Genomic DNA, 43,161 nt, shown 5'->3' with positions numbered 1-43,161 from the left:
TTTTAAGGGGCTCTTCATCAGCAGTGTCGAACAGTTATGTTACAGGCGACGTTAGAGGGACGAATTATACAGGCGGTCTAGTAGGGTATAAAGAAGAAGCAAAGATCATAAATAGCTATACGATAACCAATGTTTCAGGCACTTCTCAATTAGGCGGTTTAGTTGGGCTTGAATATAGAGGTGCGATTACAAATAGTTTTGCTGCAGGTTTCGTCGCAACTGCCAATTTTAGTGGCGGGCTAGTGGGCGGTACTTATGGAGGTGCAGACGCTAGCGTAGACGTGGATAGCTTTTATGACAAAGAGGTTTCAAAACAATATGATAATTCAGGGAAAGGAATGCCTAAGTCAACTGCTGAGATGAAAACAAAATCCACATTTACGAATTGGGACTTTGGCTCAGATTGGTTTATAAAAGAGGGGAACTATCCTCAACTGCAAGTTTTCTTGGCAGAAACTCCTACAGCGGRTGTAGAAGAAGGGGCAATTGATTGGAAGACAGAGGTGGAGCTTAGCAGTGGGACAATAGGCGCATCCATTTATTATACGACGAACGGCGATGTGCCGACGCTGAGCAGTACACGATACAGCTCACCTATTGTAGTGACGGAAGATATGACGATTAAGGCCATTGCAGTTAAAGGTATGACCTATAATGAAGTTATGATTCAGAGCTACACGATAATAGGAGCAGCAGAAGCACCAACAACGGGAAAATTATCACCAGGAACAAACGTTGACACCACACGTTTGGATGGAGTTACCGATGAAATGGAGCTCAAACTAAATAATGGGCTTTATATGGCGATTGCAGCGGGTTCTGCTTCTATTGACAACCTAAGCGTACAAGTAGGAGATGTGCTATCTCTCCGTACAAAAGCAACATCGGGTAAACCAGCATCTTCTGCACAAGTATTGACGGTAGGTCTTGCGGACATTAAGCCAAGAAGCACGGTGTCCACGCTGACCTCGACAATAGGAACAGTAAGCATCGGCGGAACAGTAAATGAAAAGATAACGAACATTCCATATGGAACAACGTTAGCCGAATTTAAGGAAGCAATTACACCAGCAGCCGATGCGACGTTTGAAGTCTATGAGGCGAATGGAATAAACCAAGCGAACGCGTTAGCGACAGGCAACAAAGTCATCGTAACAGCGCAAGATAGAACAACGATGACCACCTACACTGTAACGGTGCAAGCAGGAGCACCAACAGGGAATTTGTCACAAGGAACAAACGCAGAAACGACGCGTTTGAATGGTGTAACAGATAAGATGGAGTACAAACGCAATAGCGAGAATTACGTTGCGGTTGCAACGGGTACAACTTCTGTTGATAACATAGGCGTACAAGCAGGAGACACGATCTCCGTTCGTACAGCAGCAACATCAGAAAACCTTGCATCTGTTGAACAAGTGTTGACGGTTAGTTCAGCGGACATTAAGCCAAAAAGCACGGTCTCCACGTTGACCTCGACACTGGGAGATGTAAGCACTGGCGGAACAGCAGATGAAACGATAACGAATATTCCATACGGAACAACGTTAGATGAGTTTATTGATGCGATCACTCCAGCAGAGCATGCCACGTTTGTTGTCTATGAGGCGGACGGAATAAAAGAAGCTGATACATTGGTATCGGGCAACAAGGTCATTGTTACAGCGCAGGATACAACAACGAAGACCACATACATCGTAACAATGCAAGCAGCGCCGCCAGCAGGACATTTGTCACCAGGATCAAACGTTGGAACAACGCGTTTGAATGGGGTAACAGATAAGATGGAGTACAAATACAATAGCGGGTATAATATTGAATTTGTAACGGCAACTAATTTTGCAGCGATTGCAACGGGCCAGACTTCTGTAGACAACATTAATGTACAAGCAGGAGACACGATCTCCGTTCGTACAGCAGCAACATCAGAAAATCCTGCATCTGCTGTACAAGTATTGACGGTAGGCATAGCGGACATTAAGCCAAAAAGCACGGTGTCAACGTTGTCCTCGACAATAGGAACCGTAAGCACTGGCGGTACAACTGATGAAACGATAACGAATATTCCATATGGAACAACGTTAGCCGAATTTAAGGCAGCGATCACGCCAGCAGCGTATGCGACATTTGAAGTCTATGAGGCGGACGGCGAGAATGAGGCAGAAACTTTAGAGACAGGCAATAAGGTCGTCGTTACAGCGCAAGATACAACAAGCTATACCGTATATACCGTAACGATACAAGYTGCACCGCCAACGGGGAATTTATCGCCAGGAACAAACGCTGGCACCACGCGTTTAAATGCCGTTACGGATGTTATGGAGTACAAACACAATAATGGGAATTATGTTGCGGTAGTAGCTGCAGCTGCTTTTGTTGATAATATTAGCGTACAAGCAGGAGACACGATCTCCGTTCGTACAGCAGCAACATCAGAAAATCCTGCATCTGCTGTACAAGTATTGACGGTAGGCATAGCGGACATTAAGCCAAAAAGTACGGTGTCAACGTTGTCCTCGACAATAGGAACCGTAAGCACTAGCGGTACAACTGATGAAACGATAACGAATATTCCATATGGAACAACGTTAGCCGMTTTAAAGGCAGCGATCACGCCAGCAGCCGATGCGACATTTGCGGTCTATGAGGCGGATGGAATAAACCCAGCTAAGACATTGGCTACAGGCAACAAGGTCATCGTTACAGCGCAGGATTCAACAACAAAGACCACTTATACTGTAACTGTGAATGCAGCGCCAGTTGTACCAACACCGACGCCAACAGCGCCAACAGGACCGAGTGTACCGACAGTTCCTACACCGACACCGATATCACCAACACCAACGCCTGTTGTCAACAAACCTGTTTACAACGACAAAGTGGATAAAGCATTTGTAGCTGAAATGAAAGCAAAGGCTGAAGCAGCAGCTCCAACAACCTTTAAAGATGTAAAATCAACTTCTTGGAGTTTTGCTGACATTGATTTCGCTGCACGGGCAGGGATTGTAAAAGGGTATGCAGGCGATAAATTCCGTGGTGAAGCGAAAGTAACACGCGGTGAGTTTGCTCAAATGCTCGTAAATGCACTTGGATTCACATCTAACGCAGCGCAAGAGCTGACGGATGCTAAGGGTCACTTTGCGGAGAAAGCAATTAGGGCCTTAATGGAAAATGGCATTATGACAGGATATGCAGATGGCAGCTTCGAACCCAATCGTGAAATTACAAGAGCTGAAATTGCAGCACTATTAGCAAGGCTGCTGGATATTTCTCTTTTGAGCACAGAAGCGAAATTCCAGGATATCACTGCGAATTGGGCAGAAGATCAAATCAACGCACTAGCTAACGCGGGGATCATTAACGGTAAGAGTGGACAAAAATTCGAGCCTAAAGCCAATGCTACTAGAGAAGAAGCCGTTGTGTTGATCGTTCGTCTTTTGAAAATGGTACCTACTAATTAAGCGGGTATAGTGAGTTTAATAGTAAACAAACGGAACGCAGCTCTATAACGAGCTGCGTTTTTCTTTTTGCTAAATCGCAGTCCTGTTTACGAAAAGATGAATGAACGTAACAATTACGATATAATAGAAATATTCAAATGCGTTTAAAATTTGTTACATACAGGAGAACTTACAATGACTAATAGAGAAAAACACATACCGGTTCATTTGCTGTCTGGTTTTCTTGGAAGCGGGAAGACGACGCTGCTGAGAAGATTGTTGGATTATTACACCGCGCAGGGATTGAAGCCGGCGGTCATTATGAACGAGCTGGGCGATATTAACCTTGATGGTCAGCTTGTAGGGGATGAAGTGCCTATGGCTGAGATGCTAAGCGGCTGTATCTGCTGCACGATGCGGGGCGATTTGGGGATGGAGATCAGCATGCTCATTGACGAGCATAAACCTGACGTCATTTTTATTGAATCGACTGGTGCTGCCAATCCGATGGAGACGTTGGATGGGATAACCGAGGCAGCGATGTATAAGGAAATCGATCTACGCAGTGTGATCACGATTGTTGATGGTCCTGAGTTGCTCGCGCGGAGCCGCGACGGGAAGGGTCGCACGTTCAAGCTGATGCTGGAGCAAATAAAATGTGCTACGATTTTGCTGTTGAATAAGGCGGACAAGCTTGAGCCGGATCAGCTTGTTGAAGCGCAGCAGCAGCTGCGGGAATTAAATGCCCATGCTCAAATTATAGCAACCGTGCGCTGCGCAATTGACGATTGGAGCTGGCTTGAAACAGCTGAAAATACGGATCGCCATGCACCTGTGCATGCTGGTGATGAAGCTTTAGACATACAAGAGCGCGCATCAGCCGCGCATGTTCATAGCTATGACAGCCAAGTATGCTCAGTAGCTGGATGTACCCATGACCACGGCGATGACGTTCACTCCCATGATGATGACCTTAGCAGCCACAACCACAGCAGCCATCATCATTCGCATGACCATGTTATGGTTGTGACGCATTATTGGCGCGGCCCGGTGAGCAGTGAAGCCTTTGAATCTCTGCTGCAAAAGCTTCCAGCTAACATTTACCGCGCAAAAGGGATTGTGACGTTTACGGATGCGCCTAGCCGGTTCCTGTTCCAATATGCATATAAGGAATCTGATTTTATGAGAATCGAGCCGCAAGGACATGTAAACGATGTTGCGGTATTTATCGGAGAGCATTTTTCCAAAGAATGGCTGCAAAATGAGCTGGAGCTACTTGAGCAGCATTTGAACATAGAGACGCAGGGGTAATGAACTTGCTGTAGGGATATGTCGAAAATTGCCATTAACATGTCTATTCCTGTGATCGCTTGGGCAAAATAATGCTGACGAGGCATGACCATCGTCTCTGCATCACGAATGTAATAGAAAGGTGTGGCAACAAATGATTAGAAAATGGTTTATTCCTATGGTAGCGCTGCTTGTACTGTTTTCAGTCGCTCCCGTATGGGCAGCGAAGTCGGTTACTGCTTTGCCTGATGCTTCACTAGTGGTTCTTCACCCTAAAGAGTCTGATATAGACAAAGAGCATAAGCATTTCAAAGGCAAAATGACCCGCAAAGATTTTGAGGCTTACCGGCTGGAGAAGCTGAAGGAAATAGCGACCTATTTTGGTATTCAAGCCGATGGCAAGTCAGTGGACCAGCTGAAGAAGGAAGTAGAGGCTGCGAAGCTTGCCAATAAAGATAAATGGGAAGCATTTAAAGCAGAGCATCAAGCGAAGCGGCTGGAGCATTTGCGTGAGATTGCGAAGGAACATGGCATTAAAACAGAAGGCAAGACGTCGGAGCAGCTGCGCGAAGAGCTATATAAGCTGCATGGCGGAAAAGGCAAACGTCCCCATCGCTTAGAGGATCATGACCGCAGCAACGAGGATAATGATGTTAAAGAGAAGAACAAACAAAATCAAGTGTAAGTGAACGATTCCATCGCCTCCCCTGTCATAGACAGAGGGGGCTTTTCTTCGTGTGGATATAATGGATTTAAATGAAAAGTGTTGGACTTTTTTACTAGATATCATACAAACACGAATAGATGCGATAGACCCTTGTCGTTTCAAAAAATAAAGAAATAAAGTGGTTTTTTGTCGAATTATATAGTGTTATTATCCTATTTTTATCATTGTGTTTGGGTCAAAATGTCAAGTATACTAGAACCGTATCATAATTTGACATATTACGTCGTTTTCTGCTTTCTCCGACAACAAGGGGCTGATAGATCGGATGAGAAAGATTAGGCTAAGCATCGCTCAAAAATTAATATTTTCCATAGGCCTGCTAGTTATTCTTTCATTTGGTCTATTGGTAACCGCTCACCTCATCAAGCTTTATCATTCCAACCTGCGCGAAAGCGAGCTTCTTGCACAGACGGAATCCATGGCCTACATAAATCCTTTCACTAAAACGATGGATCAAACGATGATGATGCTGGAAACGCTTGAAGTAACCATGACTCAAATGGGCAAAAACCAGATGCAAAATCGTGAATACATAGTCGAGCTGCTTAAGCAAATGCTTATCAAGCATCCTGATCTATTAAGCGTTTATACGTTGTGGGAGCCTAATGCCTATGACGGGAAAGATGCATTTTACAAAAATAAAAACAGCTATGACGATGCTACGGGGCGCTTCATTCCTTATGTCGTTCGCGAGGATCAGTCCATTCAACTGCTGGCCATTGCAAATTACGAGGATAAGGAGAAAGGCAGCTTCTATCAAACGCCTAAACTTACGAAATCTTTTTCACTCATAGAGCCATATGCCTATGATGTTGATGGCAAATCAATAATGATGATATCGCTTGTGCTGCCTCTATTGAATGAGCAAAATGAGTTTTTAGGTATAGTAGGAGCAGATATTTCACTTGAATCGATGCAGAAACAGATCGAAGCTTTCCGGCCGCTAGGAGGATACTCCACGATTATTACGTCGGATAATCAATATTTGGCTAACGGCAAGTACCCTGAGCTTGTGAACACATCGTATCGGTTATGGTCAAATAAGGATGAACTTGAGGCGATGAAAGGGACGGATTCAAGAATTGCCTATACACGAGACTCGCAGGACAAAGAGACTGTGCTGCGTTTGCTTCATCCGATTCTTGTTCACAATGTATTATGGCATATCGAAACAATCATCCCCAAAAAGAACATGCTTTCTAATTACTACAAAAGCCTTTGGGAATCGATACTCATCACAGGTATTGCTTTATTTTTGATGGCGATTGCCATGGTGTCGCTTGTAAGGAAAATCATTTTAGTTAATATTTATAAAGTTGTACAAGCCACCTCGGCTGTCGCAATTGGAGGCGAAGAACAGCAGTTAACCATTCATACGAATGATGAGTTTGAATACATGGCTAATCATTTTAATCATATGCTTATCCACCGCAAGGAAGCGGAGAAATTAATTGAATACCAATCGACACATGATCTAATGACGGGACTTCCTAATCGCTATGCTTATCATCGCTATATGGAAGGGAAATTAGCGGAGCAGGACAAGAAACAAGGCCATATCGCTTTGCTTTTCATAGACCTTGATCGGTTCAAAATGATAAATGATATGCTCGATCATACGATGAGTGACCAATTGCTCCAGAAAATGGCGCATCGAATTATAATTACCGTCGGCAGCTCGGGGAAAGTATTCCGCTTCGGGGGGGACGAGTATATCGTGCTGCTAGAGCAAGTTACTTTTCTCCATGCGGCGATGCATAAAGCAGAAGAAATTTTATCAGCTATTTCCCAGCCCATTGGGCTTGAGGATCGGATGTTTTATATTACAGCAAGCATTGGAATGAGCATTCATCATGAATGGACGCCTGCGACTGCAGACCAGCTGGTGAAGGAAGCGGATATTGCGATGTATGTGGCGAAGAAAGAGCGAAATACATGCAAACTATATTCTCCTACGATTAATGATGTAACGAAGAAGGAGCTTATTCTTGAGAGCAGCATGTCCAAAGCGCTGGAGCTGGGCCAATTTATGCTTTATTACCAGCCCAAGGTTGATTTAGCTACTGGCTCTATATATGGGGCGGAAGCATTAATTAGATGGAATCACCCGGAGCTTGGTATGGTGTCACCGCTTGATTTCATCCCGATTGCGGAGAAAACCGGCTTTATTATTTCGCTTGGTGAATGGGTGCTGTTTACAGCTTGCCAGCAAATTAAAGAATGGGAGCGCATGGGGCTGCAGCAGATCTCAATCAGTGTAAATATGTCGATGATCCAATTCCAGCAGAAACAAATCGTCCATACGATTGAAAGAATCATTTCGGATGCAGGGATTCGGCCTCATCAAATTGAGCTGGAAATTACAGAGTCGATTTTTATGGATAATGCGGCTCACACGCTTAACATACTGCATGAGCTTCAGCAGCTCGGCGTTAAGCTGTCGCTTGATGATTTTGGCACGGGTTATTCGTCGCTCAGCTATTTGCAAAATATTCCTCTGCACACGTTAAAGATCGATAAATCTTTTATAAGCGGCATCGTAGACGATTATAAGAAACAAATGATTTTTAAATCGGTCGTCGTCATCGCTCACAATTTAAATTTAAAGGTTGTGACCGAGGGAGTAGAGACAGAGGAAGAGCTGCGGATTATTAACGACCACCACTGCGATGCTGCTCAAGGATATATTTATAGCCCTCCTGTTGCGGCACCGAGATTTGTACAGCTGTATATGGAACATAATAAGGAAGCCTGATGGACATTCCGTCTCCCGTCAAACGTGGAGGCGGTTTTTTATTAGACCAGTTTTATTTTCGTATAATTGTTACGTCTTGGGCTTGTCGATAAATATGACATTCGTTTGGTAAAATATTGTTGAGCGATAGGTGTTACAAAATGATCGAAGGCATCGTCTTCTTTATAGCTTGAGCAAAAAACGTAAGGAGGTAAACGGAATGGAACATTCGGCGCCGGATTTGTTTCGTCAACAGTTTAATGCACATTATCCTACGGTTAGACGAAAGCTTGTCGCACTTATACGCGATGAAGCAGCTGCGGAGGATCTTGCCCAGGAAACATTTCTAAGGCTTTACCGGAATCCACCGGATCAGCCTGAAGCAATAGGAGGCTGGCTTCATCGTGTATTAACGAGGCTGGCTTATGATTATATGGATAAAAAAGCACGAGAGCGTGCTCTAACACAAAAGCAGGAACAAAGCATACTCGCACAGCCGCAAGCGGTTCAGTCGAATGAACAGCAGTTGATTGATAAGGACGAGCAGGAACGGGTTAGAGGCTGGTTAGATACGCTGCCCGAACGGGACAAAAAAATGCTTCTGCTCCGATATGAAGGATACAGCTATGCGGAAATCGCAGAGCAGCTCCAGCTGCGGCAGCCGCAGGTCGGGACGATGCTGCGCAGAGCCGGGGCTAGGCTGAAGCGCCATGCGCATAAGGCAGAAGGAGCTTTGTCTCATGAATGATGTGCGATGGCCAGCGCCTGCTGCACTTAGCATGAAAGGTCAAAACCTTTTAGGAGGAATTCAAGATGACAAAAAATGATGAAATAAACAAAAAAGAAGCAGAGCAAATGTCGGCTGCATGGGCGCGTCTAGAGAAACAGCTTCAAGCCTCAGAGCAATCGCCGCTTTGGGAGAAATGGGAAGAACAAGGCAAGCACGCTGATGAGCTCAATAAGGAGTCAACAGCTGCAGCTAGCGCTGCGCAAACAAAAGCTGCTACCGTTCAAACGTATCCTGAACAAATGCAAGCAAATGTGGTTCCGTTAGGACGAGCTCGTACTTCATCCAGTCCAGCTGCTAATAAACCGAATAAAAGTGGGGCGGCAGGCCGCTGGTTCAAAAAGAACGTTGGCAAAACAATAGCAGCATGCGCAGCAGCTATCATTACGGTAGTTATTGCGACGCCCTCAACAAATGAATCATTGGCGGCATGGCTTAATACGTTCCGAATGGATAACGTAATGATTGTGCAGCAAAATGATTTGGAGTCGCTCATGAACAGCTTCATGAAGGATGGCGAAACGCGTGAAACCGTTAACCGTTTCGGCACCTTCGAGCAGACGACTGTCGGAAGCTGGTCAAAGATGAGCGTAGAACAAGCTTCTAAGGAGCTGGGCTTTGCTGTTCCAACATTGACGGTTCCAGGGATTCAGTTAGGTGCCATATCATCGATGTCAGCGCAGACGATTGCCTTCCGCCTAAATGTGGATGAAATCAATAGTGCAATGCGTAAGCTGGGCGCGGATAAGCTGCTGCCGAAATCAGTAGACGGCAAAGCAATTGAATTTAACACAGGCCAAGGTGTAACGATCACGTATGAACCTAAGGAAGGAAGTACTTCTAAGCAAAGCCTATGGGTTGAATATATTAAGCAGCCTAGCATCAAAATTGATCCTTCAGTGGATGCAAAGGATGCCTATGAGGCTATCATTCGCTTCCCAGCGCTTCCTGATCATTTGCGCAAATCGCTTATGCAAGCATCAAACATGGAAAATGGAGAAATTCCATTTCCGCTCATTACAAATGAAAAGCCGGAGAAAATCGTTATTGAAGGGGTTGATGTATATTTGAATCAATCCGCTGACCATAGTTATGCAAATGCGATGTGGCTTAAAGATGGCGTTGTAGCAAGCGCACACTTTAACGATTTTGAGGACAAACAAAAAGTACAGTCTCTTATTGCGGAGCTGATTCATCCATGAGTGCTGTTGCTATTGAAACCATCGGATTATGCAAGGATTACGGTGAAGGACGCGGCTGCCACGATGTTACACTGACGATTAGAGAAGGGGAAGCCTTTGGCTTCCTCGGTCCTAATGGAGCGGGAAAAAGCACGATAGTGAAAATGCTCACAGGCCTTATTAAACCAACCTCAGGTAAAGCTCAAATCTTCGGACAGCCTTCAGGATCAATCGAGGCTAGACGGAGATTTGGCTATTTGCCTGAGTTGTTTCGTTATCCGGATTGGTTGACGGGCGAAGAGGTTTTGGCTTTTCATGCAAAGTTGTGTGAGCTGGACCGCTCTATGGCCAAACGACGCATTCATCAGCTTCTGGACGATGTGGGCATTGGCAGCCGGGGAAGCGACAGGCTCAAAGGGTATTCGAAGGGGATGCAGCAGCGGCTTGGACTCGCATGCGCTTTACTCACAAATCCGGATATCGTTTTTCTTGATGAGCCGGCTTCGGCGCTTGATCCCGTTGGCAGGCATGAGGTGCGAGATTTGCTTGCTAGGCTGAGAAGCCAAGGGAAAACGATCTTTCTTAATTCGCATTTGCTTGAGGATGTGGAACAGTTATGCGATAAGGTCGCTCTACTGAATAACGGAAAAGTGCTGGCGGAAGGAAAGGTATCCGATGTGCTGAGCTCGCAGTCGATCTGGCGTTTGCGTGTCAGCGGTTATACCCCTTTAGCAGCTGAACGTATTCAGCAGCTGTTAGGCGCGAATGTGATCGTGTCGAACGCTGAGCATGATGATGCATCTGTATGGCTTGAGATTGAACTGGAAAATGACGAGCAAATAGGATTGGTCAATTACATTCTTATTGAGCTGGGATTGACGCTGTATGAGGTTGGGAAATTGCAATCACGGCTCGATGAGTGGTTTATGCAGGCCGTAACGGGTCTTGAGCATAGGGGGGAGCGCAGATGATCGCGGTTTGGGGCCTAACTTGGAAGGAGCTCGTTCGTAAAAGAGTGACGCTTATGACGATCATCATGACGGTTCTCTTCTGGATTGCTTACTGGTTTATTGCTGATGCTATCGCCGGTGGCGAGGTGAATGTTGCGACTTCTATGAACTTATTCGAAAATTTTGCCCGCAGTGCAATGATTATGACATTAGGTTTCTTCTTTGGCGCTTTTGCCGTTGCCTTCCTTTCTATATTCAGCTCCGTTGCGGCTGTGACAGGGGAAGCAGAGCAAGGCGTTCTTCAATCCGTACTCGCAAGGCCCATTGCGCGCTGGAAGTGGTTTTTGGGCAGATGGCTCGGCTTTGTCAGTTATGTTGCGTTATATGCATTCCTGTTATTCAGCTCAATTATTCTTATCAGCTGGGCAGAAACTGGCGTCTTATTCAGCATGATGGTGTACTTCAAATCACTTTTGTTTTTTATGTCTGTTATTCCGCTATTAGTATCCTTAACGATGCTTGGCTCCTGTTATTTAAGTCCTTTAGGAAACGGCATTTGGATGACGATGCTCTTCGGTATGGGCTGGCTTGGCAGTACGATTGGCCGGTTTATGAGCACAGGTAGGATTCAAATGAAAGGGATGCAAACACTTGAGACTATAACAGGCTTAATTAAGCTGGCTATGCCGGCGGATACTTTGCAGCAGCGCATGCTAAACGAATTATTTTCAATCTCTGAGCTTAGAGGTTTATATAACATTAACGCAGAGCTAAGTATTTTCTCTATTAACGGGGCGGCATCAAATTCCTTTTTAATTTATTGCGGTATTTACACGGCTGCTCTGCTCGGCATAGGTATACTAATTATGAGGCGAAAAGATTTTTAAGCGGGGCTGCCCCTTTTTGGAGGAGGCAGTCGACTGCTTTTTTTTATGTCTTTATGGAAGATTGGATGCCATTAAAGGGAGGAACATCAGTAAGATTAAGTGTGGAAGCCTGCATAAATAGTATGATTTTTGTTGAAAATAAAAGCTTCTCTTTCTTTGGAAAATCCAATTTTCTCGGCAACACGAATGGACGCTAAATTATTGGGGTCTATAATACTGATTAATTTTTGCAAGCCTAAGTGATGAAAACCATATTGCTTGCAAGCCATGGCTGCTTCAGAGGCGAATCCTTTGGACCAATATTTTTTATTTATATGGTAGCCGATTTCCACCTCAATTGTTCCATCGATCGTTTGTTTAACAAGGCCACAATCACCGATTAGTTCATCCGTTGCCTTTAAGCAGACTCCCCATAAACCAAATCCATCGTTTTTGTATCTAGTTATTCATAAATTCACCGATAATGCTTCTTCTTCATTAGGTATGAAAAGTGATTTCAATAAAAATGCAATAGGGTGCTTGTGGACTTTGCGAGCGTCTGCTAAACTAAAGTTGTTATTCAGTAAATTTATTAACTAAATTCGGAGTGTGGCATGGCAACGATAAAAGATATTGCGCAGGAGGCAGGCGTTTCAGCTGCTACCGTATCCAGGGTTTTGAACAATGATGTCACCTTGGCAGTAAGTGAGGAAACGCGTACACGAATATTCAGCATTGCCGAGCAGCTGCAATATAAGCCGTCCAGGCTGCGAAGAATGAAGAAGGAAGAGCAGCTCTCGCGTCAGCAAATCGGTTTGCTCATGTGGTCGACACTGGAAGATGAGCATGATGATCCTTATTTCTCCTCCATTCGCAAAGGCATTGAAACGCGCTGCGAGGAGCTTGGAATCAACATTGTGAAAGTGCTTCGCGGCAACAGTCGAGTGGAGATGCAGTCGTTCAACGAGCTGGATGGTGTGATTGTTGTAGGCTCCATTCATGATGAGGATGTTAATCAGTTGTATAGCAACGGAAATCGGCTTGTATTTGTAAACCATTCAGGCGAGCTGTATGAGTATGACACCGTAAAGCTGCATTTTGAGCAAGCAACCCGAGCAGTAATCAAACATCTTAGAGAACTAGGACACCAAAAAATAGGCTACATCGGCGGGAATGATTATATCCATCGTCTGAATCGTCAATTTGAGAGTACAGAGACGGATGAGCTTCGCCGTGTTTTTTTCGAGAAGGAGATGCGTGAGCGCGGTCTTTATGATGAAAACTTCGTCATTAAGGCATATTGGTCTTCAAACAGCGGATATGAGGCGATGAATCAGATGCTTCAGCAAAGCTCGCGGCCAACCGCTTGTTTTATTGGAAGTGATCCCATGGCTGTAGGTGCTTTGCGCGCGCTGCATGAGCATGGTCTTCGGGTTCCTGAGGATATGGCGATTGTAGGTTTTGATGACATTGAAATCTCTGCATTTTTGAATCCGCCGCTAACGACGGTTCGCGCGCATACTGAGCATATGGGCAGAACGGCGGTACAACTGCTGCTTGAGCGGATCGAAGGCCGTGAGGCAGCTGTTCATATGACCGTTAATACGACACTCATCGTGCGGGAAAGCTGCGGCAGCTCTGTGAAATCGTAAGTATTCATTTATATAAACTTTTAGGAGGTTATTATTTTGTCTATTCAATATGATCAACAGCTCTCGGTATTCCACCTGCAAGCGAAGGATACAAGCTATGTTATCCATATTACGAAATCAGGTTATCCTGCACATGTCTATTGGGGCAAAAAAATTCGCGGCGTGCAGCTGGAGCGTTTATTTGAGCTTAAGGAGCGGGCTTCATTCACGCCTAGCACAGAGCTGGACCAATTGGAACTGTCGCTGGATACGCTTCCGCATGAGTATCCTGCATACGGCAACTCTGATTTCCGCATGCCTGCATTCCAGGTCAAGCTTCCAAATGGAACAACAGTAACGGATCTGCGCTTTGATTCGCACCGCATTGTGGATGGAAAGCCGGCGCTTGCTGGATTGCCTGCAACGTATATTGAGAACGACTCCGAAGCGCAAACGCTTGAGATCACGCTGAAAGATGATCTGACAGGCTTGTCCGTCATTTTGTCTTATACCGTATTTGAAAACTACGATGCGATTGCCCGTTCAGCTAGAATCGTCAACAACGGTACTGATACTTTGGATTTACAGCGCGCGTTCAGCATGAGCTTGGACTTTGCGCATGACAACTTTGAGATGCTGCAGCTCTCTGGTGCTTGGATTCGTGAGCGCCATATTCATAAGCGCAAGCTTGAGCCAGGTTTGCAATCGATCGAGAGCCGCAGAGGTTCAAGCAGCCATATGCAAAATCCGTTTGTCGCTTTGCTCTCTGAGGGTTCTACCGAGGATCACGGTGATGTATACGGTGTAAACCTTGTGTACAGCGGTAATTTTACGGCTGGCGTCGAGGTGGATCAATTCCATGCAGCTAGGTTATTCATTGGCATTAACCCATTCGACTTTAATTGGCGATTGGAGCCGGGCGAGGAGTTCCAAACGCCAGAGGCGGTAATGGTTCACTCTGAGCATGGCCTCGGCGGCATGTCACGCAGCTTCCATGATTTGTACCGTGCTCGCTTAATTCGCGGCACGTTCCGTGATCAAACACGTCCGATACTCGTCAACAACTGGGAAGCGACGTATTTTAACTTTAATGCGGACAAAATCGAAGATATTGCGCGTGCCGGCAAGGAGCTTGGCATCGAGCTGTTCGTACTGGATGATGGTTGGTTCGGCAAACGCGACAACGACACAACTTCGCTCGGGGATTGGTTTGTTGACCCGAAAAAGCTGCCAAACGGTTTAGAGGATTTGGTTAGCCGCGTGAAGCGTCTAGATATGCAATTCGGCCTATGGTTCGAGCCGGAAATGATTTCGCCTGAGAGCGAGCTGTACAAAGCTCATCCAGATTGGTGCTTGCATATCGACGGCCGCAGACGGACACAAGCGAGAAATCAACTCATTTTAGATTTGTCACGCGCGGACGTTCAACAATATATCGTTAAGTCGATATCGGATATTCTTTCAAGTGCGCCGATTACGTACGTGAAATGGGATATGAATCGCAATATGACAGAGATCGGTTCAGCACTTCTGCCTGCCAAGCGTCAACGCGAGACTGCTCATCGCTATATGCTGGGTCTCTATTCCGTGCTTGAGCAAATCACGTCTGCTTTCCCTGATGTATTGTTCGAGAGCTGCTCTGGCGGCGGCGGCCGCTTCGATGCGGGCATGCTGTATTACATGCCGCAAACATGGACAAGCGACAATTCGGATGCGGTATCTCGCTTGAAAATTCAATACGGAACAAGCATCGTTTATCCGGTTAGCGCGATGGGTGCTCACGTATCAGCCGTGCCTAACCATCAAGTGAACCGGATAACCTCCCTAGAAACTAGAGGAAATGTTGCGCTATCTGGAAACTTTGGTTATGAGCTTGATCTGACTCAATTTACGGAGGAAGAGAAGACGACCGTTAAGGAACAGGTTGCTCTTTATAAGGATGTAAGGCATCTTGTGCAATTCGGAGATTTCTATCGTCTGCTTAGTCCGTTCGAAGGCAATGAAACGGCGTGGATGTTCGTTTCCAAGGATAAAAAGGAAGCATTTGTAGTGTTCGTTACTGTTCTGCAAGAGCCAAATTTGAAGCTTAATCGCTTCTGCCTCAAAGGCCTTGATCCGAACCGCGATTACAAGCTGCTTGGTGAAGAAACGGTATATGGCGGCGATCAGCTGCTTTATGCTGGACTTGCAACTCCGCAATTTTATGGCGATTATGCAAGCAAGGTGTACCGCTTCCTCGCCGTGGAGTAAACGATCTACAATAAAGGGGTTATCTCAAAAGTGGATTTAATTACTTTTGAGGTAACCCCTGTTTTGTTTTAGCTTAGGTGTGAATAAAAAAATAGCGATGCAGGGGTCGTCCCTGTACCGCTATTTATTCCTTTTTCAAAAACTTTCACTTCTATTATGTACTATTGTACTAGCCGCTCATAGAAGATGAAGCTGCTGCAGCAATAAAAATAACGAAAATGATGATGTAAATAACGAGAATGATTGCTGCCCAAATTAAAGATGCTTTAAAATAGTTTTTCTTCGTTGGGTTGCCTTCACCAAACGCCCATACAAACATCATAATAACATTAACGATCGGAATGATTAAAATGAGTGTAGTGAGCATCCACTCTTTAATTGTAATGACAGGCGACATTTCCTGATTTTGTTGATGCCCGTATCCTGGTACACCGGGATTTACGGGGGGCTGCTGATAGTTATCCATTCTTTCTCTCCTCTGAGTTCATAGTGCTGTAACAATTTGGTCACAAATTGATTATATATAAATTCCCATAATTTACAACCCTTGAATTGAAGAAAATTGTTTTTTATTTATAAAATTTAGGGCTTGTATTCAATTATAGCGACAAAATAATAGATTAATTGAGAGAAAATAAATGATATTATCGATTATCAATTTGTGTTTTTACGGGCGGAAAGGATAGGATAAACCCCTTTTAAGCAGACATAAAGTAGACAATATTTCCAAAAAATTATAAATTTCATCCTGTAAGCCACTTGCCCTTGACGTTACGTCAAGGGTTATACTCTGTTCAAGAGGGGGAATGAACAGATGAATAATAGTTCTTCTTATGCGATTGGAGCATTCGCGAAGCTGACAAAAGTTACTGAGCGAACGCTCCGTTATTACGATCGACAGGGACTGCTTAAGCCGTCCAGCCGAAACGCGCATGGGCATCGCTTTTATACGGATCAAGATTTAATTCAACTGCAAAAGATTTTAACGTTAAAATATTTRGATTTCTCATTAGAGGACATTTCTGCTTATTTGCAGCGTCCGGAGGAGGACTTGCAGCACTCATTAGCTTCGCAATATGAGATGCTTAAGAAAAAGCAGGCGCATTTGGAACGTGTAATAGACACCATTGGACGGATGCAGAAAATTTTGGAGGGAGCGGGCAAGGTCGACAGCAATTCATTGCTCGTGTTTATTCAACATATTCAGCATGAGCAGCAGCAGAAGGAATGGCTGTCAACGCAAATGCCGCCTTCTTTAGTAGATGCGATATTTATGGAGGGGATAGACTCGGAAATCAGATCGGCATTTGAAAGTAAAATAACGGTGTTCGCCATGGAGCTAAAGGAACTTTACAAGCAAGGAAAACAGCCTCTGGACGAAGAGGTGCTTGCTTGCGGACTGAGTCTTGTTGCGCTCTTAGAGGAGCTGCTGTCACCTGTCTTAGAGAGATTTAGTGAAGAGGAGCTTGCGCAATTAGAGGTGCTGAACGATCCAGCTCATTCCTTTGATCCTATTTTATTCCCAAATTTGTTTACGAAGGATGAAGAAGCCTTCTTAGCCGTTACTTTCGATCATCTTGAGGCATTGAAAATGTTGAAAGCAGGGATAACCGATGAAAAATAATGTTGAAGCAGATATGCCGAAGGCAACCATTGGCGTTTCACAATTTTTCAAGCTGATCGCAAAGCATAGACCCGCTAAGTTTTTAATTATCGTTGCCGTTGTACTAGGACTCGGAGAGACGCTGCTCTCGCTGCTCATTCCTTTATTGACGAAAAATTTAGTCGAGGAGTTATCGCAATCGACCATCCAAACGATGACGTTTGTTGTGCTTGGAGCAGTGTTTCTAGTCCAGACCATTATGTCAGGTTTCTCGGTCTATACGATGTCCTATGTAGGTCAGTATGTTATTGCAGGCTTGCGACGTGAAGTATGGAACCGAGTGATAAAGCTGCCAGTACCGTTTTTTGATCGCAACAATTCCGGCGAGACGATGAGCCGTGTTACGAATGATACAAATGTGATCAAAGATTTTATCATCGGCCATGTAATATCGTTTTTTGGAGGAATTGTATCTATTATAGGCGGCGTCATTCTCCTGCTGCTGATTGATTGGAAGCTCACGCTGCTTATGCTGATTGCCGTTCCGGTAGCACTTCTTGTTCTATGGCCGCTAGGCACCAAAATGTTCACAGTATCCAAATCCATGCAGGATGAAACTGCATTATTTCAAGGCGATCTTGGCCGTGTGCTCTCCGATATTCGGCTTGTGAAGGCATCGCTTGCTGAGCCGGTAGAAAATCGTCAAGGCGACAAGCGAATCTCGCATTTGTTTACATTTGGCTTGCAGGAAGCCCGAATCATGTCAATCGTAACCCCTTTAATGATGACGGTGATGCTGCTCATACTTGTTATATTAATCGGTTATGGCGGTGTAAGGGTCGCACAGGGCACTTTAACGGGCGGAGAGCTGGTTGCTGTCATTTTGTATATGTTCCAAATTGTTATGCCGTTTACGCAGATGGCTTCGTTCTTCACGCAATTCCAGAAGGCGATGGGTGCTTCAGAACGTATTTTGGAGCTGCTAAATGAGAAGGAGGAGCAGTCCAGCCATGAGATTGCGGCAGCAGTCCTTCACGAGAAAGACCATCATTCCTTTATTAAATTTGAACAGGTAAGCTTCGGATATTCGGAGGATCGGCCGCTGCTTCATTCGCTCTCGTTTCAAGTGGAGCAGGGACAAGTAACGGCGTTTGTAGGCCCGAGCGGCACAGGCAAGACAACGCTGTTCTCGCTGCTGGAACGGTTCTATAATCCAACCGAGGGCGCCATAACGTATGGCGGGGAACAGATCGCGTCCATGGCGCTGGAAGATTGGCGAAAGCGGATTGCTTATGTTTCACAAGATAGCCCGATGATGCAAGGCTCGATTCGTCACAATCTTACTTATGGGCTGGAGGATGTGAGCGAGGCGAAAATCAGGGAAGCTGTCGATCAAGCGAATTTGACAACTTTTATCGATTCGCTTCCTGAAGGTTATGACACGGAGGTTGGAGAAAGAGGCGTTAAGCTTTCGGGAGGCCAGCGTCAACGGCTGGCGATTGCCCGGGCTATTTTGCGAAATCCTGATATACTGCTGCTGGATGAAGCGACGGCTCACCTCGACAGCGATTCGGAAATGCAAGTACAAGAAGCGCTTCAGGGTCTTATGACGGCAAGAACGACATTAGTCATTGCCCATCGACTTTCAACGATTCGTGGAGCCGACCAAATCATTGTGCTTGAGAAAGGTGAAATTTCGGGTCAGGGTACCCATGCAGAGCTGCTCGAGAACCATGAATTATATGCTAAGCTCGTACAGCAGCAGTTTAGTATTGAGTAGTTAGGTAAGTCGCGACAATAAAGCATGCTGTAGCGTTAATGCAGTTCCAACGGGTATCCAAGCCATTTTTGTCCAAATAAGCTATACTCAATACAACAGGTTATTGTATACCATTCCTAGGAATTGAGGTGGCTTAAGGATGGCTAATGTAGCAGAAGTAACCAATCGACCTATTGCATTGATTACGGGAGCATCCAGTGGGTTTGGGCTTTTGACTTCGATTCGCTTAGCGCAAGAAGGCTACTTTGTAATCGCAACAATGAGGGACATCGGGAAAAAGGAAGACGTGCTTGCAAAAGCAAATGAGAACGGCGTACTAGATCATATTGCAATAATGAGGCTTGATATTACCGATTCTGGCAACATAGTGGAAGTCATCGGGCAGGTAATGGAGCGCTGGGGCAGAATCGATGTGCTCGTAAATAATGCGGGTTATGCCGTAATGGGCGTCGTTGAGGAAATACCGATGGTGGATTGGCGTGCTCAATTCGATACGAATTTCTTTGGTACCGTTGCTGTTACGAAAGCGGTTCTGCCCCATATGCGAGTCCGCAGCCAAGGCAAAATTATTAATATTAGCAGCGGAGCAGGCATTCTTGGTTTTTCCAACACGGGTGCGTATTCGGCCTCGAAATTTGCATTAGAGGGCTTTAGTGAAGCGCTGCGTCTAGAGCTGCTGCCATTTTCCATCCCGGTCGTACTCGTAGAACCCGGTACTTACGATACTGGCATTGCAGCAAAGCATGTGTTTCGTGCGGAACAAAACTCCCCTTACAGCAAAATGATTGAGCGCTTTAATCAATTCAATAAAAAGTCGGAGAAAAATGCGCCTAATCCGATTCAGGTTGCGAACACGATCGTGAAAATTTGCCAATCCCTCCGTCCGAAGCTTCGTTATGTGTGCGGAAATGATGCGAAGATGATTTTTGTTATGAAAAAGCTGTTCCCTTGGCGACTCATCGAATTTGTACTTCGCAAAGCACTGCACTAAATTCAAATAGCTGAGAGCGCTGTTTTCTGCGCTGCTCGGCTTTATTTTTATGAAGCCAAGACAGATAAGACCCTGAGACCATTGACGCATCGAAAAAGTCCATGTTACTCTAACTTCACATGGAAACTATTGGAGGGATCATCTTGATTGAAATTCGCTTATCGGTAGGTTATGACGAGTATGAAGAAGGCGTAAGGATGTCTGAACTGATTGAGAAATTGGCATCTAGCGCAGATGGCGAGAAGCTGTCTATACTAACGATTGGCGATTGGGGTCAGGCGTATGAGAATTCTCCGGACAGCTTCTTGGAATCATTGATCAGCCACAAAGATTCTTTTCCCAATTTAACGAAATTATTTATTGGAGATATGGGTTTTGAGGAATGTGAGGTTTCCTGGATTAATCAGACGAACCTTTCACCGCTGCTTGCGGCATTCCCGAATTTGCAGTCATTGTCGATCAAGGGCAGCCAAGAGTTAAGCTTGCAGCCTCTTGTACACGAGAAGCTGCAAGAGCTCGTTATTATTTGCGGAGGGCTTCCGAAGTCTGTACTAGAGGAAATAACGAGTGCAAAGCTGCCTGAGCTGAAGAAGCTTGAGCTTTATCTGGGCGTAGATGATTACGGTTTTGACGGCGGAATAGAGGATGTCATGCCGCTGTTGCAAGGTGATCTGTTTCCAAAGCTTACATACTTAGGCTTGAAGGATAGTGAAATTCAGGACGAAATCGCAATTGCGATCGCGGATGCGCCGATTTTGGACCAGTTGGAAATACTTGATCTCTCTTACGGCACGTTATCCGATGAAGGCGGCAAGGCACTGCTTGCAAGCGAGCGTGTGAAGAAGCTGAAGCATCTTAACCTGAGCTACCACTATATGTCGGATGAGCTGCTGCTTCGCTGGAAGCAAGCAGGCCTGTCAGTAGATGTGACGGACCAGCAGGAAACGGATGAAGATGATTGGCGTTATCCGTTCCTTACCGAATAATGGATCATTTTAAAAACGACGGCGCTGCCGAAGCTCCTTATTTGCTCATCGGAAATCCGTCAAACAAACGAACATTCGGCTTGCAGGCAGCAAGAAGGAAGCAGGGGCTCGCTCCTGCTGTTGTGCTCTCCTATGAGCAGCTGCTTAAGCGAACCGTGTTTATTCAAGATATTTTGCGAGAATATGCAGGAGCGGATAAGGTCATTATTCGGCTTGATGCGCCAGGTGAGGATCAAGCCGTTGAACGACAGTTGATCGCATGGGGTGCGGCTGACCGAAGTGGCGATGACTTATTCTGGTCAGCGGGCTCTCTGCCGCACAATATTTCGATATCCGCGGAGGAAGCGCAGCAGCTGCCGCTGGAGCAAGGACGAATCTATTATCCAGCACAGTGGTACCGCGGGTACTGCCGATTTCTTGCTGCTATGCATACAGAGGTTAAAGCATCAGGCGTTTCCGCAAGCTGGGTAAACTCGCCGGGAAGCGTAGCTAATATGTTCGACAAAAGAAGCTGCTGGCAGCTGCTCACACGCCATGGACTCATCATGCCGGCTCTTCCAGCTCCTACAGGAAGCATAAAAAATTACGATGAGCTGCAAGCGGCGATTGCTGTAAGCGGCATGAGGCGTCTGTTTATTAAGCTTGCTTGCGGATCGGGCGCTTCTGGTGTTATTGCCTATCAAATCAATCCTCGTACAGGCGATGAACTTGCTATCACGACCATCGGCATAGAAGAACGGGCCCGCGGCATTTGCTATTTCAACGAAGGCAAGCTGCGGCGTTACCGGGAACGCTCCGACATTCGGCGAATGGTCGATTGGGTATGCCGGGAAGGTGCACATATTGAACGATGGATTGAGAAGGAAAACTTCGAGAGCAAGTCGTTTGATGTACGGCAGCTTGTTGTGGATGGTAAGGCTTGTCATACGGTACTCCGTTTAAGCAGCACGCCAATTACGAATCTTCATCTGCGCAACGAACGGAGGATGGATGTCGATCAGCTGCTATCTGCAGAAGTAAAGGCAGCAGTGCAGAGGACAGCTGAATCCGCGCTCCGAGCTTTTCCCGGCTGTTCTGCGGCAGGCGTTGATGTGCTCGTTCAAAGAGGAAGCGGCATGACCTATCCGATAGACATCAATCCTTTTGGTGATTTGCTGTACGGCGCCGAGTATGAGGGAATGAACACCTATGAATGGCAAATGCAGCAGCTGCTTAGAGGGGAATAGATACGAATGCTAGATATGAACCAAATTGTAGGTTCTCACGATATACTCATGATTACGCTTGATACGCTGCGTTATGACGTTGCGAAGCTTGAGGAAAAGAATTGCCCGAACCTTTGCGGAAGTGGAGGCTGGGAGAAGAGGCATTCGCCGGGCAGCTTTACTTATGCTGCCCATCATGCTTTTTTTGGCGGATTTTTGCCTACTCCTGCAAATACGGACAAAGCTTCTCATATTAGATTGTTTCATACAAAAAATACGGGGCTTAAGACGCACCCTCATACATGGTTATTTGACGCTCCGGATCTTGTATCCGGCTTGCAGGAGGCGGGCTACCGAACAATCTGCATCGGAGGCGTCATTTTTTTTACGAAAAAGAATAAGCTAGCCAAGGTTCTGCCTAGTTATTTTCAAGAAAGCTATTGGCGGATGACATTCGGGGTAACGAATCCGCGTTCGACGGAGCATCAAGTGAATCACGCGCTTAAGCTGCTGGAGAAAGCGGACCCTGCTGAGAAGCTGTTTCTGTTCATGAATATATCTGCCATGCATGGACCTAATCATTATTTTGTAGATGGCGCCAAACGGGATTCCGTGGAAACACAGCGTGCCGCGCTTCGTTATGTTGATAGTCAGCTTGCCCCATTGTTTGAAGCCATGCGGCGCAGAGGAAAAACATTATGTCTCGCGTTTTCCGATCATGGGACAGCTTATGGCGAGGACGGCTATGAAGGGCATCGGCTCGCCCATGAGGTTGTCTGGAATGTGCCGTATCGCGAATTTATTTTGGAATAAGGAGGAGAAGCAGCTTGCAAAAATCATCTTCGCTACCATCTTTTCCGGAGCTTAAGGAGCAGGAGCAGCGCTGGATGGCGGCTCCTTACCGTTCCTATTTGTATTCCTATCCCCATAAGACAGCTTACCGAGATTTGCATCCCGCGCAGTCGCTGAAGGAGATGTGGGAGCGGGATCAAACCGATTATTATTTTTTGTATATGCATATACCTTTTTGTGGTGCTCGCTGCGGCTTCTGCAATTTGTTCACGTTGCCGGATCGTCGTTTAGACGTACATGAGCAGTATATTGATGCCATGCAGCGGCAGGCGGAGCAGTGGGCGCCTTGGTTTAAAGGCAAAACATTTTCGCGATTTGCGATTGGCGGAGGGACGCCAACCTTGCTTGCGGCTCCCCAGTTGAACCGTCTATTCGATATAGCAGAGAATACAATGGGCCTTGATCCGATGAAAGCATCGATATCGGTAGAGACGTCGCCGGAAACGGTAACGGCTGACCGCATGCGCGTTCTTAAAGATCGGCATGTTGATCGGATCAGCATGGGTGTTCAAAGCTTCGTTGAAGAGGAAGCAGCAGCTATCTATCGTCCGCAGAAGCCGCGGCTTGCGGAAGAGGCGCTGGAGACGTTGATGTCCTATTCGTTTCCACTCGTGAATGTCGATCTTATTTACGGATTGCCTAAGCAAACCGTTGAAACATGGATTTATTCACTGGAGAAGGCGATCAGCTATGCGCCTGGTGAAATCTTTATTTATCCGCTATATACACGTGAGAACACCATTATTAAGCCAGAACAGATGYGCAGCGCAGGAGAGGATATTCGACTGGAGCTGTACCATATTGCACGGCAGCGTCTGGAAGCGGCAGGCTATAAGCAGTTTTCGATGAGGCGTTTCGCTCGAGATACATCGTTTGATCATAAAACCGTGCTGCCCTTCAGCTGTCAGGAGGAAGGCATGGCAGGGCTTGGCTGCGGAGCACGTTCTTACACCCGCGATGTACATTATGCATCGCGTTATGGCGTGAGCGCAGCGGCAACGCGCAGCATTATTGAACAATATGTTGCTGCAGAGCGTTATGATACGGCCGATTACGGCTTTATTCTGAATGAAGCGGAGCAGAAGCGCAGGTTTATATTGAAAGCTTTACTGCACCGCGAGGGGCTAATCTTACACACGTATGAGGAGCGATTCAAGAGTAATGCGCTAGCCGATCATCCTGATTTGCAGACACTGATCCATTTGGAGCTGGCGGAGCTTCAGGAGGGTACTCTTCGCCTGACGACACAAGGCATGGCTTATTCGGATGCGATTGGCGACGAGTTTATTTCGGGCGATGTAAGAGAGCTTATGAACGGGTACGTCATCCGATGAAGGCGGTGCTCTATTACCGCGGCGCGTTGTCATCATGCAATTATGACTGTCCTTATTGCCCATTCAGCAAAACAAAGGACAGCAAAGAGACGCTTGCGAAGGATAAGCAGCAGCTTCATGCCTTTATGGACTGGGTTCGGGAGCAAGGCGGCTCTGGACATCAGCTCTCGATTTTTTTCAATCCTTATGGCGAAGCGCTCGTACATCGTTGGTATCGTGAGGCGATGATCGAGCTGTCCCATATGCCGCATATCGAGAAGGTAGCTGTCCAGACCAATTTATCCGTCAAGCTTGATTGGACGAACGACATCGACCGGAGCAAGGCAGCCTTTTGGGTTACCTATCATCCTGGACAAACGAGCCATGCTGCTTTCCTAAGCCAGTGTATGAAGCTGTATGAGCAGGGAATTCCTTTTAGTGTCGGGTCTGTTGGGATACGCTCGGCTTTCGGCGCGATTAAGCAGCTGCGGCAGCTGCTGCCAGAGGATGTGTACCTGTGGGTCAACGCCTTCAAGGATCAGAAAAATTATTATTCAGAGAATGATATTGTTTATTTAACCGAAATTGATCCGCATTTCCAGCTGAACGTTCCCGATTACGATAGTTTAGGCAAACCATGCGGCGCGGGCTCACATGTGTTTTATGTGCAGGGGGCTGGCATTGTCAAACACTGCTATAGCGATCGCAAGGTTATCGGCCATCTCTATCGTGACGGACTTGAGGGTCTAGCATCTGAGCGTCCTTGCACGATGAAGAAATGCGGGTGCTACATTGGCTATATTCATATGCCAGAACTGAAGCTTGGCGAGGTTTACGGTGATCGTCTGCTAGAACGTATTCCGTCAGGTTATACGCAGCAGCTTGCTTCAAATTCATCGAAATAGGGTAAAGTAAATCATGGCTTGAATCATGAGAGGAGTGTGCAACATATGACACCACTAAAAAAGGTAGCATTTCTGCTAGCTGACGACTTCGAAGATTCCGAAATGAAAAATCCCTATGATGAAATGGCAAAGAACGGTCACGACGCCGTTATTATTAGCTTGAAGAGCAACGACGAATTAAAAGGAAAACAGGGGACCATTGCGTATACCTCGCATTTGTCCATTGAAGAAGCTGATGCAGATGACTACGCTGCAATCATTATTCCGGGCGGAAAATCACCGTCTCATCTTATGGACAATGCAGATGTGCAGGCGTTCGTTCAAAAGGCAGATCAAGCTGGCACAACTATTGCGGCAATATGCCACGGTCCGCAAATTTTGGAGGCAGCTGGCCTGCTGAAGGGGCGCACTTTAACAGCCTATCCTGCTTTATCCGCAGAAATTGAAGCAGCCGGCGGGACTTTTGTCGATAAAGAAGTTGTCGTTGATCGCAACTTTGTTACGTCTCGAACGCCAGAGGACGAGCCTGCTTTCATTCGGGAGACACTTGTAAAGCTTGGCGTAAACGCTTGGTAGTTTGAAATGGCTTTCGCTTTTATAGCGAAAGCGCAAGCAGGCAGGACTGTCTCACTAGATCCAAGCGGATCTGGGACAGTCCTTTTTTGTATCACATTACATATTTTGCTGGAGCGAACTTGGTCATCGCAATGCAAGTAGGGTATACTTTTTAGTATATATACGTTTAGTAAGGAAGGAGAGCATGCTTGAATGCCACACATGAAGCAGGGTGAACATACAGATCAAGCAAACCGCCCCCTTATTCAACGGCCTTCCACAGTGAGCAGGACAAGCCTTATTGATAACGGCATGACCGTTTTGCAGCAATGGGGAGCTGATCATATTTGCAAGGTTTGTATAGCTAACAGCGGATCATGCTGCCGCGATTGCCGTCATTTGCTCGATGGTGTAGGCTGTCAATTGCGAAATACCAGCTGTACAGCATGGTTATGCGGTTTTCATAAATATTTATTGTTTGAGGTTGAACAGTTGGAAGAGTGGAACCTGTTTTGGGATGATGTTCCCGGTCAGGCATTTCGTGAGGACTCTACACCTGAGCAGGTCATAATTGATAAATCATTAACGATTCAACAGCAAACAATGGAGCATCTTGGCGAAGCGCTTGCTGCAGATTTACAGGAGATGGAACGCTCGCATATTGCGATCGGCATTATCCTTACGCTTCGGGAGAAGCTGGATAAAAATATTGATCAGTTTATGCTGGAAGACAAGGATCATAAGCGGAAGCTGAGGATCAAACGGAAAATAAAAGTTCTTTCAAGCGATTTCCAGCGCTTTCACCATTTATTGAATAAGTACAAGATAGAGCTAGCTGAGCTCCATAACATGTAGAAAAAGGAGCCGATTAATCCGGCTCCTTTTCTGCTTTTTATTTCAAAAATTCGAGCAGCTCCTCATTGAATCTAGTTGGTTCGTCGAACAGCATGCCATGGCCGCTTTGCTCGAACGTAACGAGCGTAGAGCCGTCAATGCCGCTAAGCAGCTGCTTGGCGAATTCTGGCGGACATATTTGATCCAGATTGCCTTGGAAAATCGTCGTCGCAGCTTTGATTTGCAGCACATCCTTCCGCAAGTCCTCATCGCGGAGCGACTCGAACGTATGGATTGACCCCCACGCGGATGCCTCTAAGCCGAGCAGCTGCAGCCAATCTTTGAATGGCTGGCTGATGGCGTTTGGCTCTTGATCGGCTAGAAATTTCTCTCCGAAATCACGGAGCAGCTGCGGACGGTCTTTTTTGATTGCAGCGATTTGATCATTCGCTTCCTCTTGTGTCATGCCATGCGGGTAATTTTCACGCTGCGTGAATGAGGGAGCTGCTGCGCCTAGAAGCGCGAGCTTGCGAATGCCGTAACCGCCATGGCGCGCCATATAGCGGACGGCAATGGCTCCTCCTACCGAGAAACCAACGAGATAGGCTTGATCCAGTTTCAAATAATCAATAACAGCCTTTACGTCATCTGCTAGCCGATCGTAGCTATAGCCAGCTGCGGGAGCACTGGATTTGCCGAAGCCGCGTTGATCGATCCCAATACAGCGATAACCTTGCTCAGATAGCAGGGTGAACTGAGCTTCAAACATTTTGTGGTTCAGCGGCCAGCCATGCAAGAAGATAACGGGGCTGCCGGAGCCTATATCCTCAACATAAAGTTTAACTTTTTTCTCAACCTCAATATAATGTCCCATCATATCTCTCCTCTCGCGTCTATACTTTTACTTACCCGTATTAGCATCTTTTGAAAAATAAATCTTTTTCATACGTAAGAAGAGTTAGAATAGCGGTATATGACTTGGAGGCTAAAGCATGTTTTCTTGGTTGCGAATGACGGCTATTATTATCGTTACTGCTTTTTTAACTAGGTTCATTCCGTTCTCGGCTTTTTTTCAAAATGTGAATACATTAGTCCACGAGCTTGCCCATGCGCTTGCAGCTTTGCTGCTTAAGGGAAGCGTCTTGCATATTTATTTGTACGCTGACCAAAGCGGAGTGACTTATACCTCGTACACGGACAGCTGGATGCTAATCCCGATTGCGCTTGCCGGCTATACGGGCTCAGCTTTGTTCTCGCTGCTGCTTTTCTTTCTATATGCAAAAGGAAAAGCTCGTTTTGGACTCGCGATCGTTGCGATAGCAGCTGGAGTGGCGCTCGCGCTTTTTGTTCGAAATGATTACGGCATGGCTTGGAGCGCGGGTTTCCTAGCATTGACGGTACTTATTTATTTTGCTGCTCCTCGCTGGCTCAGAGACTTTTATTATTTGCTGATCGCTTTTATTTGTTTAGTGGAATCCATTATTAGTCCATTTGTGTTGCTCTATCTTGCGATTACGGAGCCCGCATCAGCTGGGGATGCGGCTGGTTTAAGCGACGTAACCGGTGTATCTGCCTTTGTGTGGTCCGCTTTGTTCTGCTTCTTCTCGCTCTGGTGTGCCAAAATAGCGACCAGCTGCTTGTTTAGGAGAGGCGCTGGTGGGATACTAATAAGTAAATAAACACTGGAGAGGCTGTGAGCAAATGTCCAAAAGCTACAAACTGCCCGAGAAGAAAAAGGTGGATCTGAAGGACATCGATCCGAAGGATACGGGGCGCTTTTCGAATAAAGAAGAGGTCGTTCAGGCAGTGAAGGAGCTTGAGCTTGAGCTGCAGCAGCTGCAAGAAAAACTTGCCGCGAGCAAAGAGCATGCCGTGCTGTTTGTGTTTCAAGGCATGGATTGCAGCGGCAAGGATGGTGTAATCAAAAAAGTTTTCGCCGGACTTCATCCGCAGGGCATTTCTGCCCACAGCTTTAAGACGCCAACAGAGGAGGAAGCGCGGCATGATTTTTTATGGAGAGCACATGTTGCCGTGCCTGCCCTTGGCCAGATAGCTGTATTTAACCGTTCGTACTACGAAGAAGTTTTGATCACGAGAATCCATGGTACGGTAAAGAGCGAGGAAGCGAAGGAGCGGTTTAAGCATATCAATCATTTTGAAGCTCTTTTAGCCGACAGCAGGGTGAAAGTGGTCAAAATCTTTTTGCACATATCGAAGCAGTTCCAACTGGAGAAGCTAATAAGCCGTATTGAAGATCCGAAAAAAAATTGGAAGTTCGACCCGTCCGACTTAAAGGAGCGCAAGTCTTGGAAGCAGTACAGCGAGCTTTACGAGGAGCTGTTTGAAAAATGCAGCAAAGCGGCGCCATGGTATGTCGTCCCCTCTGATAATCGCTGGTATCGCAATTATGCGGTGCTTCGAATCGCGGTGGATGCGCTGCGAAGCCTTGATTTGAAAGATCCGGAAGCAAGGCCTGAGCTCCAGCCCTTTTTGGAGGAGCTTAAGAAAGAAGAAGCATAGCTTGCAGATGATTGATAAAGAATGGCAGTCCAACACATGGCTTCATGTGCGGGGCTGCCTTTTTTGTGTTTATAAGATGTAGGCTGCCTTTTGATCCTCAAGGAAGCTTTCCTATTTATCTTGTTATCGAGAGCGAGAAACATGTCGAAATATGTTTAGAACATGTCCAGAGCCAACTACTATAATGGTATTTATTGCTATATCAACGATGATAGAAGACTCAGGAGGGATTTTTTTATGATACATAAACCATTTGTCAGAGTAGTCAGCATGCTGCTCGCAGTGGTGCTGCTTATATCGATTTATCCTGTATATCCAAGCAGGTCGGGGCAGCAAATATTCGCTCAGGAATCAGCTGACACAGAGGTGGAAGAGCCTACAGTAACAAGCTCCTCCTACGATCTGGAGTCTTTGGCTGTTGCCGGAGCTGCTGATAAGTTCTCCGATTATGGATGGGAGAAAATAGAATCGAACATTAAGCCTAGCCCGCGTATGGGGGCTGCTATGGCATTTGATGAAAAGAACGGAAAGGTCATTATGTTCGGGGGAGAAGGCACTTCCGGGCTGCTGAAGGATAACTTCCTGTGGGACGGTGAAACCAAGCAATGGCAAAAGCTCGCTGACTCGAGTGTCCCAAGTGGCCTTGTTGCCCGCAAAGGAGCGGCAATAACCTTTGATCCTAACCTAGAGCGCATCGTGATGTTCGGAGGCGAGGGTGCTTCAGGCGTCTTGAACGATCTTTGGGTGTGGCATGGTGAGGTATTGCAGTGGAAACCATTGCTAATCCCAGCTCCATCGGCACGTGCTGGCGCTCAGTTTGCCTATGATGGACAAAACTTGGTGCTATTCGGCGGTTATACGCTGTCTGGTTCTACTAAAAATAGATTAGCGGATACTTGGATTTTTAACGGAACGAGCTGGGAACAGCGGACTCCAGCCCAAAGCCCTCCAGCCACTTATTCGGGCTCGATGGCTTATGACGGGCAGCATGCCGTGCTTTATGGCGGTAATATTGGTGATGAAATTCGCGGAACAGCCTATCAAATCAGTTCGAATACGTTATGGGCATGGGACGGAACGACATGGAATGACAGCGCTCCAAAGGTTGAAGCGCAGGACTGGGGCCGCTGGGGACAAGCGATGGCCTACGATGGACGGAGAGTCGTCTTCTATGGTGGAGAGTTCGATTGGATTAACCCGAGCAATAGTGCGGTTACGCCAAACAAAAAACGCCCTATTGCAAATTCGCAGGATGATCAAGGGAAGAAGGCTGCTTTCGGCTGGGACGGGAGCGCTTGGTCGGTATGGTCTGGCAGGAGCAAAGGACCGGGCGGCGGCATAGAAGGCGGTCCAGGCTCAGGCAGCTTTATGAGCATGGCGTATGATGGCTATAACTTTGTCGTATTCGGCGGAAACCATGAATGGGGAGGACTAACGAATGAGACGTTTACATTCGGCAATCCTTTGCCTACCTTGCCGATCGTGAGCATAACGGGTTCACCAACGATATTGATGGACAAGAACAACAAAGCGAATGATCTAGCAAGGTTCTCTGCTAATGTGAAAGGCAAGGCGCTCAGCGAAATTGGGATTGAATACCGTGAAGCGGGTCAAACCACATGGCAGAAGAAGGCGCATTTGTCGGCTGAGGCTGGTGCGGTCACCGTTGATCTTAACGGCTTGAAGTGGCAGGTCGACTACGAAGCACGCGTGTATGCGACAAATGTTGTGGGGACGGCATACAGCGCAGTTTCAACGTTCAAGTTTTTTGAGGACCCGGCTATGGTGGTTCCAGACCTGCGTTATGACCGAGCTTCACCATCGGTGCTGCATACGAAGGATAAGAAGAGGCTGGTTGTCGTCGGAGAGGGCATCACCAATTTGTGGAGAAAGCCAGCTTCTAATATTCATTATTCACTTAAAAGCCAAGGCGGACAGTTGTATCCGTTGACGCCAAACGTTCGCAATAATCAGGAGCTAGAGCTGACTTGGACGGATGAATTGCCGGATGGCAAATATGATTTGGAACTAAATCACGATTTTTACGATGATTTTGTTCTCTCAAGCGCTTTGCTTATTACTTCAACCGGCGTATATGAGCCGCGCGATTATAATGAAATTATCATTCCTAGTACAGATTCGGACAATGAAGATATTAGTCAAATGGCTATTAGAGGACCGTTCACGGAGAATCCCTCGGAGCTTGGTATATTTAAGCTAAACAACATGAATCAAGTGGTCATGCTGAATGAATATATTAAATTTAAAGGAACGAGCCTGACGATTGATAAGACGGGTGTAGATACGTATGTAACGGGTGTCGGACGGCTTTATGTTGAAAAAGCTGGCATTATGTATACGCTGTTCCTTGGCTCCTTTGAGTTTAATTCAGCCGAGTTCGTTATCGAGCTTGCTGGTGATATGCAATCTGATTATTTGAGCTTGAATTTGCCGATTACATTGAAGAAAATTACTTTTATAGCTGGCGGGGTAAGGCTCGGCGGGGATATTAAAGTAGATTTCAGTGCAGGAACGACCAAAATTAAAGGTGAATCGGAGATTGAAGCGTTAGAGTTCAAGCGCGAACGGTTCGATTTTGCTGGTAAATTCAGTATTGCAGGCGAGTTWGAGGCAGGTCCGCTCGAGGGTGCTGAGCTAAACTTCCGGCTTGATACACGCATTCCGCTCTATGGTGCGGGAGGATCCTTCGATTTGCGCAAGCAGAAGGTTGGATTTGAAGCAGATATTCAGTTCAAACGCGGGAAGCTTGATGCGCTTAGCTTTGGCGTTCGCCGTAAAATCAAGCTTGGCTCGACGGGGGCACAGCTCACTCGTCTTGGCGGCGGGTTTTCAAATCTAGCGAGCCAGAGCGAAGTACCGTTTACGTTGAAAGCGTTTGGCGGTGCATCAGATGTCATTGCGCCTGAGATCAAAGGCTACAATATGGTGAACGGCAACAATTTGAGCGTAGGATTATCGCGTTATCATTTTGAAGCATCCGGAGAGCTGGCTGTTTACTGGGTTCCGGTTGCGAATTTGGATTTTCTGACGATTTGGAATGCAGCGGGCTTTAAAGAGTACAGCAGTGCAGGCTTCCGATTGGATGCGAACTTGAATCTGGTAGACGTTGTGGTCGGTCAGCTGTTCGCGCAATATTTTGCGAAAAGCGGTTACGCAGGTTTTGTTAGTGCACGCATAAAAATACCGAACTGGGTGTCAGTTATCGGCGGCAAAAGCTTTGGCGGCATTGATGTCGGCGTAAACAATCGTGAGATCTTTGGATCGGTTGGTTCAGGCTGGTTCGGTGGTTCTGCCAAATATATGTTTGCTCCGAACAGCTTCGACTTCAGCCTTGGCGCGAGCAAGGATATGAAGAGAGAAATTGAGAGAATGAAAAGAAATATGGTTAAGCCGCCGAGCGCTCGCTCGATGCCATTGCTAAGCAGCAGTGCTTTGCTGTTCACAAGCGCATTCGCGGATACTTCTTTTACACCACTTACGAATCCTTTGCTCACAGAGGATAAAGGTTACATGCTGAAGCTTCAGAAGGATGTGCTGCAGCAGGGTGAGATAGGCGTAGATACGGCTGCAAGCGGACGTATTTTATTGGGACAGTTTACGGCTGCATTGCGTGAGAATTCACCGCAAGCCAGCTTTACGAAGCAGGATCAGATTCAATACACATTGCAGGCAGATCATAGCTTCAAAGCGCTGCTAGTGCTGGATGGCAAGCAGGAAGACCTTTCGATCATTCGTCCGGATGAAAGCGTGGCATCGCTCAAGTTCCCTGAGACGGAAAAGGCGGGTAATGGTGCTATTTCTGCCGTATATCGTGAAGAAGAGGATAAAACGTATATTCGTTTACAACTAACCGCGAATGAAGATTGGAAGCTGGTTGCATCGCACTCTTTGCAAGTGGAGTTGTACGAGCTTACATTCCTAAATGAATCGCTCAGTCTTACTGAGCTGGCAGCACGATGGGCTGCTGCACCTGAATTGAAGCTAACAGCAATAGATATGATGGAGCGCGGTTTGAAGCTGGTAGAGCTTGACCAGCCTAAAGGCGCTGTGAAATTGTACAAGCCAGATGGCCGTGAATATGGTCTGGAATCGGATTCGCTTAAATCAGGCTGGAATCATTTTGTCGATCCACTAAGCGGCAAGCTTTATCTGTTGATCGATGTAGCTCAGCCGGGCGAATGGCTGCTTGAAGCAGGACAGAAAACGCCGGCTAAGGTATTTGCTCTTGGAGAGCATACCACGATTGGGGAGCTGAAAGACTGGATAACAAGCAGTGAGCTTCGTACTGAAGTCAACCTAAAAAGCGGTCAGACTTTGCTTGAAATCGATCAGGCGGATGAGTCTGCGGTACTGTATCGCCCAGATGGCTCGCTATATCCGCTGCAAACGGATCGCAGCGAATCAAACTGGAATGCATATTATGAGGCTGATAAACAAAAATGGACGATTTTGGTGCAAGCGGAGGAAGCGGAAGCGGGTCTTTGGACCGTTCGCGGCAAACAATTCGTGACCATACGTGCCTTCCGCAGTGATGAGCAATACGACAGCTTAATTCCGTTTTTCTCAAATGGAACAGCAGAGTATACGACGAGTTTACAAATCGATAAGCCAGGCCGATATATGTTTATGTTAACGGGTGGTTCTCGCAATACCCAAATTATTGCACCGGATAACAAAGCCATTCCGGTTGTTTTTGAAGAAGAGAATGCCAAAAATTACAATGCGGTGCTGCAAGCAGCAGCTGCAGAGGAAGATGAGGAAGCCGATAAATACGGCGATATGACATTTACCTCGAATCTGCCTTTTGTTGCAGATGCGGATATGCTTTATGTCGCTGCTGATATTGAACAAACAGGAAAATGGGAAATTCGCTCCTCCCTGCCTATTCAAGCAAGCATGTATGAGCTCGATCCTGTAACTGAAATTAGCGAATTTAGTGCAGTTCCAGAGACAGAAGGCACGAATCGCTTCAAAGTAAAATGGAACGTGGACCATGCCAAGCAGGGAACCAAAGTAAGCTTAATGGTAACCGATCAGTCCAATAAGGCAATCGGACCGGTTATTTTGAAGGATCTTCCTGCATCAGGCATTCAAACGATTGACATTCCGGATGAATTTATGCCGGGTCAATACTGGTTGTCTATGGTGGCTGAAGGTGATGAAATTGCACCGCTGTTTGCGGTAACGTCTGAGCCTGTACAGCTGATTGCTGAAGTCATGCTGCCTCAGCCGAAGCAACTTGCGATTACTTCAACTGGAAACGGCGAGCTTACGCTGCGTTTTCCTTCCATTAAGGCCGAGGGACTAGAATATTACCAGTTGACGGTCAGCTATAAGGATGATGAAGGGAAAACTGTAACGGATACATTCGGAGCAGATCCTATGGCCGGAGATTGGCAGGACGTCATTATATCCGGGTACAAGCCGGAGCACAGCTACACCATCAATGCGATGGCGGTTGGCGAGCAAAATGGCAAAGTTGTTGTTAGTCCAGTGTCAGCTAATGTGGAGGCGTTTTTGCCTAATCCGAAGCGGGCAAAGCTTAATGTTGCTTTTAATACTTTTGGTGCTAAGCAGAAAACAAGCACCTACAAAAGTTATGATGAGCAAGAGGAGATTATGGTTAACACAGCTGCGGAAAAGGTTAGTGTAGAGCTGACTAGTGATCAAGCAGCAAAGGTTAATCTTTACGTAAACGGGGAATTGTTGCAATCCAAGGATACCGAAGCTAATACGGTCGCTTCGTTCAATCTGAATGAATTGCTTCTAGGCAAAGAAACGAATAAGCCACTGCCGCTTGAGCAGCTTGATTATACGATTGAAATTGAAGCGATTAACGAGCGCGGCGATTACAGCTCCGATTATAGGAAATTGTACGTAGACCGTACGGAGCCATTCTTGTATGTAGCGGGCAAGCAGAACGAGGACCTTGTTCGTGAGCCTCTCAATGGGCAGGTCGTATATGGCAGCCGTATACCTATGGTTGGTCAAACGGAAATAGGCGCTTTGCTGACCGTTGATGGACGAGCTGTTCCAGTGAACGCAGAAGGAAAATTTAATTATTTTGCTCCAATTGTGTGGGATGAAGCTGGCCTTCATACTGTAATCGTCGAAGTGGAAGATGAAGTCGGCAATCGAGTCGAATATCGATTTGATGTTGTGCAGGGAACAGAGACCGAGGAGCAGTCCAAGGTGAAGCCTTCTGATCTAGCGGCGCTAGAGCTGGACAAGGGTGTTCTATCACAGCCTTTCCATCCGGATATGACGGGCAAATATGAGACGGTAATAGAAGAAGGCAAGGTTCGATTATATGCTGTAGCTGCTGCAATAGATTCTGTTGTAACAGTGAACAATGTGCCGTTGAACGTACAGGGCTACGCAGAGCTTGATGCTCCGAATGGCAATGGCGTAACTACAGCGCAGGTGAAGGTATCGGGAGCAGATACAAGTGAAAAGACATACGTGATTGAATTGAGAAGCAAGCCGTCGGAGGTTGCTGTTCTGAAGAGCCTCACGATGCGGGCAGGCACAGAGGAACTGCTGACAGAACCAGCATTCAATGGTGCTGATACCACTTATAACGTGTATGTCGAAAATAATACGAATGCGGTAAGCGTTGCGGCTGAGGCTTATAAGCAAGAGTCTACGATTCGTGTAAATGGCGAGCAGATTGGCGAAGCTGGGATTTCTGTGCCAGTGCAGGTGGGAGAGACCCATGTGGCCATACAGGTTATCGCGCCAAATGGACAAGAGAATAAAACCTATAACGTTAAGGTTATTCGTGCGAAGGACAGCAATGCACAATTGAAAGAGCTAACGGTAAGCGGAGGAGTGCTAACGAGAGATTTTGCAGAAAATGAGATGGAATACCAGATCATAGCGCCTTCCGATTCTGCGGCTCTTAGCATCGCTGTAGAAGCAGCTAGTCCGAGTGCAGTCATTCGTATAGCAAATGGTGGAATTGAGCTCGGCAGCGGAGGAACGCATATGGTTCCTTTGCGCAGCGGAATTCAACCTGTTCAACTGGATGTAACAGCAGAGGATGGTACTGTTGCGACTTACAAGCTCGCTGTTATCAAACAGTCTGCTTCTGCAGCAACAGCGCCATCTTTAACAGAGCTATCTCTCTCTGGATTAGACTTGCTGCCGGAATTCTCTGCGAGTAGGCTCAGCTATAAGCTGAAGTCAGAGATCGAAGACGCGAATGTGACTGTGCTTGCCAACACCTCAAGTTCTGATGCTATTCTGACCATAAATGGTAGGCCGGTTGAAAAAGGCGTGCATCAGACTGTAAGTTTAAAGGTGGGTACAAATCTAATTGTGATTGGAGTCGAGTCTGCTGACCGCAGCAGCTCAAGGCAATATTCGATTGAAATCGTTCGGAAACCAACGTATGCAACGCCGGATCGATTAGCGACTGTCGCATCTGGGGATTCAAATGCTGCAATAGCAAATGTAACCATTACTAGAACGGTTGCTAGAGATGGCAGCAAAATAGATACGGTTAATATTCCGCTTGCTAAGGCGGAGGAAATTGTTGCACAGATGAAATTGCAGAAGCAGAATGCGGCTCGCATCGTTATTACGAATCTACTTAATAATCCGAGCGATGAGATTAAGCTGAATGTTCCATCAAAAGCTGTTGCCGCATTAGCCGAGAGCGGAATTAGTCTTATCATCTCAACGCCAACAGCAGAATTGACGTTATCGCCAGAGACGATTCGTCATATCAAGGAAGCGGGTATTGAGCTTTATCTCCGCTTTGTACCGATTCGCGATCAAGCGAAGCAACAGCAAATTCATGACAGGCTGCTTGGCGAAGAGAAGCTTAAGAAGCAGTTGGGCGGTAGGGATGCTGAACTGCTAGGCCAGCCTACTGCAATTGAAACGAATTATAAGGATAGTGTTACTCGCATTGTACTGCCGATAGCTGGTCTTGAGATTGCAAAGGACAGTGCAGCTGCGAAGGAGCTTGAGGCTCAATTAGCGGTTTACATTGAGCACAGCGATGGAGAAAAGGTGCTCCAGGCAGGAACACTGCAATATGATACAAAAGGAATCGTGAACGGTATGGCATTTGATGTTGCTAAATTCAGCAATTTTGCTGTCGTTCGGCTTACGAAGGACAAACTTTATGAGCCTTATGTAACGGGGTATCCGGATGGAACCTTCCGTCCAAGTAAAACGATTACTCGTGCGGAGCTTGCAGTCATACTTGCCAAAGAGCTTAAGAAAAACGCCAGCCTGCTGGAAGAAACGGTGCCTAATCCTAATGAAACAGAGCTGACAGAGTTTAGCGATGTCGTCTCCGATCACTGGGCAAAAGAAGCGATTACGCTGTTGAAAAATCATGGTATTATGAATGGAGACGAGCAAGGCAAATTTAGACCGGGCGACGGAGTCTCTCGTTCAGAGATAGCGGTTATCGCGGCTCGTTGGAACAAGCTGTCTCTAAGCGGTACTGCTAAGGCGGATTTTACAGACTTAACGGGACACTGGGCAACAAATGAAGTTGCTGCTGTTGCAGAGGCAGGGTTTATGAAGGGATATCCGGATCATACCTTCCGTCCGAATGGTTTGCTGCTTCGCGGAGAAGCGGTTCGTGTACTCAACGAAATCTTCAACCGTCCAGTGCCGCAGGAAACTGTCAGCTCTAGCTGGCCGGATGTCGCGCCAAAACACTGGGCTATGTTAGATATTGAAGCCGCTTCTAGATATGTGCAGAAGCTGCCAGATGGACAAGTTCGAGTCGTAAAAACGAAGTAAAACTAGGTCATACCGATAGCAGAAGGCTCACTGAAAAATAACAACGGAAGGAGGAGGGCATGGATCAATGCTAAAGGTAATATTAGTGGATGATGAGGAGCCGGCATTGATACATTTGGAACGATTGCTGAGGGCAGATGGCCGGGTTCAAGTTGTGGGCAAGTATACCTCTGCTATGGAGGGACTTGACCACCTTGCTCGCAGTTATGCCGATATCGCGTTTCTTGATATCGGCATGCCCGAGATGAACGGCCTTGAAGCAGCTGAACGTATACAGGAGTTGTACCCTGCAATACGAATCGTTTATGTAACCGCCTATTCAGCGTATGCTGTTGAAGCATTTGAGCTGCATGCGCTGGATTATTTATTGAAGCCGGTCGATTCTGCAAGAATTGGAAAAACGATAGATCGTATTGAGGAATATGCGAAGCTTTTGAACAATCAAGCACAAAGCTTCGAGGCTCTAGCAGAACGAAATGAGCTTTCAGTGCGATGCTTTAAACGGCTTGAGCTTGTAGGCGGGGCTGCTTTAAACGGCAAGGTGAAGTGGCGAACGAAAAAGGCGCAGGAGCTCTTTGCTTATTTCCTTCATTTGGAGGGTGCTTGGGTTACGAGAGAGCGGCTTATTGAAACGCTTTGGCGAGAGTATGAGCTGGACAAGGCGGTTACCTATCTTCATCATTCCGTTTCACGTATTAGATGGCTACTGCGTGAGTGGGGAGTTTCTTTCACAGTTGAGTATCAAGGTGAGAGCTACCGACTCCCGTATGCTGCCATTCGTACCGATGTAGCTGAGTTTGAGGAGACAGTAGCTGAGCTCCCATATCAGTTTCAGGATAATTGGAGTCGGTATGAACATGCGATTTCTCTTTATAAAGGCGATTATTTGGAGGATCATAATTATGCGTGGGCAGAGACCAAAAGAATAAATTTGCAGCATCGTTATTTTCGGCTGGTTAGCAGTATGGCAAGATATGAGCTGGAGGAAGGCCGTGCTCAGTCGGCTATCCAGAGACTGACGACTGCTCAGATCAGCTTCCCATACTCAGATGAAATTTGCAGATTGCTTCTTGCAGGTTATGCTCAGATAAGGGATACGGAATCGCTTAACCGCTGCTACGAAACCTATGCGCAATTATTATTGCAGGAGCTAGGAGTCATTCCTGAGAGGCAAACGACGGATTTATATCATCAATTATCCCAGTAAGACGTGAATTTAGGCAAGGAGGCAACGATGGGATGAGAAAGCAATGGTGGACGATAGTTGTATTTTTCCTTATCGTTGTAGCTTTTCCAGTAAACGAGTTTTTTTATAATCAATCCATTGAGAAGAGTGCACCTCATTCAAGCGCTGGCACGTTGGATTTGCGGGAATGGAATTTCGAATCAGAAGGACTTGTCGCGCTGAATGGTCAATGGGAATTTTATCGTGGACAGCTGCTGCTGCCAGAGCAATTCGCAGATCCAGCTATTTCTCCTTATAAGAGGCCTGAACTAACAGGCCTCTTTCCTGTGCCAGCGGAGTGGAACAGCTATATAGCGGAGGACGGCAACCCGCAGGGAGCGGGATTCGGTACTTATAGGCTGAGAGTGGAGTTAAACAACACAGCAGAAACGCATTACGGAATACGAACGACAAATATCCGCATGGCTAACCGGATATTTATAAATGGACAGGAAGTGGGAGCAAGCGGAGTACCGGGAGTCTCAGATAAAGAAGATATCGCATCGAATATCCCCTATGTTGGATTTGTATCCGTAGATAGATCCTATGTTGAAATTATCGTACAAGTATCCAATTTCAACTATGCTTCGGGCGGCATCATCTATCCGATTTGGTTTGGCTATGAGGCTGATATTCGCAAGAGCCGCGACATCGCGTTGTTTGGTGAATTTATGAACATCAGCGGGTTTGCATTGTTTTCTATGTTTTTCCTTCTTTTGTTCTACATGCGCAGAAAAGAGCGCTCGTTGCTTTATTTGGCTTTATTTTGCTTAGCTCTGCTGCTCTATGTATGTACTCATGGCGAGAAGCTGATTGCACTGGTCTTGCCTCAGCTTAGCTACGATTGGATCATGAAGCTGCAGAACATATCATCAGCATTCGGTTATTATTTTTTATTGCAATATGTGAACGTGTCGGTACCAAGAGCTGTTAACAAGTTTGTGTGGCGGGCAAGCAATATTGCATCGATTATAGTCATTGTTGCAGCATTCATGCTGCCGACGATGCTTTATTCACAGTGGTTTTTGAAGGGAATAGGCCTTTCAGTATTTACTTTCGGAGTTGTGCTTTACACCCTTGTCAAAGGTGTTATGCGCCGATCGCGGGACGCCTATTTTTTGCTTTTGAGTGGGATAACCATTTTGGTATTTATAATCGTCAGTGTCATGCAAGTATTTGGTCTATTGGAAAATCATTTTTTCATCTCGTTTGAGCTGCTTATCTTAGTCATTGTTCAAGTAATCATGCTTGCTCGGCGTTTCTCTCACACCTTTAATGAGGTGGAAGAACTCTCTCGCAAGCTGTTGACCTTGGATGAATTAAAGGATGAATTTATGGCGAATACGTCGCATGAGCTTCGAACGCCGCTGCATGGTATTGTAAATATCGCAGAATCCTTGCTTGAGGGTGTAGCGGGGACGCCAAACACCGATCAGGCAAGACAGCTTTCTATGATTGTATCGACAGGTAGAAGATTGAATTATCTGATTCATGATATTTTAGATTTTTCCACCTTGCGAAACGGACAGCTTACACTGAATCGGCAAGCTGTTGATTTATCAGCAGCAGCGCAATCCGTAGTCGAGGTCATTGGGCATTTAGCCGATAAAAAAGGGGTAAGCCTGACGCAGGAATGGCCGAAGCAGATGCCGCTGCTCGATACTGATGAGGAGCGTCTGCGCCAAATTTTATTTAATTTGCTTGGCAATGCGGTGAAATTTACGCATCAGGGTGAAATTCGGATCTATGCGGAAGTTGTGGATTCATGGGTGAAAATCAGCGTTACAGATACTGGAATCGGCATCGCGGCGGATCGTTTAGACGACATTTTCAAGGCGTTTAATAGCGTTTCCACTGTGGATCTACAATCGGGCTATAGTGGCACCGGTATCGGGTTGAACATTACGAAGAGACTTGTAGAACTTAATGGCGGGCATATCGAAGCAAATTCACAGCTAGGTATGGGTTCAACGTTTTCGTTTACACTTCCTTCAGCTGCGCTGTCTGCTATTTCTGAGGTTGCTGCTGGTAAAAGCGGAATAGCAACGATTCAACCAGCATTAGCGCTCAATAAAACATTTCAAGCAGCGATGAATGGGAATGAAGTGATAGAAGATACACATTCATTCACTGTGTTAGTAGTAGATGATGATCCCGTAAACCTGCAAGTATTAATAAATGTATTGTCTATGGAAAATTATACAGTCATTGCGGTTGACAGCGGCGCTGAAGCGCTGGAGGTACTGTCCAGCGAGCGGCGGATTGATCTCGTGATAACAGACTGGATGATGCCAGCGATGTCTGGACTAGAGCTTTGCCGTAGGATCAGGGAACGATACTCGTTGTCTGAACTGCCTGTACTTATGCTGACCGCAAGAAAATTGGCAGGCGATATTCAAACGGGCTTTAGTGCTGGAATCAATGATTTTTTAACAAAACCTGTTGACGGTATTGTACTGCGTGCTCGTGTACGAACTTTGCTTGAGCTTAGACAGTCTGTTCAAGCGGCTATTCGATCGGAACTGGCTTTTCTGCAGGCACAAATTAAACCTCATTTTTTGTACAACGCACTCAATACGATTATTTCGATATGTCCTGATGATCCGGATAAGGCTACGGAATTGTTATTGAATTTAAGCCGATATTTACGCAGCAGCTTCGATTTCCAGAATCGTCAGCAGATCGTCAGCTTGGAGAAGGAGCTTGAGCTTGTTCAGTCTTATGTCAAATTAGAGCAAGCTCGGTTTGGCAAACGATTGAATGTTGTATATGAGGTGGACAAACAGCTGCGAGGATTTATTCCGCCGCTCAGCATTCAGCCGATTGTAGAAAATGCAGTTAGACATGGTGTCATGCAAAAGGCTGCTGGGGGCAAGATCGTATTGCGTATTCAAGAGGCAGAGGAGAAGCTAATTATTTCAGTTTCGGATAATGGAGTTGGCATCAAGCAAAGTGATCTTAGTACGCTATTGCTTGGGCAACGGCAGTTGTCAGGCGTTGGCTTAACCAATATTCACCGCAGGCTGCTCTCTTTGTACGGAAATGGTCTTGGTATTTCAAGCGAAGCAGGAGAAGGAACGACGGTGACCTTTGAGGTTCCGCAGATACAAATAGATATGAGCAAGACTTCGTAAAGTTTGAATGAATCGATAAGAGAGAAGCGCTTAGGTGAGTTAGAGTTTGAACCTAAGTGCTTTTTTTTCTTGAAAAAAACTGCTTGGAGAAAACATCATTTTATTGATTGATTCTGTATGAAATAAAACGTCATTTTATGTCGAAAAAAAGAGGATTTTATTMTATATTGTCGAATATMAAATTAGTTATAACACTGACATTTTTTGGTGAAAGGAAGGTTGGGAGGAAATTTCAACTGGATAGCATTTCATAGAAACGAATCGGAAGTTGAGTTCATTTACTAGAAAGGAGAATGCTAGATATTTTTTAGTTGAGTAGCAGCTGTATCAAAAGACACATCTTGTAAAATTCTAATTTGGAGTTGAATTTATGTATAAGCGTATTCGTTTTTTTCGCGCTCCCTTACTTCTTAGTTTTCTCGTTGTATTTTCTCAAATCGTATGGTTCTCATCAACAACATATGGAGCCGGATCGAGCTGGGATACATTAAATAATCCTATCAACAATACGAGCAACCAGTTTTTAGGAATGGGCTATGGTAACGGCGTTTATGTTGCAGTAGGAAGTAACGGTCTGATTGCTACATCTTCGGATGCTGCAAAGTGGACAACAAT

At 46.1% G+C, this 43,161-nt stretch carries 28 protein-coding genes and 1 pseudogene; 26 read left to right on the top strand and 3 right to left on the bottom strand.

The window, feature by feature from the left end:
• Positions 1–23 precede the first annotated feature (23 nt).
• The 8 genes from AC1DSE_RS04910 to AC1DSE_RS04875 all read left to right on the top strand — a co-directional run bounded on the left by AC1DSE_RS04910 (position 24) and on the right by AC1DSE_RS04875 (position 11,996).
• Positions 24–3,461, top strand: a complete 3,438-nt coding sequence (locus AC1DSE_RS04910; protein ID WP_477527453.1) for an S-layer homology domain-containing protein — start codon at positions 24–26, stop codon at positions 3,459–3,461.
• A gap of 174 nt (positions 3,462–3,635) precedes the next feature.
• The gene (locus tag AC1DSE_RS04905) at positions 3,636–4,751 is read left to right on the top strand and encodes a CobW family GTP-binding protein (protein ID WP_477512081.1); all 1,116 of its coding nucleotides are present in this window, start codon (positions 3,636–3,638) and stop codon (positions 4,749–4,751) included.
• 133 nt (positions 4,752–4,884) lie between these two features.
• Complete coding sequence (locus AC1DSE_RS04900) at positions 4,885–5,415, top strand: hypothetical protein (protein ID WP_477512082.1); 531 nt, start codon at positions 4,885–4,887, stop codon at positions 5,413–5,415.
• 307 nt (positions 5,416–5,722) lie between these two features.
• Positions 5,723–8,212, top strand: a complete 2,490-nt coding sequence (locus tag AC1DSE_RS04895; RefSeq protein ID WP_477527452.1) for an EAL domain-containing protein — start codon at positions 5,723–5,725, stop codon at positions 8,210–8,212.
• 199 nt (positions 8,213–8,411) lie between these two features.
• On the top strand, positions 8,412–8,939 hold the full coding sequence (locus AC1DSE_RS04890) for a sigma-70 family RNA polymerase sigma factor (protein ID WP_477512084.1): 528 nt from the start codon (positions 8,412–8,414) through the stop codon (positions 8,937–8,939).
• A gap of 65 nt (positions 8,940–9,004) precedes the next feature.
• Complete coding sequence (locus AC1DSE_RS04885) at positions 9,005–10,180, top strand: hypothetical protein (protein ID WP_477512085.1); 1,176 nt, start codon at positions 9,005–9,007, stop codon at positions 10,178–10,180.
• Positions 10,177–11,130: an ABC transporter ATP-binding protein gene (locus tag AC1DSE_RS04880; protein ID WP_477512086.1), complete on the top strand. Its 954-nt coding sequence runs from the start codon at positions 10,177–10,179 to the stop codon at positions 11,128–11,130. Before AC1DSE_RS04885 ends, AC1DSE_RS04880 begins: the two co-directional genes overlap by 4 nt.
• A complete protein-coding gene (locus AC1DSE_RS04875) occupies positions 11,127–11,996 on the top strand; it encodes an ABC transporter permease subunit (RefSeq protein ID WP_477512087.1) in 870 nt (289 codons plus the stop codon). Before AC1DSE_RS04880 ends, AC1DSE_RS04875 begins: the two co-directional genes overlap by 4 nt.
• Before the next feature lie 95 nt (positions 11,997–12,091).
• On the opposite strand, the pseudogene AC1DSE_RS04870 reads toward AC1DSE_RS04875, so the two are convergent.
• Positions 12,092–12,436, bottom strand: a pseudogene (locus tag AC1DSE_RS04870) (GNAT family N-acetyltransferase); the annotation flags it as partial.
• A 153-nt stretch (positions 12,437–12,589) separates the two neighbouring features.
• Here AC1DSE_RS04870 and AC1DSE_RS04865 point away from each other — a divergent pair.
• Complete coding sequence (locus AC1DSE_RS04865; RefSeq protein WP_430057338.1) at positions 12,590–13,627, top strand: LacI family DNA-binding transcriptional regulator; 1,038 nt, start codon at positions 12,590–12,592, stop codon at positions 13,625–13,627.
• Between the two features lie 36 nt (positions 13,628–13,663).
• Positions 13,664–15,856, top strand: a complete 2,193-nt coding sequence (locus AC1DSE_RS04860) for an alpha-galactosidase (RefSeq protein WP_477512088.1) — start codon at positions 13,664–13,666, stop codon at positions 15,854–15,856.
• A 169-nt stretch (positions 15,857–16,025) separates the two neighbouring features.
• Here the strand turns inward: AC1DSE_RS04860 and AC1DSE_RS04855 are convergent, their stop codons facing one another.
• Positions 16,026–16,322: a hypothetical protein gene (locus tag AC1DSE_RS04855; protein WP_441877044.1), complete on the bottom strand. Its 297-nt coding sequence runs from the start codon at positions 16,320–16,322 to the stop codon at positions 16,026–16,028.
• Between the two features lie 348 nt (positions 16,323–16,670).
• On the opposite strand from AC1DSE_RS04855, the gene AC1DSE_RS04850 reads away from it, so the two are divergent.
• The 10 genes from AC1DSE_RS04850 (at position 16,671) to AC1DSE_RS04805 (ending at position 26,901) form a co-directional block, all read left to right on the top strand.
• Positions 16,671–17,480: a MerR family transcriptional regulator gene (locus AC1DSE_RS04850; protein WP_441877041.1), complete on the top strand. Its 810-nt coding sequence runs from the start codon at positions 16,671–16,673 to the stop codon at positions 17,478–17,480.
• Positions 17,470–19,239: an ABC transporter ATP-binding protein gene (locus tag AC1DSE_RS04845; RefSeq protein WP_477512089.1), complete on the top strand. Its 1,770-nt coding sequence runs from the start codon at positions 17,470–17,472 to the stop codon at positions 19,237–19,239. Before AC1DSE_RS04850 ends, AC1DSE_RS04845 begins: the two co-directional genes overlap by 11 nt.
• Before the next feature lie 139 nt (positions 19,240–19,378).
• Entirely contained in the window at positions 19,379–20,230 is an 852-nt protein-coding gene (locus AC1DSE_RS04840; protein ID WP_477512090.1) for an SDR family oxidoreductase, read from the top strand.
• Positions 20,231–20,376: 146 nt separating this feature from the next.
• Positions 20,377–21,216: an STM4015 family protein gene (locus tag AC1DSE_RS04835; protein ID WP_179089872.1), complete on the top strand. Its 840-nt coding sequence runs from the start codon at positions 20,377–20,379 to the stop codon at positions 21,214–21,216.
• Entirely contained in the window at positions 21,189–22,442 is a 1,254-nt protein-coding gene (locus tag AC1DSE_RS04830; RefSeq protein ID WP_477512091.1) for an STM4014 family protein, read from the top strand. Before AC1DSE_RS04835 ends, AC1DSE_RS04830 begins: the two co-directional genes overlap by 28 nt.
• 6 nt (positions 22,443–22,448) lie before the next feature.
• Positions 22,449–23,234: an STM4013/SEN3800 family hydrolase gene (locus AC1DSE_RS04825; protein ID WP_477512092.1), complete on the top strand. Its 786-nt coding sequence runs from the start codon at positions 22,449–22,451 to the stop codon at positions 23,232–23,234.
• Between the two features lie 74 nt (positions 23,235–23,308).
• Entirely contained in the window at positions 23,309–24,607 is a 1,299-nt protein-coding gene (locus tag AC1DSE_RS04820; RefSeq protein ID WP_477527454.1) for an STM4012 family radical SAM protein, read from the top strand.
• Positions 24,604–25,491 (top strand): STM4011 family radical SAM protein, encoded by an 888-nt coding sequence (locus tag AC1DSE_RS04815; RefSeq protein WP_477512093.1) that lies wholly within the window; start codon positions 24,604–24,606, stop codon positions 25,489–25,491. Before AC1DSE_RS04820 ends, AC1DSE_RS04815 begins: the two co-directional genes overlap by 4 nt.
• 45 nt (positions 25,492–25,536) lie before the next feature.
• The gene (locus tag AC1DSE_RS04810; RefSeq protein ID WP_441877023.1) at positions 25,537–26,067 is read left to right on the top strand and encodes a type 1 glutamine amidotransferase domain-containing protein; all 531 of its coding nucleotides are present in this window, start codon (positions 25,537–25,539) and stop codon (positions 26,065–26,067) included.
• Positions 26,068–26,259: 192 nt separating this feature from the next.
• Complete coding sequence (locus tag AC1DSE_RS04805; RefSeq protein WP_339207406.1) at positions 26,260–26,901, top strand: hypothetical protein; 642 nt, start codon at positions 26,260–26,262, stop codon at positions 26,899–26,901.
• A 37-nt stretch (positions 26,902–26,938) separates the two neighbouring features.
• On the opposite strand, the gene AC1DSE_RS04800 is transcribed toward AC1DSE_RS04805, so the two are convergent.
• Entirely contained in the window at positions 26,939–27,754 is an 816-nt protein-coding gene (locus tag AC1DSE_RS04800) for an alpha/beta fold hydrolase (protein WP_430057388.1), read from the bottom strand.
• A 118-nt stretch (positions 27,755–27,872) separates the two neighbouring features.
• Between AC1DSE_RS04800 and AC1DSE_RS04795 the strand changes: the two genes are divergently transcribed.
• The 6 genes from AC1DSE_RS04795 to AC1DSE_RS04770 all read left to right on the top strand — a co-directional run.
• Entirely contained in the window at positions 27,873–28,559 is a 687-nt protein-coding gene (locus AC1DSE_RS04795) for a M50 family metallopeptidase (protein WP_477512094.1), read from the top strand.
• 22 nt (positions 28,560–28,581) lie between these two features.
• Entirely contained in the window at positions 28,582–29,400 is an 819-nt protein-coding gene (locus tag AC1DSE_RS04790) for a PPK2 family polyphosphate kinase (protein WP_477512095.1), read from the top strand.
• A gap of 237 nt (positions 29,401–29,637) precedes the next feature.
• Positions 29,638–38,187 carry a cadherin-like beta sandwich domain-containing protein gene (locus AC1DSE_RS04785; RefSeq protein WP_477527451.1) on the top strand — a complete coding sequence of 2,850 codons (8,550 nt, stop codon included), beginning with the start codon at positions 29,638–29,640 and terminating at the stop codon, positions 38,185–38,187.
• 67 nt (positions 38,188–38,254) lie between these two features.
• On the top strand, positions 38,255–39,394 hold the full coding sequence (locus tag AC1DSE_RS04780; RefSeq protein WP_477512097.1) for a response regulator: 1,140 nt from the start codon (positions 38,255–38,257) through the stop codon (positions 39,392–39,394).
• 32 nt (positions 39,395–39,426) lie between these two features.
• Positions 39,427–42,546, top strand: a complete 3,120-nt coding sequence (locus AC1DSE_RS04775) for a hybrid sensor histidine kinase/response regulator (RefSeq protein ID WP_477512098.1) — start codon at positions 39,427–39,429, stop codon at positions 42,544–42,546.
• A gap of 370 nt (positions 42,547–42,916) precedes the next feature.
• Positions 42,917–43,161, top strand: a 245-nt coding sequence (locus AC1DSE_RS04770; protein WP_477527450.1) for a hypothetical protein, incomplete at its 3' end; no start/stop codon positions are given.

It is taken from the genome of Paenibacillus sp. 01L418 (assembly GCF_056400045.1).
This window is presented reverse-complemented; position numbering and strand designations above follow the sequence as displayed.

Coding starts and splice junctions, on each gene's coding strand:
- AC1DSE_RS04775 (WP_477512098.1), top strand. CDS start 39,427: ATGAGAAAGCAATGGTGGACGATAGTTGTATTTTTCCTTATCGTTGTA.
- AC1DSE_RS04795 (WP_477512094.1), top strand. CDS start 27,873: ATGTTTTCTTGGTTGCGAATGACGGCTATTATTATCGTTACTGCTTTT.
- AC1DSE_RS04865 (WP_430057338.1), top strand. CDS start 12,590: ATGGCAACGATAAAAGATATTGCGCAGGAGGCAGGCGTTTCAGCTGCT.
- AC1DSE_RS04825 (WP_477512092.1), top strand. CDS start 22,449: ATGCTAGATATGAACCAAATTGTAGGTTCTCACGATATACTCATGATT.
- AC1DSE_RS04875 (WP_477512087.1), top strand. CDS start 11,127: ATGATCGCGGTTTGGGGCCTAACTTGGAAGGAGCTCGTTCGTAAAAGA.
- AC1DSE_RS04895 (WP_477527452.1), top strand. CDS start 5,723: ATGAGAAAGATTAGGCTAAGCATCGCTCAAAAATTAATATTTTCCATA.
- AC1DSE_RS04790 (WP_477512095.1), top strand. CDS start 28,582: ATGTCCAAAAGCTACAAACTGCCCGAGAAGAAAAAGGTGGATCTGAAG.
- AC1DSE_RS04800 (WP_430057388.1), bottom strand. CDS start 27,754: ATGGGACATTATATTGAGGTTGAGAAAAAAGTTAAACTTTATGTTGAG.
- AC1DSE_RS04885 (WP_477512085.1), top strand. CDS start 9,005: ATGACAAAAAATGATGAAATAAACAAAAAAGAAGCAGAGCAAATGTCG.
- AC1DSE_RS04890 (WP_477512084.1), top strand. CDS start 8,412: ATGGAACATTCGGCGCCGGATTTGTTTCGTCAACAGTTTAATGCACAT.
- AC1DSE_RS04815 (WP_477512093.1), top strand. CDS start 24,604: ATGAAGGCGGTGCTCTATTACCGCGGCGCGTTGTCATCATGCAATTAT.
- AC1DSE_RS04855 (WP_441877044.1), bottom strand. CDS start 16,322: ATGGATAACTATCAGCAGCCCCCCGTAAATCCCGGTGTACCAGGATAC.
- AC1DSE_RS04810 (WP_441877023.1), top strand. CDS start 25,537: ATGACACCACTAAAAAAGGTAGCATTTCTGCTAGCTGACGACTTCGAA.
- AC1DSE_RS04840 (WP_477512090.1), top strand. CDS start 19,379: ATGGCTAATGTAGCAGAAGTAACCAATCGACCTATTGCATTGATTACG.
- AC1DSE_RS04780 (WP_477512097.1), top strand. CDS start 38,255: ATGCTAAAGGTAATATTAGTGGATGATGAGGAGCCGGCATTGATACAT.
- AC1DSE_RS04845 (WP_477512089.1), top strand. CDS start 17,470: ATGAAAAATAATGTTGAAGCAGATATGCCGAAGGCAACCATTGGCGTT.
- AC1DSE_RS04905 (WP_477512081.1), top strand. CDS start 3,636: ATGACTAATAGAGAAAAACACATACCGGTTCATTTGCTGTCTGGTTTT.
- AC1DSE_RS04880 (WP_477512086.1), top strand. CDS start 10,177: ATGAGTGCTGTTGCTATTGAAACCATCGGATTATGCAAGGATTACGGT.
- AC1DSE_RS04805 (WP_339207406.1), top strand. CDS start 26,260: ATGCCACACATGAAGCAGGGTGAACATACAGATCAAGCAAACCGCCCC.
- AC1DSE_RS04900 (WP_477512082.1), top strand. CDS start 4,885: ATGATTAGAAAATGGTTTATTCCTATGGTAGCGCTGCTTGTACTGTTT.